Source organism: Mesorhizobium sp. M1365 (genome assembly GCF_040317865.1).
Lineage (GTDB): Bacteria > Pseudomonadota > Alphaproteobacteria > Rhizobiales > Rhizobiaceae > Mesorhizobium.
The window spans coordinates 1-41,709 of record NZ_JAMYLG010000044.1 but is presented as its reverse complement, the minus strand read 5'-3'; the positions used below and the strand labels follow the sequence as shown (position 1 = coordinate 41,709).

The following is a 41,709-nucleotide window of genomic DNA, read 5'->3' as shown; positions in this document are numbered from 1 at the left end:
ATCGAAGCAATGGCCTGCGGTACGCCGGTGGTTGCGTTCCGGCGTGGCGCCGTCCCGGAGATCATCGATGACGGTGTGTCCGGATGGATCGTGGATACGGTGGAGGAAGCCGTGGGCGCGCTCCGGCGCATAGACAGCCTCGATCGCGCTCGAGTGCGGCAGACGTTCGAGAAGCGGTTCACGGTCGAGCGCATGTGCAGCGATTATCTGGCACTCTACCGAGCACTCACGAGCGGCACGGCAGACGCAGTTGCCCCCACAAACGAGCTCTCCAGAAATATCGCGATGGTGGCTGTGCCGGGCTGAGGAACCGACTGATCCACATACAGACCACGACGGCGGAGTCCGGGAGCGCCTGCGGGGTCTTGTCGCCGGGCGCGGCGATCGCGCCAGAAGCCTTTGATCAGCAGCAAGCCTTCCCGGGACTAATGCTTTCGCGAGCGGCGTCGTACTGCCGCCCGGTCCGGATTGACGCGCGCTACTTTCGCTGCAAAGGTGCTTTAACGACTTGTTTACCATGCGTCGGTCAGGGGTGGGGGGAATTTGGAACGGTTTCTGGGCGCGAACCGCCTTAATTGGGATGATCGGGCCGAACTGCACTCGACCGACACAACGGGCAGCTACCACATCGAGAATGTGCTGGCCGGCGGATCCAATCTCTATGAGCTGGAAACGCGCGAGCTCGGCGATATCGCCGGCAAGGATATCGTCCACCTGCAGTGTCACATCGGTCTTGACACGATCAGCTTGAAGAATCTCGGCGCAGGCAGCGTGACCGGGCTCGACTTTTCACCGACGGCGATCGTGGCAGCGCGGGATTTTGCTGCGAAGGCAGGCACCGAAGTGCGCTTCGTGGAAGCGCCACTGTTCGAGGCGGTGGAAGCGCTCGGCCGGACCTTTGATATCGCTTACGTTACCTGGGGTTCGGTAAACTGGCTGGACGACGTGTTCCGTTGGGCGCGGGTGGTTGCCGATCTTCTGCGACCCGGCGGCCGCCTCTACATGGCCGAGGGCCATCCATTGCTGTTTCAGTGCGATCGAAAGGCCGCGGCCCTGGAATTGAAGCACGACTGGCGAACGCCGATAGCTCGGCCGCTCGCCTGGAACGAGGAACTGACCTACACCGGCGATGATCGCATCTTGAAGCATCCTCGCTATTATGAATGGATCCACCCGATCAGTGACGTGGTGAATGCGCTGATTTCAGCTGGTCTGACGCTCGATTTTCTCAATGAGCATGACACGGTTTCGTGGCAGCACTTTTCATTTGCCGTGCGGGCCGGCAAGGATATGTACGGCTTGCCGGAGAACTCTCCCAAGATACCGATGGCTTATTCCATTGGCGCGACGAAGCGCAGCGTCGGCAAGATACCATACCTTGTGTCTCCCAAGGCGATTGAGGGGCACTAGTCCAGGTCAACGCTCCAGAGTACTCGGGTCGGAGCGTCGACTTGTGCAATCGCGCTCGCGCTCCTCTATCTTCCGAGCAAGCCAGGTCTAGCTGGCCTCTCTCTCGGTCCGCTTCCACAGACGAGCGCCTTGAGATGAGCAGATCTCCTCGCGAATGGTCGACAGACGCTGGATCGCCGGCGCCAGCGTATCTCAATCAGTGGGACCATGGCAGTGGAAGTCGGCAGCTGGCTCCAACCGCTCGGGCCTGCAACGTCAGCAACGGTCGGAAGTGCAAAAGCTCTAAGGAGCGTGAAGGTCAAATTAAACATTGAAAGCTAATGTTCCTCATCGGGTCGACCCGAAAACCTGAAATGGCACTTGAGGAATCGCCTATTGGCTTTTTTCCGCGCTAGGTTCGGCGGCATCAAGGAGGTCGTCTTTTCGTCGGCAAATATTCCGGCGGCGATCGCGCTTGTCGTCATACTTATCAGCGCTGCGTTCGCGGAGCACCAGAACAAAATCGTCTCGGACCAGGCCGTCCGTGCGGACGTGCTGACCAAGGTCAACCTCATCCGCGCCAAGCTCGAAGGCAATATCAACGGAAACCTTCAACTCGTGCGTGGATTGGTCGCCGCGGTCGTGACCGAGCCCTATATGGGTCAGCAACGCTTCGCCTCGCTCGCGAGCAATCTGTTTGGCGCCGACTCGCAATTGAACAATATTGCCGGCGCGCCCGATCTGGTCGTTTCCCTGATGTACCCGATGGAGGGTAACGAGCAGGCGATGGGCCTGGATTACCGCAAGAACGAGCGACAGCGTGCGGCTGCGCTAAGGGCGCGAGACGAACGCAAGCTGGTGCTTGCCGGTCCCGTCGAGCTGAAGCAGGGAGGACAAGGCTTCATCGGCCGCTTTCCGGTTTTCGTGCGGAGCGCGGGCAATACGGAAAGATTCTGGGGCATCATTTCCGCCGTTGTCGACGTGCAGCGTCTTTATCGGGCGAGCGGGCTGCTTGACGACGATCTCGGGATTGACATAGCGCTGATCGGCAGGGACGCTCTCGGCCAAAATGGAGACCAATTCTACGGTAATGAGCGGATCAGCAAAAGCGATCCGGTGACAGCCGACGTTGTGCTCCCGTCCGGTTCGTGGCAAATCGCGGCCATTCCCAAAAATGGCTGGCCTTCGACGCCAAGCAACGCATGGTTGTTGCGCGCTATCATGGCGACGGCCGGAGCCTTGGTTGTGTTCCCTTTCCTGGTCACAGGCCGCCTGATTGGCGAAAGACAGCGCAATTATGCGGAATTGCGTCGATTGTCACGACGCTTGGAACTCGCCCTGGAAGCGTCGGCTATTGGGGTTTGGGAACACGATCTAGCGACCAACGAGCTTACGTGGGATGATCGCGTCAACGAAATATATGGCAAACCAACCGGCGAGCACCGGGGCTATCCAGACTGGGCGGGAGCAATACACCCAGATGATTTGGCTGGCGCCAACGCGGACTTCGACAGGGCGGTGGCCAGCGGACGACCATATTTGTCGGAGTACCGGATTGTGCGTCAGGATGGCGAGATCCGTCATGTCCGGTCCAAGGCGATCGTTTACCGGGTCGCAAACGACACCCCAAAAATGATCGGCGCGGAATGGGACGTGACTTCCGACGTCCTGCTGAACAAGGATCTGGTTCGTGCAAAACAGCTGTCCGAGTCGAAAAATGCAGAACTCGAGTCAGCCAAAGCGCGCATAGAGCACATCGCGCTTCATGATTCGCTGACCGGCTTGCCCAACCGGCGTTACCTCGACCAGGTACTGGAACATTACGCGGCAAACGCCAGGCGCTCAGGCGGGCACGCGGCACTGCTTCACATAGATCTGGATCGGTTCAAGCACATCAACGATACGCTGGGCCACGCCGCCGGTGACGCGATGTTGGTTCACGCGTCAACCGTGCTCAGGTCGAAGGTCGGCGACGAGGGATTCGTCGCCCGTATCGGGGGAGACGAATTCATCGTTCTGTGCGTGGTGCGCGACGATACCAAGCAGCTGGCGCTGCTCGCCGACCGCGTCATCAGCCAGATGCGCGAACCGGTCTACTATCAGGGTCATCGATGCCGTTTTGGTGTCAGCGTGGGAATCGCTGTCGACAACGGAAAAGATGTCGAAGCCAAACACCTGCTGGTGAACGCCGATATCGCGCTTTACCGAGCAAAGGCGCGGGGGCGCAATCGATACGAATTCTTCACAGACGCGATGCAAAGCGAAATCGTCGATACCAAGCGGATTGCCGACGAAATTCTCGGCGGCCTCGAGCGCAACGAGTTCATCCCGTTCTACCAGCCCCAATTTGACGCAAAGACGCTCGAAATCGTTGGGGTTGAGGCGCTGGCGAGGTGGAAACATCCAATAAAGGGTATTTTGGCGCCCGACGTCTTCCTGAGGATTGCAGAAGAACTGAACGTTGTCTCGATCATCGACCAAGCCATATTGAAGCAATCGCTTTCGGATTTCGAAGCGTGGTCCGCTGCAAAACTTCACATTCCGCGGGTGTCGGTCAATGTCTCGGCCAGGCGCCTTCAGGATGAGGAGCTCATCAAGAGCCTGCGAGAGCAAAATATCAAGAAGGGAACAGTTTCGTTTGAGCTTGTTGAGTCGATTTTCCTGGACGAGAACGACGACCTTGTCACGTGGAACATCGAGCAGATAAAAGAACTGGGGATTGACATCGAAATAGACGATTTTGGTACCGGTTACGCTTCAATGGTCAGTTTGCTGAAGTTGCAGCCGCGCCGGCTGAAGATAGATCGGCAGCTGGTCACCCCAATCGTCAAATCGCCGCAGAGAAGGCAGGTTGTCTCGTCGATCATTGAAATCGGCAAGTCGCTGGGTATCGAGGTCGTGGCGGAAGGCGTCGAGACGATGCAGCATGCACGGCTACTCAAGGGCCTGGGCTGCGACATATTGCAGGGTTATGCCTTCGGCCACGCGTTCGATTCCGAGGGACTTAAGACCTTTGTCCGATCGCGACGCCTGCGCACGGCCAGCTGAGCCTCGGCGCCAGAATTTATCGAGCCGACCGCCTTCACGTTGCGGTACATAGGCGCACAGCGGACAAAGCTGAAGACAACGCCAAACCTCAGATCAGCAGCAGGCCCTTCATGCTGGAGTGGCCTTTCCTGCCGATGATGATGTGGTCGTGAACGGCAATGCCAAGCGGTTTGGCCGTCTCGATGATCAGCTTGGTCATCTCGATGTCGGCGCGCGACGGCGTCGGGTCTCCCGACGGATGGTTGTGCGCCAGAATGATCGCCGTGGCGGAGAGCTCCAAGGCGCGCCTGACCACCTCGCGCGGATAGACCGGTGTGTGGTCGACGGTGCCGACCTGCTGGACTTCGTCGGCGATCAGCGCGTTTTTCTTGTCGAGGAACAGGATGCGGAACTGCTCGCGCTCCTCGAAGGCCATCACCGACCGGCAGTATTCGAGAACCTGCGTCCAGGTCGACAACAGCTCGCGGCCGGCGATCTCGCCGCGCGCCATGCGCTGCGCCGTTGCCGCAACCACCTTGAGGTCGAGCGCCACCGCCGGGCCGATGCCCTTCACCTCCTGCAGGCGCTCGACGGACGCACCGAGGACCTCGGCCAATGTACCGAAGCGTGCCAGCAATGCCTTGGCGACCGGCTTGGTGTCGGCGCGCGGGATCAGCCGGAACAAAAGAAGCTCGAGCAGTTCGTAGTCGGGGAGGGTGTTGGCACCGGCGGCGAAGCGCTCGCGCAGGCGGTCGCGATGGCCGAGATAATGCGGCTTGTCGGCGGCCACCGCCTTCGCGTGGGATCGCACTGGCCTTTCGGGAAAGAAGGCCCGCTCGTTGTCGTTGCCGTTCATGGCTGCCCCACCCAGCATTTGCCGGGCAAGGTAACGCCCGATCTGCCAGACACTAGGCCCGCAGGCCGGGGCGGTCGAGGTTTTTTGGCGACAGCGTGAAGATCTCGCAGCCGGTCTCGGTGACGCCGATCGTGTGCTCGTACTGCGCCGACAGCGAACGGTCGCGCGTCACCGCGGTCCAGCCGTCCGACAGCACTTTCACATGCGGCCGGCCGAGATTGATCATCGGCTCGACGGTGAAGATCATGCCCGGCCGCATCTCGACGCCTTCGCTGGCGCTGCCGTAATGCAGGATATTCGGCGCGTCATGAAACAGCCGGCCAACCCCGTGGCCGCAGAAATCGCGCACCACCGAGCAACGCTCGGCTTCGGCATAGGTCTGGATGGCGGCGCCGATGGCGCCGGTTCGGGCGCCCGGCTTGATTGCCGCGATGCCGCGCATCAGGCACTCATACGTGACTTCGAGCAGCCGCTCCGCGGCACGCTTGATCGTGCCCACCGGATACATGCGCGAGGAGTCGCCATGCCAGCCGTCGAGGATATAGGTGACGTCGATATTGACGATGTCGCCATCCTTCAACGGCTTGTTGTCGGGTATGCCGTGACAGACGACGTGGTTGATCGAGGTGCAGGATGATTTCGTATAGCCACGGTAGTTGAGCGTCGCCGGAAGCGCGCCATGGTCCATCCCGAACTCGAAGACGAAGCGATCAATCGCTTCGGTGGTGACGCCGGGCGCCACAATCGGTACCAGTTCGTCGAGGCAGCGCGCGGTGAGATCGCAAGCCTTGCGCATGCCGACAAAACCTTCCTCGTCGTAAAGACGGATCTGGCCGGTGTTTCTGAGCGGTGCCGTGGCGGCGTCGAGATAGGTGACCATTTTATCCGTCTTGCAGGGATGCGGGGCTGGATGAGCCTCCGCGAGAGAAACCTTCCCAGATTTGGCACTGGAAAGCGCAAGGTTCAAGGACGAACTGCCGGCGACCGCCGAAGACCGGCGATATTCACGCCTGGGGGCATTCTCTTTGCCTCTAACGGCCCATGCTTCGCCAGGTTCATTGACCACCGTAGTGACGACACATTTCTAGGTGAGAAGCGGCCCAAGCATTAAGCCGCCACGGCAATTTTTTGCGACGAACGGCGTTGCTGCGGGGGTGTCAGTTCGGGAGAGATCGAATGGACAGACTGCAATTCGAGGTGCCGGTGCGGATCGCGCCTGTGCCCGGCCAGCCGGTCGAGGAAATCTACAGTGTCGAGCAGGCGCTCGATTTCCTGCAAACGTGGCCGGTTCGCCGGAAGGGACCAACCTATCAGGCCGCGTTCAATGCCTGTTTTGGCGCCACGGTGGACATCGTCGAGACCGAAGACGCATGGCGGGCCTTCATGGCCTTTTGCCGGGTGAGCGGCCTGCTTGCCAGGGACATGATGGTTCCGCGCAAGCGCGGCGGCGAGGCGAGGGGACTGCGGGCTTAGACAGCCTTCGACGTAGTCCTCAGTCGTCTTCGTCTCTTCTTGCCGACATCCCTATCAGAGTGGCGGGCCCAGCAGAGCTGGCGCAGCATCACGCTGGCGATAGACATGTGCCAAGTTGAAATGCTGGTACGCCCAAGGGGAATCGAACCCCTGTTACCGCCGTGAAAGGGCGGTGTCCTGACCGCTAGACGATGGGCGCGCTCAGATGTGAGCGCTTATAGTTGCGTCGCGACAAACCGGCAACCCGTCTGCCGCCGGCTGCGACAACTTTTTTCCTTTGGCTCCAAACCGCGACTTTCCGACAGCCAAGCTGGTTTTTGCGGCATGATGCAACGTCGCCGAGGGGAGCTTCGCAGTGCCGGAAGAACCTCACCCTAGCCGCGCCTGCGGCAGCGCCAGTTCCAGTCGCGCTCGGGGCCGACATCGACATGGACGGATTCGGTGTGGCAGTAGGTGCCGACGCCACCACGGCCCGGCATGGTGCGGATGTAGCTCGCCAGTTCCCATTTCGAGACGCCAGGAACCTGGATGTCGGCGGCGGCGCAGTACATGTGCAGCGAATTCTTTGCGCCGTTGGCGCGGCGGTTGCGGGCCGGATCGCGATAGCCGGAGGTGACCGTCATCTTGCGGCCGTAGTGGCCTTCGATCGTCTTCAGCACGCGAACCAGCGACGGCTTCAAGCAGGCGACATCGACGCTTTCGTTCTGTTTCAGGAGGCCGTTGGGCGCCAGCCGGGCAAGGCCGGCGGCGGAGGCGACCTGGTAGGCGCCACCCGAACCTTCGTCTTCGTTGAGATCGACGTCACTCTCATCGTCGAGGCCGGATTTGCGCTTGATCTCGAACAGCGCCGTCTGTCGCACGCCGGGCAGCGCATCGGCCGTGAAGTGACTGGTATCGCCCGTCGACACCAGCTGCACCGGCTTTTCAGCCGGATTGGCCGAGGCCAGGGTGACGGTAGGTTTTGCCGCAGGCGTCGCCTTGGCCTGCATGACCGTTGGCTGCCCGCCCGCTCTGCTGTTGGCCGGCGAAGAAGGTGCCGCCGAAGCAGGCGTGGCGCTGAACAGTGAGGCCAGGAAGTTTTTCTTCGGCGCGTAGGCCTGTGGCTGCGGCATCTCGCCGGCGGTCACATAAACCGGGTTGGTCATCGCCGGTGCGGCGGCCTTGGCGTCGGGCTTCGATGCATCAGCACTGTTCTGCGCCACGGCCTGTTCGGCTGTCTGGGCGTGTGGTTGCAGCGGTTGCGGCGTGTGTCCCGCGATCGTCTCGGCTGCCGTGGGGACGGCGATCGGGAATCCAGCGTCGAGCTTGGCCCCTGGCTTGGCCACCGGCACATAGGCGACCTGCTCGGGAAGGTTGGCGTCGCCGTCGGCATTCATCGTCATTTGTGCGCTTGTCATCTGCGACGATGATGCGGCCGTGCTGGCCTGGGGCGCACCGGCGGCCGTGCTGATTTCGGTAGCCGAGGTATTGTAGCCTGGCATGCCGACCGACATGGTCGGGTCGCCGGCCGAGGTGCAGGACGCCAGGAGCACCGAGAAAAGCGCCGCCACAATGGCGCGGCTTTCTCCCTTCGCGAGGCGCGATCCTGCTGATCTCAAAACAAAATTCCCCCTCGATATCCGACCGGTTCGTCATTGGCGCGGCGTCCAAACGTCTCGTCGAAATGACCCTTGTTCCCCGAACCGGAAACGAGACCTGTGTCAAATCTGCAAGCCTCAAAGTAATTTGGCGGCTAGAGGATGAATCAAGGCTGCTCAGGGTTGACGGCACCATTTCGCCCGCTTTTGGCGGCGCGTCAACTCACCACACATTACAGATGGTTACACGCGCACCTTGACATAGGTGCCGGGGGCTTCGCCTAGAACTTGCATATGCTCGCCCGGTTTGCGGGCCGGTACGCGGGTATTGTCCTTGGCTTCGATCCAGCGTTGCCAGTGCGGCCACCAGGAACCGGGATGGTCGGTGGCCCCGGCGAGCCACTGGTCGAAGTCGCCGGCCGGCTTGCCGCCGGTCCAGTAGTGATATTTCTGCGCCGCCGGCGGATTGACGACCCCGGCGATGTGGCCGGAGCCGGCCATGACGTAATCGACCTCGCCGCCGAAATATTTCGAGCCGAGGAAGACCGAAAGCGCCGGCGCGATATGGTCCTCCTTAGAGGCGAGGTTGTAGACCGGAATGGTAACGTCCTTCAGCGAAACCGTGCGGCCCGCCAGTTCCATCATGCCTTGCGAAAGCCTGTTCTCGAGATAGCAATTGCGCAAATAGAAGGAATGGTTGGCAGCGCCCATGCGGGTCGAATCGGAATTCCAGTACAGCAGGTCGAAAGGCAGGGGATCCTTGCCGCGCATGTAGTTGTTGACGACATAGGGCCAGATCAGGTCGCCCGAGCGCAGCATGTTGAAGGCGGTCGCCATCTTGGTACCGTCGAGATAGCCTTTCTCGTTCATCGCCTTTTCGACGGCCGCGACCTGCTCCTCGTCGACGAACACTTTTAGATCGCCGGCATAGGTAAAATCGACCTGGGTGGTGAAGAAGGTGGCGGATTTGATGCGGTTGTCGCCTTCCTGCGCCATCAGCGCCAGGGCCGCCGCGAGAAGCGTGCCACCGACGCAATAGCCGATGGCGTTGACTTGCCTTTCGCCGGTGGCCTTCTCGATCGTGTCGAGGCCGTATTGCAGGCCCTCCCTGATATAGGCCTCCCAGCTCTTGGCGCCGTGCCGCTCGTCCGGGTTGATCCAGGAGATGATGAAGACGGTGTGGCCTTGCTCGACTGCCCAGCGAATGAAGGATTTTTGCGGGTTGAGGTCGAGGATGTAGTATTTGTTGATCCATGGCGGGCAGATCAGCAGCGGCCGCTTGAGCACGGTGTCGGTAGTCGGTTCGTATTGCAGGATTTCGGCGACGTCGCTGCGGCCGACCACCTTGCCGGGAGTGGTGGCGAGATTCTTACCGATCTCGAAAAGCGAATAATCGGCCTGCCGCAGCTTCAGGTCGCCCTTGCCGGCGGCAATGTCCTCGGCCAGCATCTTCATGCCGCGCACCAGGTTTTCGCCGTTGGAGGCGACAGTCTCGCGAAACAATTCCGGATTGGTCAGGATGAAATTCGACGGCGAGATGGCATTGGACACCTGCTTGACATAAAAGCCGGCCTTGTGGCGGGTGTGCTCGTCCAGGCCGTCGGCGTGCTCGACCAGTTCGGCCGCCCAGCGCGAGGTGACCAGATACGCCTGTTTGAGGAAATCGAAGAAGGCGTTGCGGCCCCATTCCGGGTCCTGGAAACGCTTGTCACCGCGCTCGGGCTTGACCGCGTCCTCGGCGTCCTCGGCGCCGGCGCCGATGCGCTGGACGGCGTTGGCCCAGACGGTCATGTAGCCGGAAAACAGCCGCGTTTGCGCCTCCAGCGCGCGCTGCGGGTCGGAGAGCCAGTACTCGGTGAGCTTGGAGAACGTCTTCACCATGTCGACGACCGGCTCAGCGACGTGATCGCGCACCTCGCCTTTTTCCCGCGGCTCGGCCCATGCCGAGGCGGCCTTGCCGGCCTGCTCGATCATGCGAGCCATGTTCAGCGCGAAGCGTTCCGGGTCCTTCACCAGATATTGCTCGACGGTCGAAGGTTGGTCATCTTCCGCTTTGCCCGAATCGGGTGTTTTGGACATGGTTCGCGGGGTTCCTCCCGAAGCGTTTTGTTGACATATTACCATGGGATACCGAACAGGGTCCAATGTGCTCTAACCCGGCCGCCAGGAAAACAACATGACGATTAATATTGGCAAGAACGTTTTTTCCGGCACTGGTCGTTTTTGCCGCATGGCGCTCGTCATGTTGGCGATGGCCGGTTGCACGAGCAGCAACATGGAAGGTGCGGCGCCCGCCACCGGCCTTGTCGGCGCGAAGGACACCGGTTCCTATCCGAACCTGAACATCCGGCCGCAGGTGGCGGCCGAGCAATTCACCGACGAGGAAAAGAACGCCAAGCTCGCCCAACTGAAGGCCGAGGAGCAGAGCCAGGCCGCCAAGGGCGGCGGCGTCAAGGTTGCGGACCAGGCAGCGCTGGACCAGCTGGCAAAAAAACACGGCGCCGAGGCGCTGAAGCAGATCGAAGGCAAATGCGACCCCGCTCTCGACCCTAGTTGCAAATAGGCTTATACGCGCGACCGCAACCTCACTGTCTGGAACTGCCATGGAAGAATTTCACAAGGTCCGCCGGCTTCCGCCCTATGTCTTCGAACAGGTCAACCGGCTGAAGGCCAGCGCGCGCTCGCGCGGCGCCGACATCATCGACCTTGGCATGGGCAATCCGGACCTGCCGACGCCCAAGGCCATCGTCGACAAACTCTGCGAGGTGGTACGCGATCCGCGCACGCACCGCTATTCGTCGTCGCGCGGCATTCCGGGCCTGCGTCGTGCCCAGGCCAACTACTATGCCCGCCGCTTCGGTGTGAAGCTCGACCCGGACAGCCAGGTGGTGGCGACGCTCGGCTCGAAGGAGGGCTTCGCCAATATGGCGCAGGCGATCACCGCCCCCGGCGACGTGATCCTTTGCCCTAATCCGACCTATCCGATCCATGCGTTCGGCTTCATCATGTCGGGCGGCGTCATCCGCTCGCTGCAGGTCGAGCCGGACGACGGCTTCATCCCGGCCCTGGAGCGCGGCATCCGCCATTCGATCCCGAAGCCGCTGGCACTGATCCTCAATTATCCGTCCAATCCGACGGCACTGGTCGCTTCGCTCGATTTCTACAAGGAGGTGGTGGCCTTCGCGAGGAAGAACGACATCATCATCCTGTCGGATCTTGCCTATTCGGAGATCTATTTCGACGGCAATCCGCCGCCTTCGGTGCTGCAGGTGCCGGGCGCCATAGACGTCGCCGTCGAGTTCACCTCGATGTCGAAGACCTTTTCGATGCCGGGCTGGCGCATGGGTTTTGCGGTCGGCAATGAACGGCTGATCTCGGCGCTGACGCGAGTGAAATCCTATCTCGACTACGGCGCCTTCACGCCGATCCAGGTGGCGGCGGCGCATGCACTCAACGGCGATGGCGCCGACATCGCGGAAGTGCGCGACGTCTACCGCAAACGCCGCGATGTCATGGTCGACGCTTTCAGCCGCGCCGGCTGGACCATTCCCGCACCGGCGGCATCGATGTTCGCCTGGGCGCCGATCCCGGAGCCGTTCAAGCACCTTGGCTCGCTTGAATTCTCCAAGCTCCTGATCGAGCACGCCGACGTCGCGGTGGCGCCGGGCGTCGGCTTCGGCGAGCATGGCGACGATCACGTGCGCATCGCGCTGGTCGAAAACGAGCACCGGATCCGGCAAGCGGCGCGCAACATCAAGCGCTTCCTCGCATCCAGCGCCAAGCAGCCGAATAACGTCGTACCGCTCGCCGCGCTTCGCTGATCTTCTACACATCGACCGACTGAATGGGGCGTCGCCGGACATGGCTGAAGCGTTGCGTGTTGGAATTGCCGGGCTCGGCACCGTCGGTGCGTCGGTGGCCCGCGTGCTGCGCGACAAGGCGGCTGAACTGACGCGACAGTGCGGACGCGACATCGTCGTGTCGGCGGTTTCGGCCCGCGATCCCAAACGCGACCGCGGCGTTGATCTTGGCACAGCACAGTGGTTCGACGATGCCGTCAAGATGGCGCAGACCGCCGAGATCGATGTCTTCGTCGAGCTGATCGGCGGCGACGAAGGCCCGTCACGCTCGTCCGTCAAAGCGGCGCTCGAGGCCGGCCGCCACGTCGTCACCGCCAACAAGGCACTGCTTGCCAAGCACGGGGTGGCATTGGCCGAGATCGCCGAGAGGAAAGGCGTGCTGCTCAATTACGAGGCGGCGGTGGCCGGCGGCATTCCGGTCATCAAGACGATGCGCGAGGCGATGGCCGGCAATTCGGTGACCCGCGTTTTCGGAATCCTCAACGGTACCTGCAATTATATTTTGACGCGCATGGAAGCCGAGGGCCTGTCCTTTGATGCCTGCCTGAAGGATGCGCAACGGCTGGGCTATGCCGAAGCCGACCCGACCTTCGACATCGAGGGCCACGACACCGCGCACAAGCTGTCGATCCTGACCAGCCTTGCCTTCGGCACGAGGATCGCCGCCAACGATATCTACATGGAAGGCATCTCCAACATCAGCCAGGCCGACATCCGCGCGGCCGGCGATCTCGGCTACCGGATCAAGCTGCTTGGCGTCGCCCAACGCACCGAAAGCGGCATCGAGCAGCGCGTGCACCCGACCATGGTGCCGACGGCCTCGGTCATCGCGCAGGTGCACGGCGTCACCAATGCGGTGGCGATCGAAACCGACATCCTCGGCGAATTGCTGCTTTCCGGCCCTGGCGCCGGCGGCAACGCCACCGCGTCGGCGGTGATCGGCGACATTGCCGACATCGCCAAGAGCCGGCCTGGCTTCCAGCATGGTCCGGTCTTCGGCCGGCCGGCGAAGGAATTGAAGCCTTACAAGAAAGCGCAGATGCGCAGCCATGCCGGCGGCTATTTCATCCGGCTGACCGTGCACGACCGCCTCGGCGTCTTCGCGGCAATAGCCAAGCGCATGGCCGACAACGACATTTCGCTGGAATCGATTGTTCAGCATGCCGCCGGGCCGGAAACCGAGGCACAGAAGACGGTCATCCTGGTGACCCACGAGACGACCGAGGCGGCGGTGCGCAAGGCCGTCGACGGCATCACCAGGGACAGCCTTCTGACCGACAAGCCGCAAGTCATCCGCATCGAGCGGGCCGGATAGCAGTCTCACATTTTGCGTTTAATCGATTGATATTGCTGCGCTTTCAAAAAGGTCCAACGCAGGTCTTGCTGTTGTCACGGGGCTTTGACACAAGAAGCGCGTCTCTGGCGGGAGGCTAAACTGCCAACGAGGATTGTCCATCGATGAATGTGGCCCAGAACATTGTCGCCGGCCTCGACCGGATACTGACCATGGAATTGGTGCGCGTCACCGAACGCGCCGCGGTCGCGGCCGCCAGATTGCGCGGACGCGGCGACGAGAAAGCCGCCGACCAGGTCGCGGTCGATGCCATGCGGCAGGAGCTCAACCGTCTTGCCATCAACGGCACGGTGGTGATCGGCGAAGGCGAGCGCGACGAGGCGCCGATGCTTTATATCGGCGAAGAGGTCGGTACCGGCCAAGGCCCGGCTGTCGACATCGCGCTTGATCCGCTCGAAGGCACGACGATCTGCGCCAAGAACCTGCCCAACGCACTGGCCGTTATCGCCATTGCCGAAAAAGGCAGCCTTTTGTTCGCGCCGGACGTCTATATGGACAAGATCGCGATCGGTCCGGGTTATGCCGACGGCATCATCGACATCGATGCCTCGCCGGCCGAAAACATCGCCAGCCTCGCCAGGGCCAAGGGCGTGCCGGTGGCGGAGATCACCGCCTGTATTCTCGACCGGCCACGCCATGGCGCGTTGATCGAAGCCGTGCGGGCGACCGGAGCCGCGATCCGTCTGATCGGCGACGGTGATGTCGCCGGGGTCATCCATACCACCGACCCGGACGAGACCGGCATCGACATCTATCTCGGCACCGGAGGCGCGCCCGAAGGCGTGCTCGCAGCTGCCGCCTTGCGCTGCACCGGTGGCCAGATGCAGGGCAGGTTGATCTTCGATACGCCGGAAAAGCTGGCGCGCGCCGCGAAGATGGGGATCTCCGACCCAAAACGGATCTACCACACGCAAGACATGGCACGCGGCGACGCGCTGTTTGCCGCGACCGGCGTCACCGACGGCAATATGCTGGCCGGCGTCAAGTTCGGCCGCAATTTCATCACCACGCATACGATCGTGCTGCGCTCGTCATCGCGAACCGTGCGCGAGATCAAGGCCAGGCACCAGGATCTGGAAAAGTTTTGATTTCGACTCAGTTAGCCGTTGCATATTGTGCGCAATGACAAATTGCAGACGGCGCGTCACGTGACGGGGGAAAGACGCTTTTTCCTCGATGTCAGGCAATCGGCCACCGGCGTTTCCTGGGAACACCGGCTGACCGAGCGCCAGGACATGGCCGCGCTCGCCATCGCGCAAGGTTATGGCGTGCCCGACATCGTGGCGCGCGTGCTGGCCGGGCGCGGCGTCACCGCCGATCAGACCGAGCGGTTTCTGGATCCGACCATCCGCAATCTGCTGCCCGACCCGGCATCGCTGACCGACATGGACAGGGCCGCCGCTCGCATCGCCCAGGCGGTGATGGCCAGGGAAAAAGTGGCGATCTTTGGCGACTACGATGTCGACGGCGCCGCCTCGTCGGCGCTGCTCAAGCGCTTTCTCGCATATTTCTCGGTGGCGTCGGAGATCTACATACCGGACCGCATCTTCGAGGGTTACGGCCCCAATCCGGAAGCGATGCGCGAACTCGTCTCGCGCGGCGCGACGCTGATCGTCACCGTCGATTGCGGCACCAACAGTGCTGCTTCCATCGACGCCGCAAAGGCCGCCGGCGCCGACGTCGTGGTGCTCGATCACCATCAGGTCGGCGGGCCGCTGCCGGCGGCGGCTGCGGTCGTCAACCCAAATCGCGAGGACGACCTTTCCGGCCAAGGTCATCTTTGTGCGGCCGGTGTCGTCTTCCTTTGCCTGGTGCAGACCGCGAAGATCCTGCGCGGCCGCTTGCCGGATGCCGCACCGCCGGACCTGCTTGGCCTGCTCGACCTAGTGGCGCTGGGCACAGTCTGCGACGTGGTGCCGCTCACCGGCGTCAACCGCGCCTTCGTGGTCAAGGGGCTGCAGGTGGCGCGGCAGCAGAGAAACGAAGGGCTGGCGGCGTTGGCGCGGGTCTCGCGTATAGGCGAGCCGATCAGCACGTTCCATCTGGCCTTTCTGATCGGCCCGCGCATCAACGCCGGCGGGCGCATCGGCGACGCAGCACTTGGCAGCCGCCTGCTTGCAACCGACGACCCGGTCGAAGCCCGCACCATCGCCGAGACGCTGGATCGGCTCAACCAGGAGCGGCAGTCGATGGAGCAGGAGATGCTGGCCGCCGCGCGCTCAGAGGCCGATGCCGAGCTTGCCGGCGGCAATGGTCCGGCCATCGTGGTCACAGCCAGCAGCAACTGGCATCCGGGCATTGTCGGCCTGCTTGCCTCGCGGCTCAAGGACCATGCGCGCCGGCCCGCATTTGCCATCGCCTTCAACGCCAATGGTGTCGGTACCGGTTCAGGCCGTTCAGTGTCTGGCTTCGACCTCGGCCGGCTGGTGCGCGAGGCTGCCGATGCCGGACTTATCGTCAAGGGCGGCGGCCACGGAATGGCGGCCGGCATCACTGTCGAGCGGGCGAAGCTCGGCGAACTCAGGGCTTTCTTCGAAGAGCGCGCGGCGGTGGATGTGTTCCGCCTGCAAGGCGAGGAGAGCCTGGCGATCGACGGCGCGCTTGCCGCCGAGGGCGCGACGCTTGCGCTGCTCGATGCGCTTGAGAGGGCAGGGCCGTTCGGCGCCGGGCATGTTGCGCCGGTGTTCGCGCTGCCGCGCCACCGGCTTGTCGATGCGCGGGCGGTCGGCAGCAACCACATCCGCGCCGACCTGCAGTCGGAAAGCGGCGGCCGCATCCAGGCGATCGCCTTTCGCGCGGTCGACACGGCTCTTGGCGAATTCCTGTTCAAGAACAGGGGTAAGCCGGTGCATGTCGCCGGCTCGCTGTCGGGCAACCACTGGAACGGCAACCGCACGGTGCAGTTCCGCATCGTCGACGCGGCGCTTGCCTGAGAGCTCGCTGCCGCCCTGCCTAAGCGAGGACGGTCTGCAGCCGGGTCAGGTCGCCGATCTGCGCCATCGTTGCCTGGTAGCCGATACGGATCGCTTCGTCGGCGCGGTGGAATTCGGTCAGGCCGATATGGCTGAGCTTCGGCTGCAGCGATATGTCCGGCGGGTCGCCGGCCAGCCTGGCGCGCGAAATGCGGTCCTGGATGATGTTAAAGGCCTCGACCATGACGCCAGTAATGCCGAGCCGCGTCTCGCGCGACTGGCGTTCTGGATCGGCGTGGCCGGCCCTCGGCGCGTCTTTCTCGATGACCAGCTCGCCGGCATTGTGCTTGATCACCGCGGCGCGGCCGAACAGATCGTAGTGAAGGTTCACCGCAACCACGAGCGGCTGCTCGTAGGCACGGCAGACCGAGACCGGCACCGGATTGACCAGTGCGCCGTCAACCAGCACACGCCCATTGCAGGCGACCGGCTCGAACACGCCGGGCAGCGCGTAGGAGGCGCGCATTGCGGTGCTCAACGAGCCGCTCGACAGCCAGATCTCATGGCCGGTGCGGATTTCCGAAGCGACGCAGACGAATGGTTTTGGCAGGTCCTCGAAGCGGATGCCGGCTATGTGCTCGCGCAGCCGCGCATCGAGCTTCATGCCACCGAACAGGCCGCTGCCGCGTAGATTGAGGTCGAGAAGGCCAAAAATGCGCCGCCTGGTCAGGCTGCGCGCGAATTCTTCCAACTCGTCGAGCTTGCCGGCAACATAGCAGCCGCCGACCAGGGCGCCGATCGAGGTGCCGGCGATCATCGACACTTCGATGCCGGCTTCATCAAGCGCGCGCAGCACGCCGATATGCGCCCAGCCGCGCGCACAGCCGCCACCCAATGCCAGCGAAATCCCAGTTTTGCCCGGAGATTTGGTTTCGGATGCGCCCGCGGCCGAGGAGAGGCCATTGGCCTCCCGAACGTCAGGTCTGTTGCGCAATGACGCCCAGTCGAGCATCACAATCTCCCTTGTCCCACGGTCATCCTATAGGCGGGCCGTATCGAAATCATGAATATACGTGGCTGAAGTGCTGCGAATGGTTCATATTGATGGTGTATTGGGCTTTCGATAGGTTTTTTCCGCATCGAACAGCGGCTTGCTGCCGTCGCTGGCAAGCGTCCCTTTGCCATCGCTCAGCCCCACCGTCCGATAAAAGCATGAACGTCGGCCGGTGTGACAAGTTGCTTGGTGACCCAGCATTTTGACGCGCAACCATATCGCGTCCTGGTCACAATCCGTGAGCATCTCGACGACCTGCTGGACATTGCCCGAGGTTTCGCCCTTCTTCCACAGCGCGTTGCGCGAACGCGACCAGTAGTGCGCGATGCCGGTCTCGAGCGTCAGCGCCAGCGCCTCGGCATTCATATGCGCGACCATCAGCAGCATGCCGTCTTCGGCATCGGTGACCACGACAGTGACGAGGCCGGCAGCATCGAAGCGCGGTGAAAGGACCGCGCCTTCCTCGAGTGCCTTCTTGTCTGTTGGAGCTTTCGGGAATTCCAATGCCGACATTCGCCGGTCCTTATCTAGCGAAGCCGGCAGGCCGATCAGATCCTGCCGCCGCGCACCATGGTGACGAAGCGGACCTGCTCTTCGGGTGTGTCCTTGAAGACGCCGGTGAAGGTTGAGGTCAGCGTGGTGGAGCCCTGCTTGCGGATGCCGCGCATGGCCATGCACATATGCTCGGCCTCAAGCATAACGGCCACACCGCGCGGATTGAGCACGTCCTGGATGACGCCGGCAATCTGCGCGGTCATCGCTTCCTGGGTCTGCAAGCGATGGGCGAAGATGTCGACGACACGGGCTATCTTGGACAGGCCGACAACCTTGCCGTCAGGCAGATAGCCGACATGCGCCTTGCCGATGATCGGCACCATGTGATGCTCGCAATGCGAGTGGAAGGATATGTCCTTGACGAGAACGAGGTCGTCATAGCCGGCAACTTCCTCAAAGGTGCGGCCAAGTTCCTCGGCTGGGCACATATCATAACCGTTGAACATTTCGCTGAACGCCTTGGTGACGCGCTTCGGCGTGTCGATCAGGCCCTCGCGGTCAGGGTTGTCGCCGGTCCAGCGCAACAAGGTGCGCACAGCGGCTTCGACTTCGGCCTCGCTCGGCCGGTCGGTGACCGGCTTTTCCATATAGGCAGACCGCGGCATGAGCTTCTTGATAACGGCGTCCATAAAGGCGTCTCCCGTAGTTCCTCTCTCAGGAGGAACGAGTTGAACGGACCACGACCTTTCGGGTGTCAGAAACTCGCCCGGTTTCCAGCCCGTAAGTGGCGTGAACAGAATTGGGTATGACGAGGTTTGTGGTCGCCTTGTCGATACCCGACTACCGCCATTATATATGTTCGTGCCGAGCGAAAGGAAGACGCCAGAGCGGCAATGACTGTTCGCTGGGCGGCGACGGATTGGAAAAATATGATCGACGATGTCTACAATGCGAAAATTCTGGGTTTTGCCGGAAACATCGCACGGATCGGCCGGCTCGACCGGCCCGACGCAACCGCACGAGCACATTCCAAGCTGTGCGGCTCGACGGTGACCGTCGATCTGAAGATGGATGATGGCGTCGTCAGCGATTTCGCGCATGACGTGAAGGCCTGTGCGCTTGGCCAGGCGTCGTCGTCGATCATGGCGCAGCATGTCGTCGGCGCCAGCGCCGAAGAATTGCGCAGCGTGCGCGAGACGATGCTGAAGATGCTGAAGGAAAACGGCCCGCCGCCCGAAGGCCGCTTCGCCGACCTGAAATACCTGGAACCGGTGCGCGACTACAAGGCGCGCCACGCCTCGACCATGCTGACCTTCGACGCAGTGGTCGACGCCATCGGCCAGATCGAGAAGAAGCGGGCGGAAGAGGCAGCTTAAACCTTGGCGAGAAAACGCCGGCTTTCGGCGAATTCCGCCCGGACCCAGTCGGCAAAAGCCCTGGCTGGCTCGGAAAGGTCATTCAGCCTTCTGGCCACTAGCCAATAGGCGCCCGACGCGACGTCGATGTCGAAAGGCTTGATCAGCGCGCCGGACGCAAGTTCTTCGCCGATCTGCAATAGATCGCCCAGCGCGACACCATGTCCAAGCAAGGCTGCCTGCTTCGAAAGCGAAGCATCGGCCAGCATCGGGCCGCGCGCAGGCACGGCATCAGCCGTCACGCCCGCCGCTTCGAACCAGCGCGCCCAAGCCTGACGGTTTTCTTCGTGCAGCAATGTATAGCGACCAAGGTCGATCGGCTTTTCCAGAGCTGGGCCGGATGCAAGAAGTGCCGGCGACAGAACTGGGGAATCGACGACCGCGGCAAGCTGTTCGGCTTCGCTGCGTGGCCATGAGGTGGCGTGCGCACTGAAACGCAGGGCAAGTTCGGGCTGATCGCTGCGAAACTCTATCAATCTCGGGTCGACCTCAAGGGAAACGTCGATGTCGGGTCGCAACTCGCGAAAGCGGTTGAGCCGCGGCACCAGCCATACGGATGCAAGCGATGGCTCGACGCTGACACGCACCACGGACTGCGTCGGGGCCGCCGTCAATTCCGAAAGCAGCCTGTCGATGCCCTCGAAACTTCTGACCAACTGGTCGAGCAGCCGCTGGCCGGTGTCGGTTAACTCGACGCGGCGATGATGGCGGAAGAACAAAGGTTGGCGCAGGAAGGTTTCGAGCTCGCGGATCTGTCGGCTGATCGCCGCCTGCGAAACATAAAGCTCCTCGGCCGCACGGCTGAAGCTCAGGTGACGACCGGCTGCTTCGAAGCTTCTCAGAGCCGTCAGGGGGAGGTGTCCGCGCTTCATTCGCATAACTCAGAGTTATCTGACGTGGACGTTATACTCGTTTGAAGAGCAAGGCCAGCGGCGCTCTAATCGGTGCTCAAGGAGTGCCGCCATGATCCAGTTTCTCAACATTCTGGGCGATGTGATGCGGATCGCGACGTTTCAATGGTACGACGAGAAACCGCATAGGGATTGGTGCGAGGAGAGGCCGCCGACCAGCGTCGCCGTATGCCGAAGGCCGACGCCCGACCGCTATCCGGTTCGCCCTACCAGGCCATGACGGGATTGCCGGAACGGCATTGCGTTCCTGGCCCGATGCGCACATCTATCGCGTAGGGAAACGCGATGTGGAGACTGCGGTGGTCGGCCAACATCGGCATGCGCACGGCGCCAGGCCGATTCGACAAGGACGCAACTGGTCCGGCCCGTGGCGCAAGACGCCGGGCCGCGTCTTCGGCACGTCGCTTGTCCGACTTTACCAGCTGACGCTGTCCGGCTTCGTCGGCAATTCCTGCCGGCATCTGCCGACCTGTTCCGAATACGCGTACGAAGCGATCGCCCGCCACGGGCTGTGGGCCGGCGGCTGGATGGGGTTTTTCCGGGTGCTGCGCTGCGGACCGTTCGGCACGCACGGCATCGACCGGGTGCCTGAGGCACTGGCTGATCGCTACCTCTGGTTCACGCCATGGCGGTACTGGCGGATCGGGAAAAAACGTGGCGACCTGGACAGTTGACCGCAACTGTGCGGTGCACAGAGGGGTCGCTTTTTACGATCTGGTAGGGTTAACCGCAGCTTGCGCTGACATAGCGCATTTGAGACAAAATCGAGACAAGACACCTCGCTAAGCCGCTCCTGACACCCTTCAGGAGAGATTACCAAATGCGCCGGATAGACCGACTTCCCTTCATTTTCGCCGTGGTTCTCTATGTCCTGGCGTGGCTGGTGGGTTTTCCGATCCGTGCGCAATCGGCGCCGCTCGGGGACGTCGAATGCACGCTGATCGTCGACGCCGCAAGCGGCGAGACGCTGTATCGCCAAGGGACCTGCGATCAGCGCTTCAGCCCCGCCTCGACATTCAAGGTTCCGCTGGCGCTGATCGGCTATGATGCTGGAATCCTGAGCGACGAGCATACGCCAAGCTGGGAGTACAAGGCGGAGTTCAATGCCCCGAAACGGGACCGCAAGACCGTCGACCCGACGATCTGGGAAAGGGATTCGGTCCTTTGGTTCTCACGCGAGATTACGCGCCGGCTCGGCAGCAAACAGTTTGCCGGCTATGTGTCCAGATTGGACTATGGCAACACCGAAGTCTCCGGCACTGCCGGCAAGAATGACGGCCTCACCCATTCCTGGGTGAATTCTTCGCTCAAGATATCGCCGGTCGAGCAGGTCGATTTCCTGCGCAAGCTGCTGGCGCGAAAACTGCCGGTTTCGGACAAGGCCCATGCGATGACCAGCGCGATTGTCCCGACCTTCCGGGCAGGCGGCTGGACGGTGCAGGGCAAGACCGGAACGACCAGGCTCGGCGACAGCGCCGACAAGCGCTCGCTTGGCTGGTTTGTCGGCTGGGCGCAGACCGATGCTCGCAAGATCGTCTTTGCCCGCCTGGTAGTCGATACGAAACGTTCCGACACGCCAAAGGGACTCAAGACGCGGGCGATGTTCCTGAAAGATCTGCCGAATCTCCTCAGGTGACCTACATCCGGCTTTACGGCGCCGAAAACTGCCCATAAAAGACCGCTCGCCGCCGGACGCATCCGGCTCTTACTGATGCATGTCGTAGCGCCAAAACCGCTAAGCAGTCTTGGGCGACATGCATTTTACCACCCGCGCTCGTTTGCGGGACTGGATAGGAGAATCTTATGCTGAATTCCGTTTCCCTGACATTTCCCGATGGTTCCGTTCGCGATTACGACGCGGCGATGACCGGCGCCGCCCTGGCGGAATCGATCTCGAAGTCGCTGGCCAAGAAGGCCGTTGCCTATTCGATCGACGGCACGCTGCGCGATCTTTCCGACCCGATCGGCAGATCGGGCAAAGTCGAGATCATCACCCGCGAGGACCCGCGTGCGCTGGAGCTCATCCGCCACGATGCAGCCCATGTGCTGGCCGAAGCCGTGCAGGAACTTTGGCCGGGAACGCAGGTGACCATCGGGCCGGTGATCGAAAACGGGTTCTACTACGATTTTGCCCGCAACGAGCCGTTCACGCCCGACGATTTCCCGGTGATCGAGAAGAAGATGCGCGAGATCATTGCACGCAACAAGCCGTTCACCAAGGAGGTCTGGTCGCGCGAAAAGGCGAAAAGGATCTTTGCCGACAAGGGCGAGCGCTACAAGCTCGAGTTGATCGACGCCATTGCCGAGGACCAGGATCTCAAGATCTATGCACAGGGCGACTGGTTCGACCTCTGCCGCGGCCCGCATATGGCCGCGACCGGCCAGATCGGCAGCGCCTTCAAGCTGATGAAGGTCGCCGGCGCCTATTGGCGCGGCGACAGCAACAATCCGATGCTGACCCGCATTTACGGCACGGCCTGGGCCGATCAGGCGCAGCTCGAAGCCTATCAGACGATGCTGGAGGAGGCCGAGAAGCGCGACCACAGGAAGCTCGGCCGTGAGATGGACCTGTTCCACTTCCAGGAGGAGGGCCCCGGGGTCGTCTTCTGGCACGCCAAGGGCTGGAGGATGTTCCAGAACCTGGTCAATTACATGCGTCGCCGCCTCGACGAGCAGGGCTATCAGGAAGTCAACGCGCCGCAGGTGCTCGACAAGAGCCTGTGGGAGACGTCAGGCCACTGGGGCTGGTACCGGGACAACATGTTCAAGGTGACCGTTGCTGGCGACGACACCGACGACGACCGGGTGTTTGCGCTGAAGCCGATGAACTGCCCCGGTCACGTCCAAATCTTCAAGCATGGGCTGAAATCCTACCGCGATCTGCCGGTAAAACTTGCGGAATTCGGCAATGTGCATCGCTATGAGCCGTCCGGCGCGCTGCACGGGCTGATGCGCGTGCGCGGCTTTACCCAGGATGATGCGCACATCTTCTGCACCGAGGAACAGCTCGCCGACGAGTGCATCAAGATCAACGATCTGATCCTCTCGACCTATGCCGATTTCGGCTTCGACGAAATCACCGTCAAGCTGGCGACCCGCCCCGGAAAACGGGTCGGCACCGACGCGATGTGGGATCATGCCGAGGGCGTGCTGCAGGACGTGCTCGACAAGATCGCGGCGCGGTCGGGCAACCGGATCAAGACGGGCGTCAATCCGGGCGAGGGCACGTTCTACGGGCCGAAGTTCGAATATGTGCTGAAGGACGCCATCGGCCGAGACTGGCAATGCGGCACCACGCAGGTTGATTTCAACCTGCCTGAACGGTTCGGCGCCTTCTACATCGGCTCGGATTCGGAAAAGAAGCAGCCGGTGATGGTGCATCGCGCCATCTGCGGCTCGATGGAGCGGTTTCTCGGCATCCTGATCGAGAATTATTCCGGCCATTTCCCGCTCTGGTTCGCGCCGCTGCAGGTGGTGGTGGCGACGATCACTTCCGATGCCGACGATTACGCCCAGAAGGTCGTTGCGCAGCTGAAGGCGGCGGGGCTGATCGCCGAAGCCGATCTGCGCAACGAGAAGATCAACTACAAGGTCCGCGAGCATTCGCTGGCCAAGGTGCCGGTCATCCTCGTCTGCGGCAAGCGCGAGGCCGAGGAAGAAACGGTCAATATCCGTCGTCTCGGGTCGCGTGACCAGGAATCACTCGGCCTCGCAGCCGCCGTGAGGCTGCTTGCCGACGAGGCGGTGACACCCGACCGCAAGCGCCGCGCGGCCTGAACCAGTCGACGAGCAATGAATGGCGGTGGAGCGATCGACCGCCATTTTTATATTTTGTATGCCTGTCACGCCGCACGCCTATCTGGCAAATCGATCGACGTGCGCGTCGGCGACGCGCTGGCGCGACCCATGCACAAGGCAGCTTAGAGGGGCGCGTCTCAGTCGGCGCCTTCCTCGGAATCGATGGCCGAAGCCTCGGTGGCCAGAACCTCGATGTCCTGGTTGTGCCCAGCCACCACCGTAAAATCCTTCTGGTAGATGCGGTCGCGGTTCTTGGCGATGATGGTGTAGTCGCCCTCGGCCAGCACCATCGAGGCAAAGGCGCCGACGGTTTCCTTGATCGGATCGCCGGATTCGTTGAGCAGGGACCAGGAGGTGTCGGCGATCGCCTCGCCGCCTGGTTCGCGCACCAGCTTCATGGTCATCTCGGCGGCACGGTGCTCGACGGTCGCTTCGGTCAGCTTGCCGGCCTCGACGCGGATGTCGGAGCGGATGACCGCGTTCACCGCGCCATAGGTCGACACGACGTGGTAGGTGCCGGCATTGAGCCGCACGACGCTGTTCGGCTCGACATCGGGTATGATCAGGGCGCGATCGCCATCGGCCGCGGCGTGGCTCTCATAGATCGAGAAGCGCAGCTTCTTCGGCGGTATGCGTACCCCGCCGGACAGCACTGCATCGAGCTTGAGGCCACCGGCATCGAGCACCAGGCTCTCGCGCTTGGCTTCCTTGCCGACGGTGATGCGCTTGGTGGCGCCGGCCCGCCCGTAGGAGGCGTGGACCAGATACGAACCCGGCTCGAGCTGGAATATGGCGGTGCCGCCATGAGAGGAGGCGACCATCGTCAGCTTGCCGTCGCTGGCCGATTCGGGTTTGAAGACGCGCCAGACTATGCCGCGCGTGATGTCGGCGCCCTTGTCGGTCAATTGCGCCGACAGCGTGATCGCCCCGCTGCTGCCCAATGCCAGCGATGTCTCGCTTTTCGGAGGTGCATAGCCCGAAATTCCGGGAAGCTTCAGCTCGCCAAGGCCGTCCACATCCTGGGCGACGGCAAGCGAAACCGGCACCATCAACAGTGCGGCAGCGAGCCATATCAGGAAAAGACGCAATGTCCCCTCAAACATGCCTTGCGTTGAAGCCCAAGGCGGTGGCAATTTCAAGGCTTAAGAGTCCGGTCGGCTTCTGCTACAGGGCTCTTTGTCCGGCGCGCCGCGCCAATGCCCAAGCCGCCCGATGTCCCGATGGTGCGCTTCAGCTCAAATTCCAGGAGACTTGCGCCCATGGCGTCGCCGATCATCGATTTTCTGCTGACCCGAAATTCCGCGCCGATCCCGGATTTGAAAGAACCGGCACCGGGCGATGCGGAGATCGCGACGATGATCGCCGCCGCCTCGCGGGTGCCGGACCACGGCCGGCTGGAGCCTTGGCGTTTCATCCTCTATCGCGGCGAGGCTCGCGTCGATATCGGCAAGAAGCTGGCAGCACTTGCCGAACAGCGCGAAGGGCCGCTGCCGGAAGGCCGCCGCAACCAGGAACTGGCGCGCTTTTCGCGCGCGCCGCTGGTCATCGGCGTGATTTCTATCCCCAGGGAAAACCCAAAGATCCCGCAATGGGAGATGTTCCTGTCCGGCGGCATGGCGGCGATGAACCTGATGCTTGCCGCCAATGCGCTGGGCTACGGCACCAACATGGTCAGCAACTGGTATTCCGACGTGCCCGAGGGCAGGGCGATCCTCGGCCTGGCGCCGCATGAGCGGGTCGTCGGCTTCGTCCATATCGGCTCCTACCAGGGGCCAGCGCCGGAACGACCGCGGCCCGATCCGGCAAAACTCTATGCCGACTATTCGGGGCCGTGGGTGGGATAATTTCGGCGCGGAACAGACCCCTAAGGATCAAGCTCCGATGCCTTGGCTCGCGCCAGGAGCCGCTCTGCGAGCTTGAGATGCGGCCGATCGTACATCTTGCCGTCGATGCCGACGACGCCTGGATTTCCTGCCGCCTCGAACGCCTCGACGATCGCCAGGGCGCTTTTCACCGCTTGCGCCGAAGGCGTGAAGGCGGCGTTGATGACCGGCACCTGCGCCGGATGGATCGCCATCTTGCCGGTGAAACCGTCGCGCTCGGCCTCGGCGCATTCGGCCTCGAAGCCGGCCATGTCGCGAAAATCCGGAAAGACGGTGTCGATTGCCGCGACTTCCGCGGCACTTGCGGCAAGCATGGTCATGGTGCGGGCGAGGCGGAACACATCCGTGTAGCGGCCATTCGCGTCGCGCGTCGCGCGCGCGCCAATCGCCGCCGACAAATCTTCCGCCCCCCAGGTGACGCCGACAAGCCGCGCGCTTGCACGGGCGTAGGTCGCTGCGGCCAAGACGCCTGCAGCCGTTTCTGTGATGATCGGCAGGATCCTTATCGCTCCATCCGGCAGGCCGCTTTCGGCTTCGTGCACCCTGAGCTTGGCCGAGAGATGCTGGACATCCAGTCCGCTATTCGACTTAGGCAGCATGATGCCGTCTGGTTTTGCTGGCACGAGCGCCGCCAGATCGTCGTCGGTCAGTCCGGTCGAAAGGTCATTGACGCGCACATAGATCGCGGAGCTGGTCCGGTGCCTGTGCTCGGCGATGAAACGCGCCGCTGTGTCGCGCGCCAACCCCTTGTTCTGCGCAGCAATCGAATCCTCAAGGTCGACGATGACCACGTCGGCGCCTACGCCAAAGCCCTTCTCCAGCTTCTTTTCCGAATCGCCGGGAACGAAGAGCAGAGAACGCATCGGCTATGCCTTTTTCATCATCATGGCTTGCCTCGTGCATTTGGCAACCAGCACGTCGTTCTGGTTATAGGCGCGATGCTCGAGCTCGACGATGCCGCGGTCCGGCTTCGACCTGGATTCGCGCACCGAAACCACCGTGGTCTCGACGCGAATGGTGTCGCCATGGAAGACGGGGTGCGGAAACACCGTCTCTCTCATGCCGAGATTGGCGATAGTGGTGCCGACGGTGATGTCGTTGACTGAAATGCCAATCATCAGGCCCAGTGTGAACAGCGAATTGACCAGCGGTTTGCCCCATTCGCTCTTCGCCGCGAAGTCGAAATCGATGTGCAGCGGTTGCGGGTTCAGCGTCATCACCGAAAACAGCATGTTGTCGCCTTCGGTCACGGTCTTGCGCAGCGTGTGCTTGAACACATGGCCGACAACGAACTCCTCAAGGTAAAGTCCGGCCATGGTCGATCTCCTCCGCTGCTTAAGGGTTGATAGGCGTTGCATACCGGGCTCGCAAGCCAGTTAACGAACATGGTGAACCGTTCATAAACCATTTGTGCCTACGGTCTCGACAGGGACCAGAAACCTTCTGGCAAAGGGCGTAAGCAGGCGACATGGTCGTTTCGCATTTCCTGAAATGGATCCACACGGCGAAGGTGTCGGAGCGTGCTGCGGCGGCAAGCGCGCTGGCTCGCGCCTATGTCGACTCGGACCTGCCTTTCGAGGACCGCTGCGCTGCGGAGGCGGCGCTGACGCTGCTGCTCGACGACGCATCGTCGAAGGTGCGACTGGCAATCGCCGACGCGCTTTCCATGAGCCACCACGCGCCGCCGCAGATCGTCAGCGCGCTGGCGTCGGACCAGCCCGAGGTGGCCGCTTTGGTACTGGCGCGCTCGCCGCTGCTTACCGATGCCGACCTGATTGATCGGGTTGCCGGCGGCCAGAAAGCGACGCAGAAGGTGATCGCCGACCGGCCGCGTGTCTCGATGTCGGTTGCGGCGGCGATCGCCGAGATCGGTGAGCCGGAGGCTTGCACCACGCTGCTCGCCAACAGCGGCGCCGATATCGCATCCGTCAGCTTTCGCCGCATGGCCGAGCGGCACGGCCATCTGCCTCTGGTGCGCGAGGCGCTGATCGCCGACACCCGGCTGCCCGCCGATTGCCGGCATATGCTGCTGGTCAAGCTCGGGGAGATGCTCAAGGGGTCGCCGCTGGTGCTGGCGCTGATGGGCGCCGCCAGGGCCGAGCGCGTCACGCGCGATGCTTGCATCAAGGCTTCGGTGACGCTGATCGAAGGCACGCGGACAGAGGAACATACCGCACTTGTCGAACATCTGCGCCTGCGCGGCGACCTGACCGCAAGCTTCGTCGTCCGCACCATTGCGCACGGCAAGGTCGACTTCTTTGGTTCGGCGCTGGTCGCGCTCAGCCAACAGTCCGAACAACGGGTGAGAGCACTGCTGGCCGGCGGCCATGACGTGGCTCTGCAGGCACTGTTCCGCAGCGCCGGGCTTGCCGCCGCCACCCACGCCATCATTCTGCGCGCGCTGAAGGTCTGGCGCGAGGTCGCCAATGGCAAACGCCTCGCCGGCGTCCAGGAAGTCAGCTGGCTGATGCTGAAGGAATTGGGCGGACAGTCCGCCGAAGGCGATCTCGCCGGGCTGGTCAAATCGATCCATCTCGACGCGCTGCGCGAGAACGCACGCGGGCACGCGCTGGCGATCGCCGCTGCTTAAACCCGGTCTTTCTCGAAAAAATCCGGAAAATCCTCGATCGCGGCGGCAATGATGCGCAGCGAGGCGGCGATCTGCAGCATTTCGGCTGCTTCGCTTCGCTCCGCGATGCCAGCTGCATATTGCCTGGCGACGGCGACGGTCGCCGTCTGCGGCTCGCCGGGCCGCCTGAACAGCAGCTCGCGTGCCAGACCGCGCAGGAAATTGGCGATGGAAAGTGCTGTTTCAGGTGGGATCGCGGAACTCTGTTGCGCGTTGCGCAGCCGCAGGATTTCGAGGCCGACAGTAACGGCAGCAATGCCGCCGTCGAGAACGGCGTCGCCTTTCTCGCCGGCGTTCTGCAGCAGCGGCATCAACTGGTTGACCCGATCATAGGCAAGGCTCTCGAAAGCCAGTCGCCGCGGCATGCGCTCATGCAGACAAAGGCGGGCAAGATCTTCGCGCATGGCTTGCAGGATGCGGTTGACGGTGACCCAGGGGTCGGCGGGCAGCACGGTGGCGAAGACGCCGATCGCCAGAAGAATGCCGACCAGGACCGATGCCGAATTGGCGAAGAACGGAAACGGATCGTAGGTCATCGCCTGATGTGGGCTGAGGAAGGCGAGGAAATTGATCGCAAAGGCCGTTGCCACGCCGACATAGCGCGGATTGGCCATGCCCAGTGCCGCTGGTACCAGGATCGGCACGACAAAGACCATGAACCATCCGAAGCCTGGCAAAGCCGGAAGCGCCAACTGGCCGATGAGAAACGCAAAGGGCAGGGCGAGTAACGTGCCCTCGAAGAAGTTCCATGCCGACCGGATCGGATCGGGGCGAGCGGCGAACAGGCTGGAGACGACCGCGACCAGAATGACCGTGCCCGTCGCGTCCGACCATTTCGTCGCCAGCCAGAAGCCGGCGACCAGGAGCGTGGCAATAGCTGCGCGCACGGCATTGCGCGATGCCGCACGGTAATCGCGGTGCACCACCAGCGCTGGCTGCCGCCGTTCGCGACTGGCACGAGACGGGGGAGAGCGGAGTGCATCCAGGCCGCGCAGCACTTGCTGCATTGCCTCGGCGAAGTCGGCGGCAATGGTTAGGCGGGTGACAGTGCCAGCCCAGTCAATGTCTTGCCCGGCCGCGATGTCAGGCATCTGCCGTGCCTTGCCGGCGATTGCGTCGAGCCGCGCCACCCAGGGCGCCGTATCGTCCAGCGCGCCCGGCTTGGCTACCAGTTCGCCGACAACGGCCTGCAACTCGGCGCGAACTGGGATGAGGGCTGCATTCTTCGGCGCGGCGTGGGCATGCAGCGCACGCGCCGCCGACAGGGCCGACAGAAGCTGGCCGATGGTACGCCGGACCGGATAGGCGCGGGTGGCGAGGCTCGGCCCCTCCAGCCTTGCGTAGGTGCGCATCTCGCCGAGCGTCTGGACGTCGCCGATCAGCTTGCGGTGCAGCCCGGCAAGCTTTTCCGCATCGCCGCCGGAAAAAGCGCCGTCCGCATAGGCCGCCAGGTCGAGAATGCTGCGTTTCAGTCTTGAGATGATGGCGTCGGCGGCCAGTTTCGGCAGGATCAGCCGGCTGGTCAGCGCAGCGCAGACGATACCAAGCACGATTTCCGCGCAGCGCGCCACGGCGAGATCGATGACGAGGTGCGGCTGGCCGAAAGCCGGCAGGCCGATGATCATCGCGGTGTAGCCGGCAAGCGCCGCGCCATAGGCTTCCGGATTGCGTAGCAGCGACGAGACCAGCGAGCAGATGCCGATCCAGACGGCAAGAACTGCAACCAGCAACCACGGGTTGGCATCGAAAACAGTGGTAATGCCGATCGCCGCCAGCGCGCCGGCAAGCGTGCCGAGGAGACGATAAAACCCCTTCGCCAGCACCATGCCGGCGACCGGCTGTGCGACAATGAACACCGTCATCATCGCCCATTGCGGATGGTCGAGCTTCAGCGCATAGGCGACCAAAATCGCGATGAGGCCGGCCGAAACGGTGCGCAGGGCAAAGATCCAGTCCGAGCGCGTCGGCCGCGTCAGGCCAGCGATCCGCGTGCCGATATCGTCCTTCAGCCGCGCCCAGGTCAAGTGCTCGTCTCCAGCTCAGAAGGCCAAGCTAGCGGCGGGAGCTCAGATATCCAGCACTTCCGTCTCGGCGAATTCCGCGCGTTCCTGGATGAACCGGAAACGGGCCTCGGGCTTGGTCCCCATCAATGCGTCGACCGCATCCTTGGTCGCCGCCTCGGCATCGATAACGTCGACCCTGAGCAGCGTGCGCTTTTTCGGGTCCATGGTGGTTTCCTTGAGCTGGGCGGCCATCATTTCGCCCAGCCCCTTGAAGCGGCCGATTTCGACCTTGCCGCGCCCGGTGAATTCGGTGCGCAGGAGTTCGTCCTTGTGCGCATCGTTGCGGGCATAGGCGACCTTGCCGCCTTGCCGGATCGAATAAAGCGGCGGCACCGCCAGATAGAGATGGCCGCCGCGGACCAGGCTTGGCATCTCCTGGTAGAAAAAGGTGATCAGCAGCGAGGCGATATGGGCGCCGTCGACGTCGGCATCGGTCATGATGATGACCCGGTCGTAACGCAGGTCCTCGTCGCGATATCTCGAGCGCGTGCCGCAGCCAAGCGCCTGGATGAGGTCGGATATCTGCTGGTTGGCGGCAAGCTTGTCGTTGCCGGCGCTGGCGACGTTGAGGATCTTGCCGCGCAGGGGCAGCACCGCCTGGCTGGCGCGGTCGCGCGCCTGCTTTGCCGAACCGCCGGCCGAATCGCCCTCGACGATGAACAACTCGGCACCGGCGGCGGCATTCTGCGTGCAGTCGGCGAGCTTGCCGGGCAGGCGCAGCTTGCGCACCGCACTCTTGCGCGACACTTCCTTTTCCTGGCGGCGGCGCACCCGCTCGTCGGCGCGCGCGATCACCCATTCGAGCAGTTTCGAAGCCTCCTGCGGATTGTCGGCCAGCCAATGGTCGAACGGGTCGCGGATGGCGCTTTCGACGATGCGGATCGCCTCGATCGTCGCCAGCCTGTCCTTGGTCTGGCCGACGAATTCCGGTTCGCGGATGAACACCGACAGCATGCCCGCCGCCGAGATCATCACATCCTCGGAAGTGACGATCGAGGCGCGCTTGTTGCCGACCAGGTCGGCGTAGGCGCGCAAGCCGCGCGTCAGCACGTTGCGGAAGCCGGCCTCATGCGTGCCGCCCTCCGCGGTCGGGATGGTGTTGCAATAGGAATTGATAAAACCGTCGCCGCCGAACCAGGTTACCGCCCATTCGAGCGAACCGTGACCGCCCTGCTTCTCGCTCTTGCCGGCAAACATTTCACGGGTCACCTGGAATTCGTCGCCGAGCGAGGCTTTCAGATAATCCTTGAGGCCGCCTGGAAAATGGAATTCTGCCTTGGCCGGCGTCGTGTCCTTTTCCCTGATCAGCGACGGATCGCAGGTCCAGCGGATTTCGACACCGCCGAACAGATAGGCCTTTGACCGCGCCATGCGGTAGAGCCGCGCCGGCTCGAAAGCAGCACCCTTGCCGAAAATCTGCTCGTCTGGATGGAAGCGGATCTTCGTGCCGCGGCGGTTGTGCACCTCGCCGAGCTGCTCCAGGCCGGTCACCGGAACGCCTCGCGAGAAGCGCTGGCGATAGAGCTTGCGCCCAATCGCGACCTCGACCTCGAGATGGTCGGACAGCGCGTTGACCACGGAAACGCCGACACCGTGCAGGCCGCCGGACGTTTCGTAAACCTTGCTGTCGAACTTGCCGCCTGAATGCAGCGTCGTCATGATGAGTTCGAGCGCCGGCTTCTTGAATTTCGGGTGCGGATCGACCGGAATGCCGCGGCCGTTGTCGGTGACGGACAGGTATCCGTCGGCGGACAGCTCGACATCGATGAAGGTCGCATGGCCGGCGACCGCCTCGTCCATCGAATTGTCGATGACTTCGGCGAACAGATGGTGCATCGCCTTGTCGTCGGTGCCGCCAATGTACATGCCCGGGCGCCGTCGCACCGGCTCCAGCCCCTCCAGCACTTCGATGTCGGCGGCACTATAGCTCTCGCTGGCGTCGCGGGGCGCCGGCCGCTTCGCCGCCTGCACCAGCGGGTCGGCCGGGCGCGCGGCGGCGCGAGCCGGTTGCGGCTGCTTGTCCAATTTGGCGAAAAGATCGTTATTGTCGTCCATGCCGATCCTGGATTCCGATGCTGCGAATCACCACCCGATACTGCCACGCTTTTGGCGGGCAGGCGACGGAGGTTCCTGTTACGTTCGAGGATAGAGCCTCTTACTGCAAAACCATTCGACAGCCAAGCGGCGGAAATGGGGTCGAAGCTTGGGGCATCGACGCTTTGTAAACCTTGTCCGAAGGTTACGCCGCAAGGTTGGCTGAAAAACGATATCCGCGAACTGTCGCTGACCTAGAATGCAGTGGAACCCTCAAGAGGCTGTCGCTTAAGCATGTTGGATTACAGTTCGCTTCTGCTCGCGGCGGCGCTGTCGGGCACGTGCCTTAGCATCACCATGTTTGCGATCTGGTTCAGCGCGCCACAGGCACGCTTTGTGCTGACGGTGGCCTGCGGCATTCTCGTGCTGGTCGCACATGTCGTGTTGTTTTGGCATTACGCAAGAGATCCAAGCCCCTGGCTTTGCCAGATCGTGCTTGTGCTTCTCAGCCTCGGCTTCCTGATCATCTGCCTGTCGGCCATGCAATATCTCGGCACAGGCGACTACAGGCGAGCCATCTTGCCGACCTTGGTTGCGATGGCTGTCTGCGCGGGCGCGACGTATCTCGGGTTTGATGGTGTCGGCTTTATTGTCACCTACGCGACGGTAACGGCGCTGCTCTCGCTCATCGGGGCGATGTTCTGGATTGAGGGTGGTCACGATCGCCGGATATTGCTGGTCGTCTCGTTCCTGAGCGGCGTCTGTGCGCTGTCGTTCGGACTTTGCGGCGCGGTCCTGCTGGTCACGGGCCAATGGGTGCTGGGTGTAGCACCGGACAATTGGGCCGAGCGGGTGAATTCCGTCGTGGCCGTCGCCTGCATGACCGGGCTCGGCGCATTGACGCTCTCCCTGCACCATTTGCAGGCGCAGATCGAATTGAAGGCCGAGACGATGACCGATCCATTGACCGGGCTGATGAACCGGCGGGCGTTGACGGCACTCTACGGCGAGCGGGTCTTCGGTCCGTTCATGTCCGTTGCCATGTTCGACCTTGACCATTTCAAGAGGACGAACGACGTATTCGGTCACCCGGTCGGCGACCAGGTTCTGTGCCGCTTTGCCGCCGTCATCAGGAAATACGCCCGGACCGGCGTCGACGCCTTCCGGTTGGGCGGCGAGGAATTCGTGCTCGTCATATCGCGGATGACGGAAGAGAAGGCCTATGACATTGCGAGCAAGATCAGCGTCGCCTTCGGCACGGAAGTCGTGGCCACCCAACTCGGTCCGTTGCGAAGCACAGTCAGCGGCGGCATCGGCTTTGGCGGAACAAACGGCACCGGTCTCGACGATGTGCTGGCCGAAGCCGACGCAGCACTCTATGCGGCAAAGCGCGCCGGGCGAAATCGCGTCGTCGTCCGGGACCGGGCGAGCAAGGCCGACGGGCCGGCCTTGCGTTCTGCCTGATTGAGGTTTCTATCTTCTTGTTAGACCCATGATCTTGTCCGAAAACCGGATTCCACTTTTCGGGATCATGATCTATTCCGCCGCACCCAGATATTCCGACAGCGGCGGGCAGGAGCAGACAAGGTTGCGGTCGCCGGCGACATTGTCGATGCGCGACACCGGCGGCCAGTATTTTGCCGCCGTGTCGGCATCGCCGGCGGGGTAGGCCGCCTCCAGGCGCGAATAGGGATGGGTCCACTGGCCGGCCAACGCCTCGGCGGCGGTGTGCGGCGCATTGACTAGAGGATTGTCGGCCAACGGCCATTCGCCCTTCGCCACCTTGGCTGCCTCGCCGGCTATGGCGATCATCGCCTCGCAGAAGCGATCCAGCTCGCGCTTGGGCTCGGATTCGGTCGGCTCGACCATCAGCGTGCCGGCGACCGGGAACGACATGGTCGGCGCGTGGAAGCCATAGTCGATCAGCCGCTTGGCGATATCGTCGACGCTGATGCCGGCGCTGTCCTTGAGCACGCGGGTGTCGAGGATGCATTCATGCGCGACGCGTCCGTTGCGCCCCTTGTAAAGCAGGGGGAAATACTCGCCAAGCCGCGTCGCCACATAGTTGGCGGAGATGATCGCCGTCTCGGTCGCCTGCTTCAGGCCGGAAGCGCCCATCATACGAATATACATCCAGGTGATCGGCAGGATGGAGGCACTGCCGAACGGTGCCGCCGCCACGGCATGGGCCGAGCCTTCGGTGACGTGGCCGGGCAGATATGGCTCCAGATGCGCCTTGACGCCGATCGGGCCGACGCCGGGGCCGCCGCCGCCATGCGGGATGCAGAAGGTCTTGTGCAGGTTCATGTGGCAGACATCGGCGCCGATATCGCCGGGACGGGCGAGGCCGACCAGCGCGTTGAGATTGGCGCCGTCGAAATAGACCTGGCCGCCATGGCTGTGGACGAGGGCACAAAGGTCGCGCGCGCCTTCCTCGAAGACGCCATGCGTCGAAGGATAGGTGAACATCAGCGCCGCAAGATTGTACGCATGCTCGGCCGTCTTGGCCTGCAGGTCTTCCATGTCGATATTGCCGTCCTCGGTGCAGCGCACGACGACGACGCTCATGCCGGCCATGGCAGCACTTGCCGGATTGGTGCCATGCGCCGAGGACGGGATCAGGCAGACGGTGCGATGGCCTTCGCCGCGCGACAGATGATAGCCGCGAATGGCGAGCAGCCCGGCATATTCGCCCTGGCTGCCGGCATTGGGCTGCAGGGTCACCGCGTCGAAGCCGGTGATCTCGGCCAGCCAGCCTTCCAGCTCGTCGATCATGGCGCGATAGCCTATCGAATGGTTTGCCGGCGCGAAGGGATGCAGGTTGGCGACATCAGGCCAGCTCACCGGCATCATTTCGGCGGCGGCGTTGAGCTTCATGGTGCAGGAGCCGAGCGGGATCATAGCGCGGTCAAGCGCCAGGTCCTTGTCGGCCAGCCGGCGCAGGAAGCGCATCATGTCGGTTTCCGAGTGGTTTTCGCGGAAGACGGGCTGGGTGAGGAACTCCTTGCCGCGCGTTTTTCCGGGCATGGAACTGCCGGCGACAACGACGGCCTTAGCGCCGAAAAGTGCTGCGATTGCCTCCAGATCGGCTTCAGTGGAGGTCTCGTCGAAGCTGATGCCGACATGGTCGGCGTCGATGACGCGCAGCAGCCGGCTGGTCTTTTCTGCGGCGGCGGCAATCGCGCCGGCTCTGCCCTTCACTTCCACGGTCACAGTGTCGAAGCGGCTGTCGCCGAGCACCGAAACGCCCGCTGCCTTGAGGCCGGCAGCCAGGCGGTTGGCCAGCGTGTGGACGCGGCCGGCAATCGCCTGCAGCCCGGCAGGGCCATGCCAGATCGCATAGGCCGTCGCCATGTTGGCGAGCAGCGCCTGCGCGGTGCAGATGTTGGACGTCGCCTTGTCGCGGCGGATATGCTGTTCGCGTGTCTGCAAAGCGAGGCGATAACCAGGACGGCCCTTGCTATCCGTCGACTGGCCAACGAGCCGGCCGGGCATCAGCCGCGTCAGCCTGTCGGAGACGGCGCAATAGGCGGCGTGCGGCCCGCCAAAGCCCATCGGCACGCCAAAACGTTGCATCGGGCCCACGGCGATGTCGGCGCCAAGCCTGGCCGGCGCATCGGTCAGCGTCAGGCCAAGCGGGTCGGCGATGAAGACGACCAGCGCGCCGGCCGCGCGGGCCTTGTCGATTGCTGCCTTGTGATTGCCGTAGACGCCGAACGTATCGGGCCAGGAGACCAACAGGGCGGCGGTGTTGTCGTCGATCACCTCGCCGTCGACCTCGATGCCAAGCGGCTCGGCGCGCGTGCGCACGACGTCCAGCGTCTGCGGGTGCGGCGTGCCGGCCAGTGCCACCTTGGTGCGCTTGTCGCGATGATGGCGCAGCGCGATGCCAACCGCTTCGGCCACCGCCGTCGCCTCGTCGAGCAGCGAGGCCGATGCCACCGGCAGGCCGGTCAGTTCCGTCACCAGGGTCTGGAAGTTGAACAGCATCTCCAGCCGGCCCTGACTGATCTCGGCTTGGTAAGGCGTGTAAGCCGTATACCAGGCCGGGTTCTCGAACAGGTTGCGCTGGATCACCGGCGGCACGTGGACGCCATGATACCCGGCACCGATGAAGCTCTTCTGCACCGTGTTCTTTGCCATCGTCGCCGCGAGCTCGGCCAGCGCTTCCGCTTCGCTTGCGGGCGCGGGCAGGGCCAGCGGCCGGTCGAGCCGGATCGACTTCGGCACTGCCTGGCTGATCAGGGTCTCGACCGAAGGAACGCCGATCGTCGCCAGCATGGCTCTGACGTCATGGAGGCCCGGGCCGATATGGCGAGCCGAGAAGGGGTAGGGTGCTGCGGTCATCTTCCTGGTCCTGCTATCAACCAATATGGGCTTTGTAAGCGGCTTCATCGAGGAGTCCGTCGAGTTGGCGCTCATTGGCCAGCTTCATCTTCCACAACCAGCCGTCGCCGGTTGCCGCCGAATTGACGAGCGAAGGATCCGATGACAGCGAGGTGTTGGCCTCGGTGATCTCGCCGTCGACGGGCGCGTAGACGTCCGATGCGGCCTTGACCGATTCGACCACCACGGCGGTGTCGCCCTTGGCCAGTTTTCTGCCCAGTTCCGGCAGTTCGACGAAGACGAGGTCGCCGAGCTGCTGCTGCGCGTAGTCAGTGATGCCGACCGTGGCGATGCCGCCCTCGACGCGCAGCCATTCGTGATCTTCGGTGAAATAGGTCTTTGCCATTGAAATCATCCTTTGCGGTAGCGATGGGGCGTGAAGGGCAAGGGGTGGATGTCGACCGGGATTTTCGTCCCGCGGACATCGGCGAACAGTTTTGCGCCGGATTTGGCAAGCGGCGTCTGGACGTAGCCCATGGCGACCGGATGACCGGCCGAGGGGCCGAAGCCGCCTGAGGTGACATGGCCGGCAGGGTTGCCGTCAGCATCGAAAAGGGCAGCACCGGCGCGCACCGGCTGGCGGCCTTCCGGCTTCAGGCCGACGCGTTTTTGCGCCGGGCCGCGCTCCAAGATGGCGCGCAGCGCATCGGCGCCGATGAAGGCGCCAGAGGCGCGAACCTCCTTGGGGATGGCCCACATCAGCCCGGCGCTGGCCGGATCGATCTCCGGCGTGATGTCCAGCCCGTGCAGGCACAGTCCGGCTTCGAGCCGCAGGCTGTCGCGGGCGGCAAGGCCGACCCACATCACCCGCTCGTCCTCGAGCAGCCTGGCGACGAGGTTTCTTGCATCCGCTTCCGGCAGGCCGATCTCGAAGCCGTCTTCGCCGGTATAGCCGGACCGGCTCATGAACCATTTTTCGCGCGGCTCGATGCCGTGCATGAACACCAGCGAACCGGTCTCGATGCCGGCGCGGGAAAGGGCAGCCCACGCTTCGGGGCCCTGTATGGCCAGGAAGACGCGGTCGAGCGCATCCACTTTTACATCGAAATCGCCCTCTGCATCGAAATTTTTGGCCAGTGCGCGCAGATGCTTTTCGTCGGCGGCGGCGTTGCCGGCATTGGCGACCATCATGAAGCGCTCGGCGCCGAGCCTGGTGACGATCAGATCGTCCAGAATGCCGGCCGCCTCATTGAGGAAGAACGTGTATTTGGACTGGGAAACCTCAAGTGCGCCGGCATCGAACGGGCAGGCGCGGTTCAGAAGCGCTGCTGCCCCCGTACCGCTGATTTCGAACAGCTTCATGTGCGAGATGTCGAACAGGCCGGCATGCTCACGGCTGTGCAGGTGCTCCTTCATCACGCCGGCCGGATAGGTCAGCGGCATCGACCAGCCGGCGAAGGCGCCAAAGCGCGCACCAGCTGCCATGTGCAGATCTTCGAGGGGAAGGTGTTTGGTATCGTCGCCCGTCATGTCATCTCCAGAGTCGCACGCAAGCGGCCGCGAATGGCGACCAGTCCGTGCCCCTCTGTCTGAAGCCTGAGAGACTCGCGCCCCGTAACTCTGTCGGCAGCGCTTACACCTTCGGCGCGGGGGCAAGCCCCGACTTTCCAGAGTGTCTTTCCCGTCTACGGTTCTTTTGCCTGAGAGATTTCGGGCGATTTCCCCTTCGGCGGCAGCTCTCGCTGCTCTCTCCCACAAACAGGTAGGACTCGGTCAGGAGCCCTCGACTCGTCATCCATAGCCCGTGGACGACACCTTGTCACCTGCCGGCGACATTTTTACTGCCAGGTCTTCTGCGGGCCTTCTTTACAGGCAAGCCTTCGCTAACCACGCCGCTTGCCGGTTTCTCAAGACCTTGCCGATATACCGCATAAGGGCCGGCAATTACCGGCGGCGGGCGGGGAACAGAATGGGCGAATTGATCATGAGCGCGCCGGTGGCCGGGCTGACCTCGAAAAATCGGATCACGGCGGAAGACGTGGTCATGCTGCGCGGCGAAGTGTTCGGCGACGGCGTGGTAACGCGCGGCGAGGCCGAGGCGCTGTTTGCGCTGGATGCAACGGCGAGGGACAAATGCGCAGAATGGCTTGAGTTTTTCGTCGAGGCCGTCACCGATTTCATCGTCCACCAGGAAAAGCCGGCGGGCTATGTTTCGCAGGACAATGCCGACTGGCTGATCCGGACGATTTCGCGCGACGGCATGGTCGACAGCCAGACCGAACTCGAGCTGCTGGTGCATGTGCTGGAAGTTGCCAAATCATCGCCGAGCACGCTTTCCAGCTATGCGCTGGAGCAGGTCGCTCATGCGGTCGTGGACGGCAAGGGGCCGCTGATGACCGGTGGCAGGCTTATCCCTGGGTCGATTGCCAAGGCTGAGGTCGAGCTGTTGCGCCGCATCCTTTACGCCTACGGCGGCGATGGCAACATCGCCATCAGCCGCGCCGAGGCCGAGGTGCTGTTCGAGATCAACGAGCGGACAGCGGCGGGCGACAACGATCCGTCCTGGAACGATCTGTTCGTCAAGGCGATCGCCAATTTCGTCATGTGTTCGGCCGGCTACGAACCGCCGGTGCGCGACGTGGCGCTGCGCCGGGATTCGTTCTACGAGCAGGCCGATCCGGAGATCGGCGGTTTCTTCAGCCGTATGGTGTCGGGTGGCCTGTCCGGCATCATGGAAGCCTATCGCTCACCGGGCGATATCGAAGCCGAATGGGAGTCCAAGAACAAGGCAGCCGAGGCTCTGGCCCGCCGCGCCGAGACGGTCGATGCCGGCGAAGCGAAGTGGCTCGCCGAACACATCGGCGACCGGCCGCTGCATGAGAACGAGCGCGCGTTGCTGACGCTGATCAAGCACGCCTCGCCGGAAATCCACCCGGCGCTGAAGCCGCTGATCGACAAGGTCGCATAAGCAGTCGCGCGACGCTACTGTTTGGCGGGCTCCGGCTTGGCGCTGGTGTCGAACCGCGACATCCATTTGAAGCTGCCGAACCAGTAGCGGCGCACGCCGCCTATGGTGCCGTCGGCGGTACGCGCGCCGATCCAGTTGTTGACGTATTGGATGAGGCGGACATCGTCCGGGCGCATCGCAAACGCCTCCGGCGTCCGCAACAGCGGGCCGCCCACCATCGTCAACTTCGCGTCATAGAGCCTGGCGGCCATCTGCGGCGTCGGCGACGTCGCGACCATCGCCTGTGCGTCGCCGCCGATGATCGCGGCGAAAACATCTGAGGTATTGTCGAAAGACAGGATGGTCGCCTTGGGAAAAGCTTCCTTCGCGGCGGCTTCATCGGTGGAATTGGACAGCACGGCGATCTTGTATCCCGGCGCCGCCACTGCCTTTCCCGGCCTTTTCCCAAGGCTGGCGATCGTCGCAACCATACGGATATCGGCGGTACCGGTCTGGTTGGAGAACACCACCTCGCGTGCGCGTTCCGGCGTGCTGGCGTAGCCCGCCGCGATCATGTCGAAATCACCCTTGAGCAGTCTTGTCTTGAGGTCGTTCCAGGGCACCTCGACCAGCTTCAGGTCGACGCCGAGATCAGACGCCAGCGCACTGGTCAGGTCGACATCATAGCCGGCGAACTTCCCGTCGGCCTTCTTGAGGATCCATGGCGGGTTGAGCGCCACGCCGACCGTCAGTGTCTTCTGGTCGATGATGCGCTTGAGGCTGTCGTCCGCCCGGGCTGGCAGCAGCGACAAAGCCAACCAGGCAGAAAGGGCAAGTATAGTTGTGGCGATCATCTTAGCGCGCATTAATATAACCTCGCTGAGCCCGTCCGGTTGTCAGATTTACACAGAGGTGCCATTCTGTCGATAGCGGACCCTGATGGAGAGTTGCGATGTCGGCACGGATGGCGGTTACCGGTTCGATGATGTTCCTGGTTTGCCTCCTGGGCAATCCGGCGAAGCTTTCGCTGCTGCCGGCGGCAGCGCAGGCTGCGGGGGCAAAACGCGTGGTCTGCTCCAGCGCCGACTACCGCTATTCCTATTGCGGGGTCGATACGCGCCGGGGCGTGCAGTTGACCTCCAGGCTGTCGAAGGCGCGTTGCGTATACGGTAGAAGCTGGGGCTATGACGGCGGCGGCATCTGGGTCGACAATGGTTGCTCGGCCGAATTCGCAGTCGCCGGCCCCAACCGCAATCCCTCTGCTGGCGACGTCGCCGCAGCCATTATCGTCGGCGGCGTGGTAGGCGCCATTCTCGACAACGGCAATTCGCATCGCCATCATTCCGATAATTACTATCCGAAGCCGCGCCCGCGCCGTTACGACCAATGGATCGATCCGACGCCGCAATTCGACAATCAGGGCAACCCCAACTTCGATACCCACGGCAACTACCAGGGACCGCATGGGCTGGGCAAGCTTGTCACCCCTGACGACAATCCTGACCTGAATCCGGCCCTGCGCAGCGACGGCGACGACAGCGACGACGACAGTTAGATGAAGCTTAGGTCAGGTTTCGGTCGATAGTGTTGAAAAAGTCCGGGTTGCAGCAGTCCTGAAGCACTGATTCAATCTTCGTCGTAAGAGGAGATTGAGTCGATGATGGGCGAGCAAAGTGTGATGCAGGAGGAGCTGTTCTACGGCTTCA

Annotated in this window: 36 protein-coding genes, 1 tRNA gene and 1 riboswitch; of the genes, 19 read left to right on the top strand and 18 right to left on the bottom strand. The window is 62.8% G+C overall.

Annotation, left to right across the window (positions count from 1 at the left end):
* The 3 genes from NKH04_RS28475 to NKH04_RS28465 all read left to right on the top strand — a co-directional run.
* The coding region (locus NKH04_RS28475) for a glycosyltransferase (protein WP_353045325.1) at positions 1–306 on the top strand (306 nt) is incomplete at its 5' end.
* A gap of 237 nt (positions 307–543) precedes the next feature.
* Positions 544–1,410, top strand: a complete 867-nt coding sequence (locus NKH04_RS28470; RefSeq protein ID WP_352540670.1) for a class I SAM-dependent methyltransferase — start codon at positions 544–546, stop codon at positions 1,408–1,410.
* A 447-nt stretch (positions 1,411–1,857) separates the two neighbouring features.
* Positions 1,858–4,437, top strand: coding sequence for a bifunctional diguanylate cyclase/phosphodiesterase (locus tag NKH04_RS28465; RefSeq protein ID WP_352923045.1), 2,580 nt, complete (start codon positions 1,858–1,860; stop codon positions 4,435–4,437).
* Between the two features lie 88 nt (positions 4,438–4,525).
* On the opposite strand, the gene radC is transcribed toward NKH04_RS28465, so the two are convergent.
* Together radC and map are read right to left on the bottom strand one after the other, a co-directional pair.
* The gene (gene radC / locus NKH04_RS28460) at positions 4,526–5,272 is read right to left on the bottom strand and encodes a RadC family protein (protein WP_352923039.1); all 747 of its coding nucleotides are present in this window, start codon (positions 5,270–5,272) and stop codon (positions 4,526–4,528) included.
* Between the two features lie 52 nt (positions 5,273–5,324).
* Positions 5,325–6,152, bottom strand: a complete 828-nt coding sequence (map, locus tag NKH04_RS28455) for a type I methionyl aminopeptidase (protein WP_352451363.1) — start codon at positions 6,150–6,152, stop codon at positions 5,325–5,327.
* A 296-nt stretch (positions 6,153–6,448) separates the two neighbouring features.
* Here map and NKH04_RS28450 point away from each other — a divergent pair, with 296 nt between their 5' ends.
* A complete protein-coding gene (locus NKH04_RS28450; RefSeq protein ID WP_023678889.1) occupies positions 6,449–6,745 on the top strand; it encodes a DUF982 domain-containing protein in 297 nt (98 codons plus the stop codon).
* Between the two features lie 124 nt (positions 6,746–6,869).
* Here the strand turns inward: NKH04_RS28450 and NKH04_RS28445 are convergent.
* The 3 genes from NKH04_RS28445 to phaC form a co-directional block, all read right to left on the bottom strand.
* Positions 6,870–6,944, bottom strand: a tRNA-Glu gene (locus NKH04_RS28445).
* Between the two features lie 175 nt (positions 6,945–7,119).
* Positions 7,120–8,295, bottom strand: a complete 1,176-nt coding sequence (locus tag NKH04_RS28440) for a YcbK family protein (protein WP_352970762.1) — start codon at positions 8,293–8,295, stop codon at positions 7,120–7,122.
* Between the two features lie 270 nt (positions 8,296–8,565).
* Entirely contained in the window at positions 8,566–10,401 is a 1,836-nt protein-coding gene (phaC, locus tag NKH04_RS28435; RefSeq protein WP_353045324.1) for a class I poly(R)-hydroxyalkanoic acid synthase, read from the bottom strand.
* A gap of 97 nt (positions 10,402–10,498) precedes the next feature.
* Between phaC and NKH04_RS28430 the strand changes: the two genes are divergently transcribed.
* The 5 genes from NKH04_RS28430 (at position 10,499) to recJ (ending at position 16,469) form a co-directional block, all read left to right on the top strand.
* Positions 10,499–10,885: a hypothetical protein gene (locus NKH04_RS28430; protein ID WP_352614042.1), complete on the top strand. Its 387-nt coding sequence runs from the start codon at positions 10,499–10,501 to the stop codon at positions 10,883–10,885.
* 40 nt (positions 10,886–10,925) lie between these two features.
* Entirely contained in the window at positions 10,926–12,143 is a 1,218-nt protein-coding gene (locus NKH04_RS28425; RefSeq protein WP_352970766.1) for an LL-diaminopimelate aminotransferase, read from the top strand.
* Between the two features lie 40 nt (positions 12,144–12,183).
* Positions 12,184–13,497 carry a homoserine dehydrogenase gene (locus tag NKH04_RS28420; RefSeq protein WP_352500850.1) on the top strand — a complete coding sequence of 438 codons (1,314 nt, stop codon included), beginning with the start codon at positions 12,184–12,186 and terminating at the stop codon, positions 13,495–13,497.
* Between the two features lie 143 nt (positions 13,498–13,640).
* Positions 13,641–14,624, top strand: a complete 984-nt coding sequence (gene glpX / locus NKH04_RS28415; protein WP_352970768.1) for a class II fructose-bisphosphatase — start codon at positions 13,641–13,643, stop codon at positions 14,622–14,624.
* Between the two features lie 60 nt (positions 14,625–14,684).
* Positions 14,685–16,469 (top strand): single-stranded-DNA-specific exonuclease RecJ, encoded by a 1,785-nt coding sequence (recJ, locus tag NKH04_RS28410; protein ID WP_352970770.1) that lies wholly within the window; start codon positions 14,685–14,687, stop codon positions 16,467–16,469.
* Positions 16,470–16,488: 19 nt separating this feature from the next.
* Here the strand turns inward: recJ and NKH04_RS28405 are convergent, their stop codons facing one another.
* From NKH04_RS28405 to folE, 3 genes are all read right to left on the bottom strand, one after another.
* Positions 16,489–17,460, bottom strand: coding sequence for a patatin family protein (locus NKH04_RS28405; RefSeq protein WP_023678882.1), 972 nt, complete (start codon positions 17,458–17,460; stop codon positions 16,489–16,491).
* A gap of 84 nt (positions 17,461–17,544) precedes the next feature.
* Positions 17,545–18,015 (bottom strand): phosphoribosyl-AMP cyclohydrolase, encoded by a 471-nt coding sequence (gene hisI / locus NKH04_RS28400; RefSeq protein WP_352473912.1) that lies wholly within the window; start codon positions 18,013–18,015, stop codon positions 17,545–17,547.
* A gap of 35 nt (positions 18,016–18,050) precedes the next feature.
* The gene (gene folE, locus NKH04_RS28395; protein ID WP_352466975.1) at positions 18,051–18,686 is read right to left on the bottom strand and encodes a GTP cyclohydrolase I FolE; all 636 of its coding nucleotides are present in this window, start codon (positions 18,684–18,686) and stop codon (positions 18,051–18,053) included.
* Positions 18,687–18,926: 240 nt separating this feature from the next.
* Between folE and NKH04_RS28390 the strand changes: the two genes are divergently transcribed.
* Positions 18,927–19,373 carry an iron-sulfur cluster assembly scaffold protein gene (locus tag NKH04_RS28390; protein WP_023678879.1) on the top strand — a complete coding sequence of 149 codons (447 nt, stop codon included), beginning with the start codon at positions 18,927–18,929 and terminating at the stop codon, positions 19,371–19,373.
* On the opposite strand, the gene NKH04_RS28385 is transcribed toward NKH04_RS28390, so the two are convergent.
* Entirely contained in the window at positions 19,370–20,284 is a 915-nt protein-coding gene (locus tag NKH04_RS28385; RefSeq protein ID WP_352500847.1) for a LysR substrate-binding domain-containing protein, read from the bottom strand. The two genes, NKH04_RS28390 and NKH04_RS28385, sit on opposite strands and share 4 nt — an antisense overlap.
* 91 nt (positions 20,285–20,375) lie before the next feature.
* On the opposite strand from NKH04_RS28385, the gene NKH04_RS28380 reads away from it, so the two are divergent.
* The 4 genes from NKH04_RS28380 to thrS all read left to right on the top strand — a co-directional run bounded on the left by NKH04_RS28380 (position 20,376) and on the right by thrS (position 24,100).
* A complete protein-coding gene (locus NKH04_RS28380) occupies positions 20,376–20,543 on the top strand; it encodes a hypothetical protein (RefSeq protein ID WP_352473909.1) in 168 nt (55 codons plus the stop codon).
* A 67-nt stretch (positions 20,544–20,610) separates the two neighbouring features.
* Positions 20,611–20,997: a membrane protein insertion efficiency factor YidD gene (yidD, locus tag NKH04_RS28375; RefSeq protein ID WP_502904284.1), complete on the top strand. Its 387-nt coding sequence runs from the start codon at positions 20,611–20,613 to the stop codon at positions 20,995–20,997.
* Between the two features lie 146 nt (positions 20,998–21,143).
* Positions 21,144–21,959 carry a class D beta-lactamase gene (gene blaOXA / locus NKH04_RS28370; RefSeq protein WP_352816783.1) on the top strand — a complete coding sequence of 272 codons (816 nt, stop codon included), beginning with the start codon at positions 21,144–21,146 and terminating at the stop codon, positions 21,957–21,959.
* Between the two features lie 167 nt (positions 21,960–22,126).
* Entirely contained in the window at positions 22,127–24,100 is a 1,974-nt protein-coding gene (gene thrS / locus NKH04_RS28365; protein ID WP_353045323.1) for a threonine--tRNA ligase, read from the top strand.
* A 158-nt stretch (positions 24,101–24,258) separates the two neighbouring features.
* On the opposite strand, the gene NKH04_RS28360 is transcribed toward thrS, so the two are convergent.
* The gene (locus tag NKH04_RS28360) at positions 24,259–25,224 is read right to left on the bottom strand and encodes an RgsD C-terminal domain-containing protein (RefSeq protein WP_352540660.1); all 966 of its coding nucleotides are present in this window, start codon (positions 25,222–25,224) and stop codon (positions 24,259–24,261) included.
* Positions 25,225–25,380: 156 nt separating this feature from the next.
* On the opposite strand from NKH04_RS28360, the gene NKH04_RS28355 reads away from it, so the two are divergent.
* Positions 25,381–25,965 (top strand): nitroreductase family protein, encoded by a 585-nt coding sequence (locus NKH04_RS28355; RefSeq protein ID WP_352831563.1) that lies wholly within the window; start codon positions 25,381–25,383, stop codon positions 25,963–25,965.
* A gap of 20 nt (positions 25,966–25,985) precedes the next feature.
* Here NKH04_RS28355 and NKH04_RS28350 read toward each other — a convergent pair whose 3' ends face one another.
* The gene (locus NKH04_RS28350) at positions 25,986–26,867 is read right to left on the bottom strand and encodes an HpcH/HpaI aldolase/citrate lyase family protein (RefSeq protein ID WP_352500843.1); all 882 of its coding nucleotides are present in this window, start codon (positions 26,865–26,867) and stop codon (positions 25,986–25,988) included.
* 3 nt (positions 26,868–26,870) lie between these two features.
* Positions 26,871–27,362: a MaoC family dehydratase gene (locus NKH04_RS28345; protein WP_502896453.1), complete on the bottom strand. Its 492-nt coding sequence runs from the start codon at positions 27,360–27,362 to the stop codon at positions 26,871–26,873.
* 110 nt (positions 27,363–27,472) lie between these two features.
* Between NKH04_RS28345 and NKH04_RS28340 the strand changes: the two genes are divergently transcribed.
* Positions 27,473–28,594: a DUF2336 domain-containing protein gene (locus tag NKH04_RS28340; RefSeq protein WP_352816772.1), complete on the top strand. Its 1,122-nt coding sequence runs from the start codon at positions 27,473–27,475 to the stop codon at positions 28,592–28,594.
* Here NKH04_RS28340 and NKH04_RS28335 read toward each other — a convergent pair.
* Both NKH04_RS28335 and parE read right to left on the bottom strand, forming a co-directional pair.
* Positions 28,591–30,657: an FUSC family protein gene (locus tag NKH04_RS28335; RefSeq protein WP_353045322.1), complete on the bottom strand. Its 2,067-nt coding sequence runs from the start codon at positions 30,655–30,657 to the stop codon at positions 28,591–28,593. The genes NKH04_RS28340 and NKH04_RS28335 overlap by 4 nt on opposite strands.
* A 42-nt stretch (positions 30,658–30,699) precedes the next feature.
* Positions 30,700–32,751, bottom strand: a complete 2,052-nt coding sequence (parE, locus tag NKH04_RS28330) for a DNA topoisomerase IV subunit B (RefSeq protein ID WP_352970780.1) — start codon at positions 32,749–32,751, stop codon at positions 30,700–30,702.
* Positions 32,752–33,024: 273 nt separating this feature from the next.
* On the opposite strand from parE, the gene NKH04_RS28325 reads away from it, so the two are divergent.
* Positions 33,025–34,194, top strand: a complete 1,170-nt coding sequence (locus NKH04_RS28325; RefSeq protein WP_352970783.1) for a GGDEF domain-containing protein — start codon at positions 33,025–33,027, stop codon at positions 34,192–34,194.
* A 72-nt stretch (positions 34,195–34,266) separates the two neighbouring features.
* On the opposite strand, the gene gcvP is transcribed toward NKH04_RS28325, so the two are convergent.
* The 3 genes from gcvP to gcvT are packed head-to-tail and all read right to left on the bottom strand — an operon-like array spanning position 34,267 to position 38,586.
* Positions 34,267–37,077 (bottom strand): aminomethyl-transferring glycine dehydrogenase, encoded by a 2,811-nt coding sequence (gene gcvP / locus NKH04_RS28320; protein WP_352970785.1) that lies wholly within the window; start codon positions 37,075–37,077, stop codon positions 34,267–34,269.
* Between the two features lie 16 nt (positions 37,078–37,093).
* Complete coding sequence (gene gcvH / locus NKH04_RS28315) at positions 37,094–37,462, bottom strand: glycine cleavage system protein GcvH (protein WP_352473895.1); 369 nt, start codon at positions 37,460–37,462, stop codon at positions 37,094–37,096.
* A 5-nt stretch (positions 37,463–37,467) separates the two neighbouring features.
* Positions 37,468–38,586 (bottom strand): glycine cleavage system aminomethyltransferase GcvT, encoded by a 1,119-nt coding sequence (gcvT, locus tag NKH04_RS28310; RefSeq protein ID WP_352473893.1) that lies wholly within the window; start codon positions 38,584–38,586, stop codon positions 37,468–37,470.
* A 148-nt stretch (positions 38,587–38,734) separates the two neighbouring features.
* Positions 38,735–38,821, bottom strand: a riboswitch (glycine riboswitch).
* A 204-nt stretch (positions 38,822–39,025) separates the two neighbouring features.
* On the opposite strand from gcvT, the gene NKH04_RS28305 reads away from it, so the two are divergent.
* The gene (locus NKH04_RS28305) at positions 39,026–40,024 is read left to right on the top strand and encodes a hypothetical protein (protein WP_352970787.1); all 999 of its coding nucleotides are present in this window, start codon (positions 39,026–39,028) and stop codon (positions 40,022–40,024) included.
* Between the two features lie 14 nt (positions 40,025–40,038).
* On the opposite strand, the gene NKH04_RS28300 is transcribed toward NKH04_RS28305, so the two are convergent.
* Positions 40,039–40,869, bottom strand: a complete 831-nt coding sequence (locus tag NKH04_RS28300) for a transporter substrate-binding domain-containing protein (protein ID WP_352816756.1) — start codon at positions 40,867–40,869, stop codon at positions 40,039–40,041.
* Positions 40,870–40,955: 86 nt separating this feature from the next.
* On the opposite strand from NKH04_RS28300, the gene NKH04_RS28295 reads away from it, so the two are divergent.
* A complete protein-coding gene (locus NKH04_RS28295; RefSeq protein WP_352614055.1) occupies positions 40,956–41,558 on the top strand; it encodes a DUF3011 domain-containing protein in 603 nt (200 codons plus the stop codon).
* Positions 41,559–41,709 lie beyond the last annotated feature (151 nt).

Bases quoted from the DNA above. Each gene is read 5' to 3' on its own strand.
- NKH04_RS28345 (WP_502896453.1), bottom strand. From the start codon at position 27,362: ATGCAACGCCTATCAACCCTTAAGCAGCGGAGGAGATCGACCATGGCC.
- NKH04_RS28295 (WP_352614055.1), top strand. From the start codon at position 40,956: ATGTCGGCACGGATGGCGGTTACCGGTTCGATGATGTTCCTGGTTTGC.
- gcvP (WP_352970785.1), bottom strand. From the start codon at position 37,077: ATGACCGCAGCACCCTACCCCTTCTCGGCTCGCCATATCGGCCCGGGC.
- NKH04_RS28385 (WP_352500847.1), bottom strand. From the start codon at position 20,284: ATGAAGCGCGGACACCTCCCCCTGACGGCTCTGAGAAGCTTCGAAGCA.
- parE (WP_352970780.1), bottom strand. From the start codon at position 32,751: ATGGACGACAATAACGATCTTTTCGCCAAATTGGACAAGCAGCCGCAA.
- NKH04_RS28420 (WP_352500850.1), top strand. From the start codon at position 12,184: ATGGCTGAAGCGTTGCGTGTTGGAATTGCCGGGCTCGGCACCGTCGGT.
- blaOXA (WP_352816783.1), top strand. From the start codon at position 21,144: ATGCGCCGGATAGACCGACTTCCCTTCATTTTCGCCGTGGTTCTCTAT.
- NKH04_RS28405 (WP_023678882.1), bottom strand. From the start codon at position 17,460: ATGCTCGACTGGGCGTCATTGCGCAACAGACCTGACGTTCGGGAGGCC.
- NKH04_RS28450 (WP_023678889.1), top strand. From the start codon at position 6,449: ATGGACAGACTGCAATTCGAGGTGCCGGTGCGGATCGCGCCTGTGCCC.
- NKH04_RS28425 (WP_352970766.1), top strand. From the start codon at position 10,926: ATGGAAGAATTTCACAAGGTCCGCCGGCTTCCGCCCTATGTCTTCGAA.
- NKH04_RS28390 (WP_023678879.1), top strand. From the start codon at position 18,927: ATGATCGACGATGTCTACAATGCGAAAATTCTGGGTTTTGCCGGAAAC.
- thrS (WP_353045323.1), top strand. From the start codon at position 22,127: ATGCTGAATTCCGTTTCCCTGACATTTCCCGATGGTTCCGTTCGCGAT.
- NKH04_RS28325 (WP_352970783.1), top strand. From the start codon at position 33,025: ATGTTGGATTACAGTTCGCTTCTGCTCGCGGCGGCGCTGTCGGGCACG.
- gcvT (WP_352473893.1), bottom strand. From the start codon at position 38,586: ATGACGGGCGACGATACCAAACACCTTCCCCTCGAAGATCTGCACATG.
- radC (WP_352923039.1), bottom strand. From the start codon at position 5,272: ATGAACGGCAACGACAACGAGCGGGCCTTCTTTCCCGAAAGGCCAGTG.
- NKH04_RS28340 (WP_352816772.1), top strand. From the start codon at position 27,473: ATGGTCGTTTCGCATTTCCTGAAATGGATCCACACGGCGAAGGTGTCG.
- NKH04_RS28430 (WP_352614042.1), top strand. From the start codon at position 10,499: ATGACGATTAATATTGGCAAGAACGTTTTTTCCGGCACTGGTCGTTTT.
- phaC (WP_353045324.1), bottom strand. From the start codon at position 10,401: ATGTCCAAAACACCCGATTCGGGCAAAGCGGAAGATGACCAACCTTCG.
- NKH04_RS28350 (WP_352500843.1), bottom strand. From the start codon at position 26,867: ATGCGTTCTCTGCTCTTCGTTCCCGGCGATTCGGAAAAGAAGCTGGAG.
- glpX (WP_352970768.1), top strand. From the start codon at position 13,641: ATGAATGTGGCCCAGAACATTGTCGCCGGCCTCGACCGGATACTGACC.
- NKH04_RS28355 (WP_352831563.1), top strand. From the start codon at position 25,381: ATGGCGTCGCCGATCATCGATTTTCTGCTGACCCGAAATTCCGCGCCG.
- map (WP_352451363.1), bottom strand. From the start codon at position 6,152: ATGGTCACCTATCTCGACGCCGCCACGGCACCGCTCAGAAACACCGGC.
- gcvH (WP_352473895.1), bottom strand. From the start codon at position 37,462: ATGGCAAAGACCTATTTCACCGAAGATCACGAATGGCTGCGCGTCGAG.
- NKH04_RS28360 (WP_352540660.1), bottom strand. From the start codon at position 25,224: ATGTTTGAGGGGACATTGCGTCTTTTCCTGATATGGCTCGCTGCCGCA.
- folE (WP_352466975.1), bottom strand. From the start codon at position 18,686: ATGGACGCCGTTATCAAGAAGCTCATGCCGCGGTCTGCCTATATGGAA.
- NKH04_RS28380 (WP_352473909.1), top strand. From the start codon at position 20,376: ATGATCCAGTTTCTCAACATTCTGGGCGATGTGATGCGGATCGCGACG.
- NKH04_RS28305 (WP_352970787.1), top strand. From the start codon at position 39,026: ATGGGCGAATTGATCATGAGCGCGCCGGTGGCCGGGCTGACCTCGAAA.
- hisI (WP_352473912.1), bottom strand. From the start codon at position 18,015: ATGTCGGCATTGGAATTCCCGAAAGCTCCAACAGACAAGAAGGCACTC.
- NKH04_RS28300 (WP_352816756.1), bottom strand. From the start codon at position 40,869: ATGCGCGCTAAGATGATCGCCACAACTATACTTGCCCTTTCTGCCTGG.